49 protein-coding genes, 2 tRNA genes and 1 riboswitch (1 of these 52 running past the window's edge) are annotated in these 57,671 nt (G+C 59.8%); of the genes, 16 read left to right on the top strand and 35 right to left on the bottom strand.

Going from position 1 to position 57,671, the window contains the following annotated elements; translation table 11 throughout:
- The 7 genes from dnaB to rnr all read right to left on the bottom strand — a co-directional run.
- Window positions 1-689 carry the start of a replicative DNA helicase gene (dnaB, locus tag JFU11_RS27485; RefSeq protein WP_007902695.1) on the bottom strand. 706 nt of this gene lie to the left of the window's left edge, so the window shows 689 of its 1,395 coding nt (coding positions 1-689); it begins with the start codon at window positions 687-689; its stop codon lies beyond the left edge, outside the window.
- Between the two features lie 108 nt (window positions 690-797).
- Window positions 798-1,244, bottom strand: coding sequence for a 50S ribosomal protein L9 (gene rplI, locus JFU11_RS27480; protein WP_003197251.1), 447 nt, complete (start codon window positions 1,242-1,244; stop codon window positions 798-800).
- 19 nt (window positions 1,245-1,263) lie between these two features.
- Complete coding sequence (locus tag JFU11_RS27475; protein ID WP_201062714.1) at window positions 1,264-2,157, bottom strand: hypothetical protein; 894 nt, start codon at window positions 2,155-2,157, stop codon at window positions 1,264-1,266.
- Between the two features lie 36 nt (window positions 2,158-2,193).
- Window positions 2,194-2,424: a 30S ribosomal protein S18 gene (gene rpsR / locus JFU11_RS27470; RefSeq protein ID WP_002551829.1), complete on the bottom strand. Its 231-nt coding sequence runs from the start codon at window positions 2,422-2,424 to the stop codon at window positions 2,194-2,196.
- Window positions 2,425-2,452: 28 nt separating this feature from the next.
- Complete coding sequence (gene rpsF / locus JFU11_RS27465; RefSeq protein WP_095052890.1) at window positions 2,453-2,875, bottom strand: 30S ribosomal protein S6; 423 nt, start codon at window positions 2,873-2,875, stop codon at window positions 2,453-2,455.
- A 304-nt stretch (window positions 2,876-3,179) separates the two neighbouring features.
- Window positions 3,180-3,947: a 23S rRNA (guanosine(2251)-2'-O)-methyltransferase RlmB gene (gene rlmB, locus JFU11_RS27460; RefSeq protein WP_123358679.1), complete on the bottom strand. Its 768-nt coding sequence runs from the start codon at window positions 3,945-3,947 to the stop codon at window positions 3,180-3,182.
- Window positions 3,944-6,574 carry a ribonuclease R gene (gene rnr / locus JFU11_RS27455; RefSeq protein ID WP_123721491.1) on the bottom strand — a complete coding sequence of 877 codons (2,631 nt, stop codon included), beginning with the start codon at window positions 6,572-6,574 and terminating at the stop codon, window positions 3,944-3,946. Before rnr ends, rlmB begins: the two co-directional genes overlap by 4 nt.
- Before the next feature lie 226 nt (window positions 6,575-6,800).
- On the opposite strand from rnr, the gene JFU11_RS27450 reads away from it, so the two are divergent.
- The 4 genes from JFU11_RS27450 to JFU11_RS27435 all read left to right on the top strand — a co-directional run bounded on the left by JFU11_RS27450 (window position 6,801) and on the right by JFU11_RS27435 (window position 10,042).
- Window positions 6,801-6,887, top strand: a tRNA-Leu gene (locus JFU11_RS27450).
- 165 nt (window positions 6,888-7,052) lie between these two features.
- A tRNA-Leu gene (locus JFU11_RS27445) sits at window positions 7,053-7,139 on the top strand.
- Window positions 7,140-7,466: 327 nt separating this feature from the next.
- Entirely contained in the window at window positions 7,467-8,477 is a 1,011-nt protein-coding gene (locus JFU11_RS27440; protein ID WP_201062713.1) for an iron ABC transporter substrate-binding protein, read from the top strand.
- The gene (locus JFU11_RS27435; protein ID WP_201062712.1) at window positions 8,477-10,042 is read left to right on the top strand and encodes an iron ABC transporter permease; all 1,566 of its coding nucleotides are present in this window, start codon (window positions 8,477-8,479) and stop codon (window positions 10,040-10,042) included. The genes JFU11_RS27440 and JFU11_RS27435 overlap by 1 nt, the downstream gene beginning before the upstream one ends.
- A 123-nt stretch (window positions 10,043-10,165) precedes the next feature.
- Here the strand turns inward: JFU11_RS27435 and JFU11_RS27430 are convergent, their stop codons facing one another.
- From JFU11_RS27430 to JFU11_RS27375, 12 genes are all read right to left on the bottom strand, one after another.
- Window positions 10,166-12,100: a methyl-accepting chemotaxis protein gene (locus JFU11_RS27430; protein WP_123721727.1), complete on the bottom strand. Its 1,935-nt coding sequence runs from the start codon at window positions 12,098-12,100 to the stop codon at window positions 10,166-10,168.
- A gap of 149 nt (window positions 12,101-12,249) precedes the next feature.
- On the bottom strand, window positions 12,250-13,539 hold the full coding sequence (locus JFU11_RS27425; RefSeq protein ID WP_201062710.1) for an adenylosuccinate synthase: 1,290 nt from the start codon (window positions 13,537-13,539) through the stop codon (window positions 12,250-12,252).
- 54 nt (window positions 13,540-13,593) lie between these two features.
- A complete protein-coding gene (locus JFU11_RS27420) occupies window positions 13,594-14,781 on the bottom strand; it encodes an ATP phosphoribosyltransferase regulatory subunit (RefSeq protein ID WP_007902665.1) in 1,188 nt (395 codons plus the stop codon).
- A gap of 315 nt (window positions 14,782-15,096) precedes the next feature.
- Complete coding sequence (gene hflC, locus JFU11_RS27415) at window positions 15,097-15,966, bottom strand: protease modulator HflC (RefSeq protein ID WP_038978712.1); 870 nt, start codon at window positions 15,964-15,966, stop codon at window positions 15,097-15,099.
- Entirely contained in the window at window positions 15,966-17,138 is a 1,173-nt protein-coding gene (gene hflK, locus JFU11_RS27410) for an FtsH protease activity modulator HflK (protein WP_038978711.1), read from the bottom strand. Before hflK ends, hflC begins: the two co-directional genes overlap by 1 nt.
- Before the next feature lie 96 nt (window positions 17,139-17,234).
- Window positions 17,235-18,536 (bottom strand): ribosome rescue GTPase HflX, encoded by a 1,302-nt coding sequence (hflX, locus tag JFU11_RS27405; RefSeq protein WP_201062709.1) that lies wholly within the window; start codon window positions 18,534-18,536, stop codon window positions 17,235-17,237.
- A 12-nt stretch (window positions 18,537-18,548) separates the two neighbouring features.
- Window positions 18,549-18,809 carry an RNA chaperone Hfq gene (hfq, locus tag JFU11_RS27400; protein WP_007902656.1) on the bottom strand — a complete coding sequence of 87 codons (261 nt, stop codon included), beginning with the start codon at window positions 18,807-18,809 and terminating at the stop codon, window positions 18,549-18,551.
- Window positions 18,810-18,903: 94 nt separating this feature from the next.
- Complete coding sequence (gene miaA, locus JFU11_RS27395) at window positions 18,904-19,875, bottom strand: tRNA (adenosine(37)-N6)-dimethylallyltransferase MiaA (RefSeq protein ID WP_123721494.1); 972 nt, start codon at window positions 19,873-19,875, stop codon at window positions 18,904-18,906.
- The gene (mutL, locus tag JFU11_RS27390; RefSeq protein WP_187326449.1) at window positions 19,875-21,773 is read right to left on the bottom strand and encodes a DNA mismatch repair endonuclease MutL; all 1,899 of its coding nucleotides are present in this window, start codon (window positions 21,771-21,773) and stop codon (window positions 19,875-19,877) included. Before mutL ends, miaA begins: the two co-directional genes overlap by 1 nt.
- An 8-nt stretch (window positions 21,774-21,781) precedes the next feature.
- A complete protein-coding gene (locus tag JFU11_RS27385) occupies window positions 21,782-23,209 on the bottom strand; it encodes an N-acetylmuramoyl-L-alanine amidase (RefSeq protein ID WP_123721496.1) in 1,428 nt (475 codons plus the stop codon).
- The gene (tsaE, locus tag JFU11_RS27380) at window positions 23,210-23,680 is read right to left on the bottom strand and encodes a tRNA (adenosine(37)-N6)-threonylcarbamoyltransferase complex ATPase subunit type 1 TsaE (RefSeq protein ID WP_038978707.1); all 471 of its coding nucleotides are present in this window, start codon (window positions 23,678-23,680) and stop codon (window positions 23,210-23,212) included.
- A complete protein-coding gene (locus JFU11_RS27375) occupies window positions 23,668-25,167 on the bottom strand; it encodes an NAD(P)H-hydrate dehydratase (protein WP_201062708.1) in 1,500 nt (499 codons plus the stop codon). The genes tsaE and JFU11_RS27375 overlap by 13 nt, the downstream gene beginning before the upstream one ends.
- A gap of 63 nt (window positions 25,168-25,230) precedes the next feature.
- On the opposite strand from JFU11_RS27375, the gene queG reads away from it, so the two are divergent.
- Window positions 25,231-26,295 (top strand): tRNA epoxyqueuosine(34) reductase QueG, encoded by a 1,065-nt coding sequence (queG, locus tag JFU11_RS27370; RefSeq protein WP_123721498.1) that lies wholly within the window; start codon window positions 25,231-25,233, stop codon window positions 26,293-26,295.
- Window positions 26,296-26,396: 101 nt separating this feature from the next.
- Here queG and JFU11_RS27365 read toward each other — a convergent pair whose 3' ends face one another.
- Together JFU11_RS27365 and orn are read right to left on the bottom strand one after the other, a co-directional pair.
- Window positions 26,397-27,008 carry a trimeric intracellular cation channel family protein gene (locus JFU11_RS27365; RefSeq protein WP_030128339.1) on the bottom strand — a complete coding sequence of 204 codons (612 nt, stop codon included), beginning with the start codon at window positions 27,006-27,008 and terminating at the stop codon, window positions 26,397-26,399.
- A gap of 250 nt (window positions 27,009-27,258) precedes the next feature.
- The gene (gene orn, locus JFU11_RS27360) at window positions 27,259-27,801 is read right to left on the bottom strand and encodes an oligoribonuclease (RefSeq protein WP_008068863.1); all 543 of its coding nucleotides are present in this window, start codon (window positions 27,799-27,801) and stop codon (window positions 27,259-27,261) included.
- 107 nt (window positions 27,802-27,908) lie between these two features.
- On the opposite strand from orn, the gene rsgA reads away from it, so the two are divergent.
- The 4 genes from rsgA to JFU11_RS27340 all read left to right on the top strand — a co-directional run bounded on the left by rsgA (window position 27,909) and on the right by JFU11_RS27340 (window position 31,009).
- Window positions 27,909-28,940, top strand: a complete 1,032-nt coding sequence (rsgA, locus tag JFU11_RS27355; RefSeq protein WP_007902636.1) for a small ribosomal subunit biogenesis GTPase RsgA — start codon at window positions 27,909-27,911, stop codon at window positions 28,938-28,940.
- 213 nt (window positions 28,941-29,153) lie between these two features.
- The gene (locus tag JFU11_RS27350; RefSeq protein ID WP_201062707.1) at window positions 29,154-29,561 is read left to right on the top strand and encodes a TIR domain-containing protein; all 408 of its coding nucleotides are present in this window, start codon (window positions 29,154-29,156) and stop codon (window positions 29,559-29,561) included.
- Window positions 29,562-29,564: 3 nt separating this feature from the next.
- Window positions 29,565-30,524 (top strand): caspase family protein, encoded by a 960-nt coding sequence (locus JFU11_RS27345; RefSeq protein ID WP_201062706.1) that lies wholly within the window; start codon window positions 29,565-29,567, stop codon window positions 30,522-30,524.
- Window positions 30,524-31,009, top strand: a complete 486-nt coding sequence (locus JFU11_RS27340) for a toll/interleukin-1 receptor domain-containing protein (RefSeq protein WP_201062705.1) — start codon at window positions 30,524-30,526, stop codon at window positions 31,007-31,009. The genes JFU11_RS27345 and JFU11_RS27340 overlap by 1 nt, the downstream gene beginning before the upstream one ends.
- Window positions 31,010-31,050: 41 nt before the next feature.
- On the opposite strand, the gene motB is transcribed toward JFU11_RS27340, so the two are convergent.
- Entirely contained in the window at window positions 31,051-32,079 is a 1,029-nt protein-coding gene (gene motB, locus JFU11_RS27335; protein ID WP_201062704.1) for a flagellar motor protein MotB, read from the bottom strand.
- A 3-nt stretch (window positions 32,080-32,082) separates the two neighbouring features.
- A complete protein-coding gene (gene motA, locus JFU11_RS27330; protein WP_052965961.1) occupies window positions 32,083-32,934 on the bottom strand; it encodes a flagellar motor stator protein MotA in 852 nt (283 codons plus the stop codon).
- 166 nt (window positions 32,935-33,100) lie between these two features.
- Here motA and JFU11_RS27325 point away from each other — a divergent pair, with 166 nt between their 5' ends.
- From JFU11_RS27325 to JFU11_RS27310, 4 genes are all read left to right on the top strand, one after another.
- The gene (locus JFU11_RS27325; RefSeq protein ID WP_123721503.1) at window positions 33,101-34,633 is read left to right on the top strand and encodes an HDOD domain-containing protein; all 1,533 of its coding nucleotides are present in this window, start codon (window positions 33,101-33,103) and stop codon (window positions 34,631-34,633) included.
- Between the two features lie 297 nt (window positions 34,634-34,930).
- Window positions 34,931-35,746 carry a rhodanese-like domain-containing protein gene (locus tag JFU11_RS27320; RefSeq protein WP_123721504.1) on the top strand — a complete coding sequence of 272 codons (816 nt, stop codon included), beginning with the start codon at window positions 34,931-34,933 and terminating at the stop codon, window positions 35,744-35,746.
- A 19-nt stretch (window positions 35,747-35,765) separates the two neighbouring features.
- Complete coding sequence (gene asd / locus JFU11_RS27315; RefSeq protein WP_201062703.1) at window positions 35,766-36,626, top strand: archaetidylserine decarboxylase; 861 nt, start codon at window positions 35,766-35,768, stop codon at window positions 36,624-36,626.
- A 237-nt stretch (window positions 36,627-36,863) separates the two neighbouring features.
- On the top strand, window positions 36,864-38,654 hold the full coding sequence (locus JFU11_RS27310; protein WP_201062702.1) for a hypothetical protein: 1,791 nt from the start codon (window positions 36,864-36,866) through the stop codon (window positions 38,652-38,654).
- A gap of 119 nt (window positions 38,655-38,773) precedes the next feature.
- On the opposite strand, the gene serB is transcribed toward JFU11_RS27310, so the two are convergent.
- Window positions 38,774-39,988 (bottom strand): phosphoserine phosphatase SerB, encoded by a 1,215-nt coding sequence (gene serB, locus JFU11_RS27305; RefSeq protein ID WP_052965968.1) that lies wholly within the window; start codon window positions 39,986-39,988, stop codon window positions 38,774-38,776.
- 134 nt (window positions 39,989-40,122) lie between these two features.
- On the opposite strand from serB, the gene JFU11_RS27300 reads away from it, so the two are divergent.
- Entirely contained in the window at window positions 40,123-41,658 is a 1,536-nt protein-coding gene (locus JFU11_RS27300; protein ID WP_052965970.1) for an AhpA/YtjB family protein, read from the top strand.
- Between the two features lie 378 nt (window positions 41,659-42,036).
- Here the strand turns inward: JFU11_RS27300 and JFU11_RS27295 are convergent, their stop codons facing one another.
- From JFU11_RS27295 to JFU11_RS27255, 9 genes are all read right to left on the bottom strand, one after another.
- On the bottom strand, window positions 42,037-42,750 hold the full coding sequence (locus JFU11_RS27295; protein WP_123721507.1) for an ABC-type transport auxiliary lipoprotein family protein: 714 nt from the start codon (window positions 42,748-42,750) through the stop codon (window positions 42,037-42,039).
- Window positions 42,751-42,926: 176 nt separating this feature from the next.
- The gene (gene parC, locus JFU11_RS27290; protein WP_008074670.1) at window positions 42,927-45,194 is read right to left on the bottom strand and encodes a DNA topoisomerase IV subunit A; all 2,268 of its coding nucleotides are present in this window, start codon (window positions 45,192-45,194) and stop codon (window positions 42,927-42,929) included.
- A 10-nt stretch (window positions 45,195-45,204) separates the two neighbouring features.
- Complete coding sequence (locus JFU11_RS27285; protein WP_201062700.1) at window positions 45,205-45,726, bottom strand: TIGR02281 family clan AA aspartic protease; 522 nt, start codon at window positions 45,724-45,726, stop codon at window positions 45,205-45,207.
- The gene (locus JFU11_RS27280) at window positions 45,723-46,712 is read right to left on the bottom strand and encodes an esterase-like activity of phytase family protein (protein ID WP_123721509.1); all 990 of its coding nucleotides are present in this window, start codon (window positions 46,710-46,712) and stop codon (window positions 45,723-45,725) included. The genes JFU11_RS27285 and JFU11_RS27280 overlap by 4 nt, the downstream gene beginning before the upstream one ends.
- On the bottom strand, window positions 46,712-48,616 hold the full coding sequence (parE, locus tag JFU11_RS27275; RefSeq protein WP_007902595.1) for a DNA topoisomerase IV subunit B: 1,905 nt from the start codon (window positions 48,614-48,616) through the stop codon (window positions 46,712-46,714). Before parE ends, JFU11_RS27280 begins: the two co-directional genes overlap by 1 nt.
- 52 nt (window positions 48,617-48,668) lie before the next feature.
- On the bottom strand, window positions 48,669-49,277 hold the full coding sequence (locus JFU11_RS27270) for a YqiA/YcfP family alpha/beta fold hydrolase (RefSeq protein ID WP_201062698.1): 609 nt from the start codon (window positions 49,275-49,277) through the stop codon (window positions 48,669-48,671).
- A gap of 202 nt (window positions 49,278-49,479) precedes the next feature.
- Entirely contained in the window at window positions 49,480-50,295 is an 816-nt protein-coding gene (gene cpdA, locus JFU11_RS27265; RefSeq protein WP_201062696.1) for a 3',5'-cyclic-AMP phosphodiesterase, read from the bottom strand.
- A gap of 111 nt (window positions 50,296-50,406) precedes the next feature.
- Window positions 50,407-50,859: a DUF1249 domain-containing protein gene (locus JFU11_RS27260; protein ID WP_007902592.1), complete on the bottom strand. Its 453-nt coding sequence runs from the start codon at window positions 50,857-50,859 to the stop codon at window positions 50,407-50,409.
- On the bottom strand, window positions 50,850-51,467 hold the full coding sequence (locus tag JFU11_RS27255) for an NUDIX domain-containing protein (protein ID WP_123721512.1): 618 nt from the start codon (window positions 51,465-51,467) through the stop codon (window positions 50,850-50,852). Before JFU11_RS27255 ends, JFU11_RS27260 begins: the two co-directional genes overlap by 10 nt.
- Window positions 51,468-51,710: 243 nt before the next feature.
- On the opposite strand from JFU11_RS27255, the gene JFU11_RS27250 reads away from it, so the two are divergent.
- Window positions 51,711-52,457, top strand: coding sequence for an RsiV family protein (locus JFU11_RS27250; RefSeq protein WP_201062694.1), 747 nt, complete (start codon window positions 51,711-51,713; stop codon window positions 52,455-52,457).
- On the opposite strand, the gene cytX is transcribed toward JFU11_RS27250, so the two are convergent.
- Together cytX and thiC are read right to left on the bottom strand one after the other, a co-directional pair.
- The gene (gene cytX / locus JFU11_RS27245; RefSeq protein ID WP_201062693.1) at window positions 52,426-53,718 is read right to left on the bottom strand and encodes a putative hydroxymethylpyrimidine transporter CytX; all 1,293 of its coding nucleotides are present in this window, start codon (window positions 53,716-53,718) and stop codon (window positions 52,426-52,428) included. The two genes, JFU11_RS27250 and cytX, sit on opposite strands and share 32 nt — an antisense overlap.
- A 201-nt stretch (window positions 53,719-53,919) precedes the next feature.
- Entirely contained in the window at window positions 53,920-55,809 is a 1,890-nt protein-coding gene (thiC, locus tag JFU11_RS27240) for a phosphomethylpyrimidine synthase ThiC (protein WP_123721515.1), read from the bottom strand.
- Window positions 55,810-55,974: 165 nt separating this feature from the next.
- Window positions 55,975-56,080, bottom strand: a riboswitch (TPP riboswitch).
- Window positions 56,081-56,273: 193 nt separating this feature from the next.
- Here thiC and JFU11_RS27235 point away from each other — a divergent pair.
- Window positions 56,274-57,671 (top strand): TolC family outer membrane protein (locus JFU11_RS27235; RefSeq protein WP_201062688.1); only part of this gene is annotated, 1,398 nt, incomplete at its 3' end.

Raw genomic sequence — 57,671 nt, 5'->3', positions numbered from 1 at the left:
GTGGTTTTACCCATGGACGGACGGCCGGCGACGATGATCAGGTCGGAAGGCTGCAAGCCGCTGGTCTTCTCGTCGAGGTCGGTGTAACCGGTGGACAGGCCGGTGATGGCGTTGTCGGTGTTGAACAAGGTGTCGATGCGGTCGATAGCCTTGGTCAGCAGGTCATTCACGCTCACCGGGCCGCCGGTTTTTGGCCGGGCCTCGGCGATCTGGAAGATCTGCCGCTCAGCTTCGTCGAGAATCTCTTCAGCCGTGCGGCCTTCCGGGTTGAAAGCACTGTCAGCAATTTCGGTGGCGATGCCGATCAACTGCCGCAACGTCGCCCGTGCACGAACGATTTGCGCATAGGCCTTGATGTTGGCGACGGACGGCGTGTTTTTCGCCAGCTCACCCAGGTAACCGAGGCCACCGACTTGCGAGGTCTGACCTTCCTTGTCCAATTGCTCGGCAAGGGTCACGACGTCGATCGGGGAGTTCTGATCGGCCAGTTTGGCGATCGCACGGAAGATCAAACGGTGGTCATGACGATAGAAATCGCCGTCCGAGACCTGATCGAGCACACGTTCCCAGGCATTGTTGTCCAGCATCAGACCACCGAGCACGGCCTGTTCGGCCTCGATGGAATGCGGCGGCACCTTCAGGGCAGCGGTTTGCAGATCGTATTGCTCGGGAGCGGAGATATCGTTCATGGCCACTTGGAATTGGGAGTTTCAGAAAGACAAAGGGCACGACCTGTAAACAGGATCGTGCCCGATGTTACCGGCAAGCACCCGAGGGTGCCAGCCGACAAGTGCTGCTTAAGCTGCTACCACGACAACGCGTACGGTGGCTTCAACTTCGGCGTGCAGGTGCACGGCTACGTCGAATTCGCCTACGTTGCGGATGGTGCCGTTCGGCAGACGAACTTCGCTTTTTGCAACTTCAACGCCAGAGGCGGTCAGTGCATCAGCGATGTCGTGGGTGCCGATCGAACCGAACAGCTTGCCTTCGTCACCAGCGGTGGCAGTGATAGTCACTTCCAGCTCAGCCAGTTGGGCGGCACGGCTTTCAGCCGAAGTTTTACGGTCTGCTGCGGCTTTTTCCAGCTCAGCGCGACGCTCTTCGAACGCAGCCAGGTTGGCAGCGGTCGCAGCGGTAGCTTTGCCGTAAGGCAGCAGGTAGTTACGACCGTAACCAGCCTTAACGTTCACTTTGTCACCCAGGTTGCCCAGGTTGGTGACTTTTTCCAGAAGGATCAGTTGCATGTGAAAATCCTCTTAACTTTTAACCTTCACCGTTCGCGTTATCGGCATCTTTCGGTGCCGAACGACCGCGAAAATCAATCAGGCTGTCGACGATGGCCAAGACCACCAGCAACGGATAGATCAGCTGCATGAACAGCAACAGCGTGACGTACAACCCCACCAGCCAGAATTTGGCCAGTCGCTTTTGCGCCACCAGCCCGTGAATCAGGGCCAGCCCGGCGAACACCAGCGGTACGCTGCACAACGGTGTCAACATGGCCATCTGCGAGCCTAAGTTAGGCCCCAGAAGCATCAACACCAGCAGCAACATCGCCGGTAAAAGCGGGATTCGGATGGCGCGAAACTCGCGACCAAAACCACCCGGGTTGTACAACAACGCCTGCCAGTAGCGCCCGACAATCAGGCTCAGCACACTGACGATTTGCAACAAGGCCGCAATCAGGCCGGTCAGGACCGGTGCAATCAGGGACGCGAAACGCGCTTGCTCGTCTACCGACAATTGCTGGTAGACATCACCGAGTAGCGACGGCATGACTTTTATCAAAGCCTGCGCCAGCATCTCGATCTGGGGCGCAAAAGCCGCCCCCAGCACCACTGAAAACACCAATCCCATCGCTATGCTGACCAGCAGCACGCGGTTCCAGGACTCGCTTGCGCGTAAAACCAACGCAAGGCTCGAAGACCCCAGCAGCACCAGAAGTGCCCGTGGGTCGTCGGAGTAAAACCACCAGACCAACGCCGGTAGCAGTCCCAGAGCAAGAACGCCCAAGGCGTCCCTCAATCCGCGCCGCAGGAGCACAAGGCATCCGGCGGCAGCACCCAACCAATACAACAACGGCAGCGTTGCGCATCCAGCCACTACCAGAGTGGCCTGCATACGGCCGCGCATGATGAACTCAGCTAAGGCGCGCATGCATTCAATCCTTTGCTACGTGTCGACTGCCCGGTCTCAGCGGCCGTGGCTGTCGGTGTAGGCCAGCAGGGCCAGGAAGCGGGCGCGCTTGATAGCGGTGGCCAGCTGACGCTGATAACGAGCTTTGGTACCGGTGATGCGGCTTGGAACGATTTTGCCGGTCTCGGATACGTAAGCTTTCAGAGTGTTGAGATCTTTGTAATCGATCTCTTTCACGTCTTCAGCGGTGAAGCGGCAGAATTTACGACGACGGAAGAAACGTGCCATGTAATAGGCTCCTCAAAAGGTCCGTGGATTACTCGTCAGCGTTATCGCTGGCGTCGCTGTCATCACCATCAACGCTATCAGCGTCGGAGTGCTCAGGACGGTCGCGACGCTCACGGCGCTCACTGCGGTTTTCTTCAGCCTTGAGCATCTCGGATTGGCCGGTAACGGCTTCTTCGCGACGGATGACCAGGTTACGGATCACTGCATCGTTGTAGCGGAAGTTGTCTTCCAGCTCGGCCAGGGCCTTGCCAGTGCACTCAACGTTCAGCATCACGTAGTGAGCCTTGTGAACATTGTTGATTGCGTAGGCCAGTTGACGACGGCCCCAATCTTCCAGACGGTGGATTTTGCCGCCGTCTTCTTCGATCAGCTTGGTGTAACGCTCAACCATGCCGCCGACTTGCTCGCTTTGATCCGGGTGGACCAAAAAGATGATTTCGTAATGACGCATGAATGCTCCTTACGGGTTGTAGCCTGCCGCTCAAAAGCGGTCAGACAAGGAGTGAATGACACTAATGGACTTGCTTGCGATAGACACATGCGTGCCTGCCGTCACAGCAAGGGGCGCAATTGTAGAGAAGGGACAGAAGAGGCGCAAGGCAATTGGTGATTATTTGAACAACCCCAATCTTCGCCCAGACACAAAGCCACTGTGGGAGCGAGCCTGCTCGCGATGGGGTGCACCATTCAACATTTATGCTGAATGTAACTCCGCTATCGCGAGCAGGCTCGCTCCCACAGGGATTACAACCGGATCAGGACTTCTTGGCGGTCCCGGCAGCTTTGACACCGCGCTGGCGCAAGGCCTCGAACAGGCAAACGCCTGTCGCTACCGAAACGTTGAGACTGCTGACACTGCCCGCCATTGGCAGACGCACCAGGTAGTCGCAAAGATCGCGAGTCAGGCGGCGCATTCCGCTGCCTTCCGCGCCCATGATCAGGATGGTCGGGCCGGTCAGGTCTTGCTGATACAGCTCCTGCTCAGCCTCGCCCGCCGTACCGACGACCCACAAGCCACGCTGCTTGAGTTTTTCCAGGGTGCGCGCCAGGTTGGTCACCGCCACCAACGGAATCACTTCCGCCGCGCCGCAGGCGACTTTACGCACCGTCGGGGTCAGGGTGGCTGACTTGTCCTTTGGCACGATCACCGCCAGCGCACCGGCCGCATCGGCCGAACGCAGGCAAGCGCCGAGGTTGTGCGGATCGGTCACGCCGTCGAGCACCAGCAACAGCGGCGCGCCTTCGGTACGATCGAGCAATTCGTCGAGCATCGCTTCGCCCCAGACCTGACTCGGACTAACGTCCGCGACCACGCCCTGGTGCACACCTTCTACCCACGCATCCAGCTCACGACGCTCAGCCTGACCGACCGCTACGCGATTTTCGGCAGCGAGTGCGATCAGCGTCTGCACCCGCGGATCACTGCGGCCTTCAGCCAGCCAGATCTGCTTGACGCGTTTTGGGTGGTGACGCAGCAACGCTTCTACAGCGTGCACGCCATAGATCTTTTCCAACTGACTCATGACTTGGCCTTAGGTTTACGCGCCCCGCCGCTTCTGGCGGCTGGAGCGGAACCCGCTTTTGGCGGGCCTTTACGGTGTTTGCTCGGTTTTGCTGGCTTGCCGCCGGAGGCCTTCTCAGGCGCCGACCGCCCGGTCTTTCCCCCAGACGCCGCTTTACCGCCGCTTTTCGCTTCAGACAGCAACGCCTGTTTCAGTTCACGACTTTTGCGCAACTCGGCATTTTTTGCCGCGGCATCGCTCGGGCGATAGGCTTCGACAGCCTTTTCCTTGGCAGGACGACGGCCGGTTTTCGCCGGCGCCGGTTCTGCGACGGATTTGGCAGCAGGCGCAGTAGTTTCAGCCCCACGCTTCTTGCGGCCGATCGGCGCGCTGATGGTTTTTTCAGCCATCTCAAAGTCGATCTTGCGCTCGTCGAGGTCGACGCGCATGACGCGCACTTCAACCGTGTCGCCAAGGCGGAAGCTGCGACCGGTACGCTCACCGGCGAGGCGGTGGTGTACAGGATCGAAGTGGTAGTAATCACCCGGCAGCGCGGTGACGTGCACCAGGCCTTCGACGTAAATGTCGGTCAGTTCGACGAACAGCCCGAAACCGGTCACGGCGGTGATCACACCCGGGAACGATTCGCCCACGCGGTCTTTCATGAACTCGCACTTGAGCCAGTTCACTACGTCGCGGGTCGCTTCGTCGGCACGGCGCTCGCTCATCGAGCACTGCTCGCCGAGCTGCTCCAGGATCGCTTCGTCGTACGGATAGATGCGCGCTTTCGGAATGATCATCGCGCCGGCACGGCGAACGTGCGGGGTGTCCATTTTCGAATGGATGACGCTGCGAATCGCCCGGTGCGTGAGCAAGTCCGGGTAGCGGCGAATCGGCGAAGTGAAGTGGGTATAGGCTTCGTAATTCAGGCCGAAGTGGCCCTGGTTATCAGCGCTGTACACCGCTTGGCTCAACGAACGCAGCATGACGGTCTGGATCAGGTGGAAATCCGGACGGTCCTTGATGCTGGCCAGCAAAGCCTGGTAATCCTTCGGCGACGGACCATCCTTGCCTTTGTGCAGGGACAGGCCGAGCTCGCCAAGGAAGGCGCGCAGTTTTTCCAGACGCTCCGGTGGCGGGCCGTCATGGACACGATACAACGCTGGGATTTCGTGCTTTTTCAGGAATTCGGCAGTGGCCACGTTGGCCGCCAGCATGCATTCCTCGATCAGCTTGTGGGCGTCGTTGCGAACGGTCGGGCGGATTTCGGCAATCTTGCGCTCGGAACCGAAGATGATCCGGGTTTCCTGCGTTTCGAAATCGATCGCGCCGCGCACGTGACGGGCCGCCAGCAGAACCTTGTACAGCGCGTACAGCTGCTTGAGGTGCGGCAGGACGTCGGTGTATTCACCACGAAGCTGACGTGCTTCGGTAGCTTTCGGCGTCTCCAGCATGGCGCTGACCTTGTTATAGGTCAGGCGGGCGTGGGAGTGGATCACCGCTTCGTAGAAGCAGTAGTCGGTCATCTCGCCGGATTTGGAGATGGTCATCTCGCAGACCATGGCCAGGCGATCGACGTGCGGGTTCAGCGAGCAAAGGCCGTTGGACAGCTGCTCAGGCAACATCGGCACGACACGCTCGGGGAAGTACACCGAGTTGCCACGAACCTGGGATTCGTTATCCAGTGCCGAACCGATTTTCACGTAGCTGGAAACGTCGGCAATCGCCACGTACAACTTCCAGCCACCGGAGAACAGGCGCAGCTTGCCCGGCTTGGCTTCGCAGTAGACCGCGTCATCGAAGTCGCGCGCATCTTCACCGTCGATGGTCACGAACGGCAGATGGCGCAGGTCAATGCGCTTCTCTTTGTCTTTCTCTTCGACTTCCGGCTTGAGCTTGGCGGCTTCTTTGAGCACCGCTTCAGGCCAGACGTGAGGAATATCGTAGGTGCGCAGGGCGACATCGATTTCCATGCCCGGCGCCATGTAGTTACCCACGACTTCGACCACGTCGCCTTGCGGCTGGAAGCGTGGCGTCGGCCAGTGGGTGATCTTCACTTCGACGAACTGACCGATCTGGGCGTTGGCGTTGCGGCCCGGAGTCACCAGCACTTCTTGCTGGATCTTCGGATTGTCCGCGACGACGAAACCGATACCGCCCTCTTCGAAGTAACGACCGACGATGGTCTCGTGGGCACGGGACACCACTTCAACGATCATGCCTTCGCGGCGACCGCGACGGTCGAGGCCGGAAACACGGGCCAGGGCACGGTCGCCATCGAACACCAGGCGCATTTGCCCCGGGCTCATGAACAGGTCGTCACTGCCGTCGTCCGGGACCAGGAAGCCGAAGCCGTCACGGTGACCGCTGATACGGCCCAGGATCAGGTCGAGCTTGTCCACCGGCGCATAAGTGCCGCGACGGGTATAGATGAGTTGAGCGTCGCGCTCCATGGCGCGCAGGCGGCGACGCAGGGCTTCGATCTGGTCTTCTGTGGTCAGACCAAACTCTTCGACCAGCTGCTCGCGGTTAGCAGGCGAACCTCGATCAGCAAGGTGCTGAAGGATCAGTTCGCGGCTAGGAATAGGGTTTTCATATTTTTCCGCTTCACGAGCGGCCTCGGGATCGAGGGACTGCCAATCGGCCATTAGAGAGTTTTCACCTTGTCTATATGCGGGTTAGTTTGGCATAGGCGTAATGAAACGGGAAATTTCAGGCTATGACAGCCCATCTAAAGCCCTTTATCGACATCGCAAAGCTGATTTGAATACCACTGGAGAAATTTTCCAGGTTTTTTCGGTGTCGGGGGTTTACAGTTAAAAAGACGCTCCGTATAGTGCGCGCCATCGACGACGCACACGCGCTGCCGATACTGCCCAGATGGTGAAATTGGTAGACACGCCAGCTTCAGGTGCTGGTGACCGCAAGGTCGTGGAAGTTCGAGTCTTCTTCTGGGCACCAATTTCGAGCTTGAGATTAGAACAATTTCAAGGCTCACACAAAAACCCGCGAAAGCGGGTTTTTGCATTTTAAGCTTCCGATTTATTAAAACTAAATCAGGGGTTTACAGATCAAAATGCTCTCCGTATAGTGCGCCACATCAACAGCGGCAACGCTGAAGATTATGCCCAGATGGTGAAATTGGTAGACACGCCAGCTTCAGGTGCTGGTGACCGCAAGGTCGTGGAAGTTCGAGTCTTCTTCTGGGCACCAATTCAAATTCAAGGTCACGATCTTGAATTTCACAGAAACCCGCGAAAGCGGGTTTTTGCGTTTCTGGCTTTCGAAAACCCCCACGAACATGTCAGTACGGCCTCTGTAGGAGCTGCCGAAGGCTGCGATCTTTTGATCTTCAGCGATTCAGCTGCGCCAACAATCAAGATCAAAAGATCGCAGCCTTCGGCAGCTCCTACGGGAGATCATTAAGCCTGCCCACCCCCTCTAGCAAACACTCCTCAGAACCCGCAAGACGCACATGAGAAACAATATCGTTTATCATTGTTGCAAGATTTTGCAATGCGACAGTGAGGAACCCTGCGAATGATGTTTCGAAATACCCTGCGCCGCGGCCTGACCATTACCCTGCTCGGCCTGACACTCGCCACTCCCCTCACCCAAGCCGCCGATCCGGTTTCCCTGACACTCTACAACGGCCAACACAAAGAAGTCGGCGACGCCGTCGCCAAAGCCTTCGAAGCCAAGACCGGGATTCACGTCAATGTGCGCAAGGGCAGCAGCAACCAGCTCGCCAGCCAGATCGCCGAAGAAGGCGATCGCTCCCCCGCCGACGTGATCTACACCGAAGAATCCCCACCACTGAACAAACTCGGCGAACAAGGCCTGCTGGCGAAAACCGACGCTACTACCCTCGCCGTTCTGCCCAAGGACTACGTTGCCGGCAACGGCACCTGGATCGGTATCACTGCGCGAGTCCGCGTGGTTGCGTTCAATCCCAAGTTGATCGATGAAAAAGACCTGCCCAAGTCAGTAATGGAGTTCTCTGATCCGAAATGGCAAGGCAAGGTCGGCTTCGTGCCCACCAGCGGCGCATTCCAGGAACAGGCTGTAGCAATCATCAAAGTGCACGGCATGGATGCGGCCGAAGAATGGCTGACCGGCCTGCGCGCTTTCGGCAAGACCTACAGCAACAACATGGTCGCGCTGAAGGCTGTGGAAAACGGTGAAGTCGCCACCGTGCTGGTGAACAATTACTACTGGTTCGCCTTGCAGCGTGAAAAAGGCCAGCTCGATTCGAAACTGCATTATTTCACCGGCGGTGATGTCGGCGGACTGATCACCGTTTCCAGCGCTGCGGTGCTGAAATCCAGCAAGCATCCGAAGGAAGCCCAACAATTCCTCGCCTACATGGCCAGCGAAGAAGGTCAGCGCGTGATTACCCAGACCACCGCCGAATACCCGCTGCACAAAGGCATGGAATCGGATCGTGGCCTCAAGCCGTTCAGCGAACTGCAAGCGCCGAAAGTCACGCCAGCCGACCTCGGCAACGCCGAAGAAGCCCTGGACCTGGAACGTGACGTTGGCTTGAACTGATGAGCGCATCGTTATCTGCCCCCGCCTTGCGCGGGGGCTACGTGCCACGGCGCAAGCGGCCGTCGATCTGGTTGTTACTGCCGGTTTTGCTGCTGGTGGTGCTCAGCCTGTTGCCACTGGCTTATGTCGGCCTCAAGACCTGGCAGGCCGGCTGGGCCGAGGCGCTGCATCTGTTGTGGCGGCCCTACGTGTTTGGCCTGCTGCGCAATACGCTGGCGCTGATGATCGGCGTCACGCTGGCCTGCGGTGTGATTGGCTTGTCGCTCGCCTGGCTGCTGGAGCGCAGCAATCTTCCGGGGCGACGGCTATGGGGCGTGATCCTGTGCCTGCCGTTCGCGGTGCCGGCGTTTGTCAGCAGCTTCACCTGGGTCTCCCTGAGCGCTCACTTCGAAGGGCTGGGCGGGGCGATCCTGGTGATGACCCTGTCCAAATACCCGCTGATTTTTTTGCCAGTGGCGGCAACCCTGCGCAATCTCGATCCGTCCCTGGAGGAGTCCGCACGAACCCTGGGACAGAATCGCTGGGGCGTGTTCTTTAAAATCACCCTGCCTTTGCTCTGGCCGTCACTGCTGGCCGGTTCGCTGCTGATTGCGCTGCACATGCTGGTGGAGTTCGGCGCACTATCGATCATCGGCCTGCAGACCTTCACGACAGCGATCTACCAACAATTCGAACTGGAATTCAGCAACGCTAACGCAGCGATGCTTTCGGCGGTGCTGCTGGCGCTGTGTCTGGTGCTGCTATGGCTGGAGTTGCGAGTGCGTGGCAAGGGCCGACATGTGCGCACCGGCCAGGGCGCGGCGCGACATGCGGAACAGGTTCACCTAGGACATTGGTCTGGTGCCGGACAACTTTATTGCCTGGCACTGGCAATCATCGGCAGCGGTATTCCGTTGGGGATGCTTGCGTATTGGCTGGCGGTTGGCTCATCGGCAGCATTCCCGGTGGCGGCTATCAGCGAGGCGCTGTTGTCTTCCTTGGCGCTGTCGCTTGGTGGCGCGGCGCTGTGCCTGGTGCTGGCGGTGCCGGTGGGGCTGCTGGTAGTGCGTCATAAAGGCCGACTGGCAATCTGGGCCGAGCGCCTGCCGTACCTGCTGCATGCACTGCCGGGATTGGTGATTGCGCTGACCCTGGTGTATTTCGCCCTGCATTATGTGCCGGTGCTGTACCAGACCTCGGCGCTGCTGCTGATTGCTTATGCGCTGTTGTTTCTGCCGCTGGCTCAAGCGCCGATTCGCACCGCGCTGAACAAGGCAGCGCCGCAACTGGAAGAGGCCGCACGCACGCTGGGAGCGTCGTCCTTCAGCGCGTTTTGTCGGGTGACGTTGCCGATAATCTTCCCTGCCTTGGGGGCAGCGTTTGCATTGGTGTTTCTGGATGCGATGAAGGAACTGACGGCGACGCTGCTGCTGAGTCCGACCGGGCTCAATACGCTGGCGACGGAAGTCTGGGCGCATACCGCAAATGTGGAGTTTGCGGCGGCGGCGCCTTATGCGGCATTGTTGATTGTGGTGTCGGGGCTGCCGGTCTATCTCCTAACGACTCGGATGTATTTGAGCCGCTGAGATCGCTATCGCGGGCAAGCCCGCTCCCACAGTGTCTTCTGTTACACACAAAATTGTGAGTTCACAGAAGTATCTGTGGGAGCGGGCTTGCCCACGATGGCGTCCGCACAAACAATACAAAATTTAAGCCCTGAACTGCCCCAGGCTCGCCTTCAACTGCGCCGCCAAGCCATCCAGCACCTTGCCACTCGCCGTGGTCTCCACCACCGCCTGAGCAGCCTTCTCAGCCTGCACATGAATGGTCTCAACCCGCCCCCGCACTGCCTGCGCACCTTGCGCTTGATGCGCCGCGGCCTGGGTCGCCAGACCGATCGCCGCATGCACCTGCTCGACCGACGCCTGCACCGACTGCTGCAACCGCGCACTGTCGCGCAACACCAGCAAACCTTCGCTGGCCTGACGTCCGGCCTGACCAATCGCTGCAACAGCCTCGCGCGCACCCTGCTGCAACGCAACGATGTGAGCCTGAATGTCGCCAGTTGAGCTCTGAGTCTTGCTCGCCAGTGCCCGTACCTCATCCGCCACGACAGCAAACCCGCGACCGGTCTCGCCGGCACGTGCCGCCTCAATGGCCGCGTTCAATGCCAGCAAGTTGGTTTGCTCGGCGATCCCGTGAATCACCGTCAGCACCACTTCAATCTGCTCACTCTGCTGCGCCAGACGCTCGATGACTTTCGCGCCGGTGTCGACTTGTCCGGCCAACGCTTCGATCAGGCTGCCGACTTTCGCCGAGGTCCGAGTGTTTTCATCCGTGGCCTGACGAATGTCCACCACTTGCTTCAAAGCGGCCTGCATGGCGTGGCTTTCAGACTGAGCTTCGTCAGCCATTTGCGACAACGCGCGCAAGCTTTCGGCCACTTCATCGCGCTGCATGCCCGCCGCGGCATCGGCACCCGCATTGCGCAAAGTCATGGCACCAATTTCCACGCCGGTACGCTGGGCCACATCGCCCGCCTCCCGCACGATCGGCTGCAACTTATCCACAAAGCGATTGACCGCCGAGGCCATGTCGCCGATCTCATCCTGGCTGTTGATCTGCACACGCTTGGTCAGATCGCCCTCACCTGCCGCCAGGTCATCCATGGCGGCGATCAGCAGCTTCAAGCGGTTGACCACGCGACGACCGAGCACCACCGCCAGCAACAGCAGCACACCAAAACCCACTAGCGACAAGCCCATGCCAATGCGCCAGCGCAAAGTCCCCGCAGCTTCCTGCACGGCAGTGGTGGTATTGGCTTTCATTTCAGTGGCGGTGGACTGCGCCGATTGCAGACGCCCGCGCATCGCCGTTGCGCTGTCAGCCGCTGCGCCTTTGAGGCTGTCGCCCACCAATTGATCGCTGCTGGCGATCAGCGCCGAGAAGCGCTTGTCCAGTGCCGCCAGATCGGTTTCCACGGAGGCGGTCGAGACGCCCATCAAAACTTTGCCGATCTCCACCCCATTGGGGTTGATCGAGGCTTCAAGGTAGTAGACCGACGGATCGTTCTTCGCCGCATCCAGGACCTTGTCCAACGCCCGCTCGCCCTGGCCTTTTTCCAGAAGCGCCTTGTTGATCGGGTTCTCCCGGTTGAGGTAGCGCGTCAGGTGCTGGCCCGTGGCGTCGTCGTAGACCACGAACAACACATTGGGATTACGCTGGGCACGGCGAGCGAATTCGGAGAGGGTGGGAATGTCGCTGTCCCACATGGCGCGGGGTGCGACCGAGGCCAGAAGCTGCGCCATATCGTTGGCCGAATCCTTCAGGTCCTTCTCCAGCGTCGTACGCAACTGCGCCTGCTCGTCCTTCAGACGCGAAGACAGCCCGGAGGTCAAGCGCTGACGAGTACTGGTCGACAGGCTATCCAGGCTCGACGTGACTTCACGTCCTGCCTGCTCAAGCTCACCAGAGAGCTTTTGGCTGTCGGCGTCCAGCCGCATACCCAAATCAGCTTCCAGCGCAGTCACTGTGCTCCGGGTCAGAGCGACAGCCACCAGCACCTGCACCAAAAGGGCGATACCAAGGGTAACGAACACGGGCCGCAAGAGACGGCTTTGTAACAGTGAGAGAACGGCCGACACTGAAAATCCCTCTGCTTTGACGCCATCAAATTGATAGCACGTCAGAAACGATGCTTTTTCAATGTTCCCAGCAAAGGTCATGCCGTTCGACAGGCATAAACGACAAAGGCCCCAATTAAGGGGCCTTCGTGTTTTACATCAACGACTTATTAAGCGAACGGGTGACGCAGAACGATGGTTTCGTTGCGGTCCGGGCCCGTCGAAATAATGTCGATCGGCGCACCGATCAGCTCTTCAACGCGCTTGATGTAAGCACGGGCGTTAGCTGGCAGCTCTTCCAGAGTTTTGGCACCCACGGTCGACTCTGTCCAACCCAGCACTTCTTCGTACACCGGCTGCAGACCCATGTAGCTGTCAGCGTCAGTCGGGGCAACGTCCTTACCTTCTGCATCTTTGTAGCCGACGCAGATGTTGATGGTTTCCAGACCGTCGAGTACATCCAGCTTGGTCAGGCAGATGCCCGAGATGCTGTTCACATCGATAGCGCGACGCAGGATAACAGCGTCAAACCAGCCACAACGACGAGCACGGCCGGTAGTCGCGCCGAACTCGTGACCTTGTTTAGCCAGGTGCGCACCGACTTCATCGAACAGCTCAGTCGGGAATGGACCCGAACCTACACGTGTGGTGTAAGCCTTGGTGATACCCAGGATGTAGTCCAGGAACATGGGACCAACGCCCGAACCGGTAGCAACGCCGCCAGCGGTGGTGTTAGAGCTGGTCACGTACGGGTAGGTACCGTGGTCGATGTCCAGCAACGAACCTTGGGCGCCTTCGAACATGATGTCTTTGCCAGCACGACGCAGGCCGTGCAGCTCGGCAGTCACGTCCAGCATCAGCGGCTTGAGCAGCTCAGCGTATTCTTTGCACTCGGCCAGGGTCTTGTCGAAGTCAATGGCTGGCTCTTTGTAGAAACCGACCAACATGAAGTTGTGGTATTCCACCAGTTCACGCAGCTTGGCTTCAAAGCGCGGCATGTTGAGCAGATCACCTACGCGCAGACCGCGACGGGCAACTTTGTCTTCGTAAGCCGGGCCGATGCCGCGACCGGTAGTACCGATCTTCAGCTCGCCACGGGCCTTTTCACGGGCCTGGTCCAGCGCTACGTGGTAGGACAGGATCAGCGGGCAGGACGGGCTGATACGCAGGCGCTCGCGCACAGGTACGCCTTTCTCTTCCAGCTTGATGATTTCCCGCAGCAGGGCGTCGGGTGCAACCACCACGCCGTTACCGATCAGGCACTGCACGCCTTCGCGCAGCACGCCCGACGGGATCAGGTGCAAGACGGTTTTTTCGCCGTCGATCACCAGGGTGTGGCCCGCGTTGTGGCCACCTTGGTAGCGCACTACGGCGGCAGCATGTTCGGTCAGCAGATCAACGATCTTGCCTTTGCCCTCATCACCCCATTGGGTGCCCAGGACTACGACATTCTTACCCATAACACTTGTCCTCATTCGCGCAAACTTGGTGCCGGCGGCGGCCGGCAGGAAAACTCAAGAAGCCAGCGGCAATACTTGCCAAAGCCCGTTCTGCTGAATCAATTGCCGGTCGCAGTCCGCTTCACGGGCGGCGGCCAAAAGTTGCCCAGGCAATGCCTGAACGACACGCTGACCCTCACTGCGCAACTGGCAAACCTGCTGCCAGAGTGCTGCATCCGTACTGTCAGGCATCCAGATACCGCCAGACGGTAGCTCGATTTCAGCACGCCCCAGGGTCACCAGGGTTTTCAAATCGGTAGAGAAACCAGTTGCCGGACGGGCACGACCGAAGTCGGCACCGATGTCGTCGTAACGACCGCCCTGGGCAATGGACTGGCCAACACCCGGTACGAACACGGCGAACACTACACCGGTGTGGTAGTGGTAGCCGCGCAACTCGCCCAGGTCGAAATACAGCGGTAATTCCGGGAAACGCGTGGACAGACGCTCGGCAATCGCCAGCAAATCGTCCAGGGCCGCCAGCACGGGTGCCGGCGCATTGGCCAGACGCTCACGCGCTGCGCTCAACACTTCACGACCACCACACAGGTCGACCAGCGCTCGCAGCATGCCCGACAGATCGGCAGGCAGGCCTTCGGTCAAGGTAATGACCTCGTCGATGGCTTTACGTTGCAACGCATCGAACAACTGTTGCTCGACTTCGCCGGACAAACCGGCGGCGCGGGCCAGGCCGCGATAGATGCCGACATGGCCGAGGTCCATGTGCACATCCGGCACATCGGCCAGTTGCAGCATGGCCAGCATCAGGCTGATGACTTCCACGTCGCTGCTCGGGCTGGCATCGCCGTACAACTCGGCACCCAGTTGAATCGGGCTGCGCGAGGACGACAAGGCACGCGGCTGAGCATGCAGCACACTACCGGCATAGCACAGACGACTTGGACCTTCGCGACGCAGGGTGTGCGCATCGATGCGCGCCACTTGCGGCGTGATGTCGGCACGGAAACCCATCTGCCGGCCCGACTGCGGGTCGATGACCTTGAAGGTACGCAGATCAAGATCCGAACCCGCGCCGGTCAGCAGGGATTCCAGGTACTCGATATGGGGAGTCACGACAAACTCGTAACCCCAGCTCTGGAACAGATCCAACACCTGGCGACGCGCTACTTCGATGCGCGCAGCTTCTGGTGGCAGTACTTCTTCGATGCCATCTGGCAGCAGCCAGCGGTCTACCGTTGCCATTACGCCATTCCCCTATGATCCGGGCGACAAGCCTTTGGGCGAGCCTTGAGTGAAGCAGAAAATGATCGGCTCATGTGCAAACCACGCGCATGAACAACGGGGCGAAAAGCCTGAAATCGGCTTCGCCAACCATTTTCCTCGAAAAACCTGTCGAGTCATTCAACTCGGGCGCCTGCATAAAAACAGCAATCAAACGTGCAGACGCAAAAAAGCCGGGAATTTCCCGGCTGCCGCATCATACACACGTTTTCCCAAAGGATCACCCCGCCCGAGGCTTTAGCCGCCAGGCGGGGGATGATTCAGGTCAACGCCGCATCAAGGCTTGGCTTTTTCCAGGTAACGGAAGAAGTCGCTGCCCGGGTCCAGGACCATGACGTCGGATTTGTTCGCGAAGCTTTCACGGTAGGCACGCAGGCTACGGTAGAACGCGTAGAACTCCTGATCCTGGCCGTATGCCTTGGAGTAGATCGCAGCAGCCTGGGCGTCACCGTCACCGCGAACCTCTTCGGACTCACGATAGGCTTCAGCCAGCAGCACGCGGCGTTGACGGTCGGCGTCGGCACGGATGCCTTCAGCCAGCTCGTTACCCTTGGCGCGGTGCTCGCGAGCTTCACGCTCACGCTCGGTGCTCATACGTTCGAACACGCTGCGGTTCACTTCCTTCGGCAGGTCGATGGTTTTGACCCGGACATCGACAACTTCAATGCCCAGCTCTTTTTCCGCCATCTTGTTCAGCGAATTGGTGATGTCAGCCATCAGCGCATCACGCTCACCGGACACCACTTCGTGCAGGGTGCGCTTACCGAACTGGTCACGCAGGCCCGATTCCAGACGACGGGAAAGACGCTCGTCGGCAATCTGCTTGAGGCCGGAAGTCGCGGTGTAGAAGCGCTCGGCATCTTTCACGCGCCACTTGGCGTAGGCATCGACCATTACTGCTTTCTTTTCCAGCGTCAGGAAGCGCTGTGTCGGTGCATCCAGTGTCATCAGGCGCGCGTCGAATTTGCGCACCTTGTTCACGTAAGGCACTTTCACATGCAGGCCCGGCTGAACATCGGCCTGGACCACGCGACCGAACTGCAGCATCACCGCGCGCTCGGTCTGAGCCACGATGTAGAAGCAGTTCCAGGCAACGATCGCCACGACGACGCCGATAATAAGGGCGATCAGCGATTTATTGCTCATCAGCGACTCTCCCTGGTACGTGCTTGCTGTTGCTGCAGATCAGCTGCCGCACGCGCATTCACTTCATTGCTGCTGGCTGCTGCGCCGGTCACCGGAGCACCGGGGCTGCGGCCACTGTCGATCATCTTGTCCAGCGGCAAGTACAGCAGATTGTTCTGGCCATCCTTGTTGCCGGTCACGAGAACCTTGCTGGTGTTGCTGAAGATTTCCTGCATGGTGTCCAGGTACAGACGCTGGCGGGTGACTTCAGGGGCCTTGCGATACTCGGCTACCAGCTTGGTGAAGCGATCGGCCTCACCCTTGGCGCGGGAGACAGTCTCGTCGCGGTAACCGTTGGCATCCTCGAGGATGCGCTGGGCCTGACCACGGGCTTCCGGCACAACACCGTTGGCGTAGGTTTCAGCCTGGTTGCGCGAACGCTGCTCGTCTTCACGGGCGCGGATCACGTCATCGAAGGCTTCCTGAACTTCACGCGGTGCAGCTGCGCTCTGTACGTTGACCTGGGTGACGGTGATACCGGTGCGATAGGTATCGAGGAAGCGTTGCAGACGCTCCTTGATTTCGCTGGCCATCAATTCACGACCTTCGGTCAGCACCTGATCCATGGCGGTAGAACCCACCACGTGACGCAAGGCACTGTCGGTCGCATGTTGCAGGCTGATTTCCGGCTGATCGACGTTCAGCACGAAGTCCTGCAGGTTGCTGATCTTGTACTGCACGGTCAGCGGAACTTCGACGATGTTTTCGTCTTCAGTCAGCATTTGACCCTGCTTGGTATAGGCACGCTCACGCGTGACGTTTTCCATGTACTTTCGATCGATCGGCGGGAAATAGATGTTCAGGCCCGGGCCGACGGTTTCATAGTATTTGCCGAAGCGCAGCACTACGGCTTGCTCCTGCTCGTCGACCACGTAGACAGCGCTGTACAGCCACACAGCCGCCAGCACGACCAGGCCGATGCCGAGCAGGCCGCCGAAGCCGCCACTCTTGCCCGAACCACCGCCCTCGTCACCGCGTTTTTTACCACCACCGAACAACCCGTTCAGGCTTTCCTGCAGCTTTCGGAAGGCCTCGTCGAGATCCGGTGGTCCCTTGCGGTCGCCGTTATTGCGGCGCTTGCCACCCCAAGGATCCTGATTATTCGAGTTGCCACCCGGCTCATTCCAAGCCATAGCGCTCTCCATCTGATAAAGCAAAGACGCACCCACGGCGCGCCGACCAATGCTACAGAATGCCTGTCACCACGGCACAACCGCTTTCTCAGGCTTTTATTGCAAAGTGTGTTGCTCGATGAATTCCATCGGTTGCAGACCTTCGCGGCTCACGAGTCGATTCAGTTCGATCCGTGGCAAGCGAACGGCCAGCAAGCTGATGCCTTCTTCGTCGTGTTCTTCTTTTTGCACCGCACCGAGTTCGAAAAACTGCGCACGCAGTCGAGCAAAACGTTGCGGCAAGCGCAAGGTGCCAACAAACAAATCACTGCCTAACAGTTCGGCCACAGCCTGCTTGAGCAGGTCCAGGCCGCTACCGTCCTTGGCCGACAACCAGACCCGCTGCGGTTTGCCATCGGCATCGCGCTGGATCTGCGGCTCAACACCCTCGAGCAAATCGAGTTTGTTGTATACCTCAAGGATCGGCAAGTCTTGTGCCCCGATCTCCCCGAGCACCACCATGACCTGTTCGATCTGGGCCATACGCTCAGGCTCATGCGCATCGATCACGTGCAGCAGCAGGTCGGAGTTGCTCGACTCTTCGAGCGTAGCCCGAAATGCCTCGACCAGTTTGTGCGGCAAATGGCGAATGAAGCCCACGGTGTCGGCCAGCACGATCGGCCCGAGGTCGTCGAGTTCGAGTCGGCGCAAGGTCGGGTCGAGGGTAGCGAATAACTGGTCGGCGGCGAAGACGTCGGAATCGGTGACCGAGTTGAACAGCGTCGATTTGCCGGCGTTGGTATAACCCACCAGTGAAACCGTCGGAATGTCAGCACGTTTGCGCCCGCGACGAGACTGCTCGCGCTGGCTGCGGACCTTTTCCAGACGCCCCTTGATCTGTCGCAGGCGAACCCGCAACAGGCGCCGGTCGGTTTCCAGCTGGGTTTCACCCGGGCCGCGCAGACCGATACCGCCCTTCTGCCGCTCAAGGTGAGTCCAGCCACGAACCAGCCGCGTACTCATGTGTTCAAGCTGGGCCAGTTCAACCTGGAGCTTGCCTTCATGGGTGCGGGCGCGTTGGGCGAAGATATCGAGAATCAAACCCGTGCGGTCAATCACGCGACACTCGAAAATACGTTCGAGGTTACGTTCCTGACTGGGCGTGAGGATGTGATTGAAAATCACCAGATCGACCTGTTCGGCGCTGACCAGGTCGCGTAACTCTTCGACCTTGCCGCTGCTGATCAGGGTTTTGGCGGTTGGCCGATGACGCGGCACGTTAAAAAACGCGACGGTCTCGGCGCCAGCCGAAATTGCCAACTCCTGAAACTCCTGCGGATCTTCGCGCGCCTCAGGGTCCTGACCATCCAAGTGAACGAGAATTGCCCGTTCACCACCACCGTGGCGCTCAAAGAACAAAGGAGACTCCTATCAGGCGTTACCTGGCTCAGCGTCACCTGCTTCGGATTCGGTTGCGCTAGGCAGACGAATTGGACGAACCGGCACCACTGTAGAGATAGCGTGTTTGTAAACCATTTGGCTAACGGTGTTTTTCAGCAGGATAACGAACTGGTCGAAAGACTCGATCGTGCCTTGCAGTTTGATCCCGTTGACCAGGTAGATGGAAACCCCCACTTTCTCTTTACGTAAAGTATTCAAGTAAGGGTCTTGTAGCGAATGCCCTTTTGACATGTGCCGCACTCCTTTAAGGATTCAATATAAAAAATAGGTAAACAGATGGCTTGGGGCCGTCACACCCCCAAGGATAGACGGCAATTGCAAGGACTCAGCTCAATATGGAGATGGTCCCGAGGTATTTCAAGGCGCGCGGCAGATTGTCGCAATCGAGGCTGTCCAACCAGTGTAAATCAGCCCAACTGCGCAGCCAGGTGAACTGGCGCTTTGCCAATTGGCGCGTGGCAATGATTCCACGCTCCTGCATCTCGGCTTGCGTCAGCTTGCCATCCAGGTAATCCCAGACTTGTCGATAGCCTACAGCACGTATAGACGGCATCCCCGAATGCAGGTCACCTCTATCTCGCAGGGCTACGACCTCGTCGATGAATCCCTGTTCCAACATATTTGTGAATCTTTGTTTAATGCGCTCGTGCAGTACCTGGCGATTTGCCGGAGCGATGGCCAAGTTCGCGACAGTATAGGGCAATTGTTGCAGTCCCGAAGCGGCTGCTTCAGTACTTTGCGCAGATTGTCGCAAGCGTAGCTCAGTCATGCTCTGACCACTGACGCGAAAAACTTCCAGTGCACGACTGAGACGCTGTGGATCGTTCGGATGAATTCGCGCTGCGGATTGCGGATCGATGACTGCCAATTGATCGTGCAGGGCTTGCCAGCCAAGGCGTGCAGCCTCTTCTTCGATTTGCGCGCGCACGTCCGGATCAGCCGCCGGCATGTCGGCCAGACCTTCGAGCAAAGCCTTGTAGTAGAGCATTGTGCCGCCTACCAGCAGCGGAATTTTGCCCCGCGCGGTGATCTCGGCCATGGCCTCAAGCGCATCGCGACGAAAATCCGCAGCGGAATAACTCTCGGCCGGGTCGAGAATATCGATCAAGCGATGCGGGAATTCGGCCAGAATTTCTTTGGAAGGCTTGGCGGTGCCAATGTCCATGCCACGGTAAACCAGTGCCGAATCGACGCTGATCAGCTCGCAGGGCAGAACCTTGGTGAGTTCGATGGCCAGGTCGGTCTTGCCGGCAGCCGTCGGCCCCATCAGGAAAATCGCAGGAGGGAGCTGGCTCATCAACGACCGCGCAAAAACAGTTTGTCCAGATCGTCCAGGCCCAATTGGGTCCAGGTCGGTCGGCCATGGTTGCATTGACCGCTGCGTTCGGTGTTTTCCATGTCCCGCAGCAGACCGTTCATTTCCGGCAAGGCCAGACGTCGATTCGCGCGAATCGCGCCGTGGCAGGCCATGGTGCCGAGCAGTTCGTTCAGGTGCGCCTGAATCCGGTCGCTGGTGCCGTATTCCATCAAATCCGCCAGAACGTCGCTGACCAATCGGTTGGCTTCAGCCTGTTTCAGCAGCGCGGGGATTTGCCGGATCGCCAGCGACTCCGGGCCAAGACGCTGCAACTCAAAGCCCAGCCGCTGGAACCACGCGACATGTTCTTCGGCGCAATCGGCTTCGCGCTGACTGACCGCCAGGGACTCCGGCACCAACAGCGGCTGACCACTCAGGCCTTCGCTGGCCATCGCGACTTTCAGGCGCTCATACATGATCCGCTCATGGGCGGCATGCATGTCCACCAGCACCAGGCCTTGGGCGTTTTCCGAAAGAATATAGATGCCCTTGAGCTGCGCCAATGCGTAACCCAGCGGCGGAATGTCGTCCTGGCCGGCCGGGAGCGCTACCGCATTGGCTTCGGGCAACGGCGCGAAGAACTCACGGTAGGCCGCCTGTGCTTCGGCAACGGGTACGCCGGACTGAGGTCGCGGCGTGTACTGATACTGATAACCGGCACCAGCGCCGGAGCCCGCCGTCGTATTAAAGGAAGGTTGGGCCTGAGGCTGTTCCAGAAGCGCATTGGCCGCCAGACGCATTTCGCCCTGCGGACCGAACTCACCGGCGTCGAGGCCGGTGGGCCGGACAATGGCCGTCGCGACAGGCGCGGCCAGATGATCTTCCGGCCGCACATCGCCGAGAGCGCGGTGCAAGGTGCCATAGAGGAAATCGTGAACCATGCGCCCGTCACGGAAGCGCACTTCGTGCTTGGTCGGGTGCACGTTGACGTCGACGCCCGCCGGATCGACTTCGAAAAACAGCACGAACGTCGGGTGCCGACCGTTGAACAGCACATCGCGATAAGCCTGGCGCACTGCGTGGGCCACCAGCTTGTCGCGCACCGCACGGCCATTCACAAAGAAATATTGCAAGTCTGCCTGGCTGCGGTTGAAGGTCGGCAACCCAACCCAACCCCACAGATGCAGGCCATTGCGCTCGATTTCGATCGGCAGCGCCTGCTCCAGAAAACCCGCCCCGCAGATCGCCGCCACACGCCGGGCGCGGGCCGCGTCATCATGGGCTTCGTGCAGGCTGAGGATGGTTTTGCCGTTGTGGCGCAGATGGAACGCCACATCGAACCGCGCCAGCGCCAGACGCTTGATCACCTCTTGCAGGTGATCGAATTCGGTTTTTTCGGTCTTGAGGAACTTGCGGCGCGCCGGGGTATTGAAGAACAAATCGCGCACTTCCACCGAAGTCCCTACCGGATGGGCCGCCGGTTGCACGCGAGGCGCCATGTCCCGACCTTCGGTTTCCACCTGCCAGGCCTGATCGGCATCGCGAGTGCGGGACGTCAGGGTCAGACGCGCCACGGAGCTGATGGAGGCCAGCGCCTCACCGCGAAAGCCCAGGCTCATGACCTGTTCGAGATCTTCCAGATTGCGAATCTTGCTGGTGGCGTGACGAGCCAGGGCCAGGGGCAGGTCATCGGCAGAAATGCCGCTGCCATCGTCGCGTACCCGCAGCAGCTTGACGCCGCCCTGCTCCACATCGACATCGATGCGTTTGGCGCCGGAGTCGAGGCTGTTTTCCAGCAACTCCTTGATCACCGAGGCCGGGCGCTCAACCACTTCACCGGCGGCAATCTGGTTCGCCAGCCGCGGGCTGAGCAGCTCGATGCGCGCAGTGTTGGTCAGCACCTGGTTCATTCTTTGGCCGCCAGTTCTGTGCCGGGAATGGTCAATGTCTGACCAATCTTCAGCTCGTCGCTCTTGAGGTTGTTGGCGTTGCGCAAGGTGGCCGGAGACACTTGGTAACGCACGGCGATCATCGCCAACGTCTCACCCGGGCTCACCCGATGGTCACGTGGACCTTGAGCGATTTTGCCGGAATCGCGCAGCCAGGCAATGTAGGTGCCCGGCGGTGGATTCTGCTGGAAGAACTGCCGCACACCGCTGCTGATAGAACGCGCCAGCGCCTGCTGGTGGTTCGCTGCGGCAAGCTTGGAAGCTTCGTTGGCGTTGGAGATAAAACCGGTTTCCACCAGAATCGACGGGATGTCAGGCGACTTCAGCACCATGAACCCGGCTTGCTCCACGCGCTGCTTGTGCAGCGGCGTGACGCGACCGATGTTGCTCAAGACTTTCTGGCCAACGTTCAGGCTGGATGTCAGGGAAGCGGTCATCGATAAATCGAGCAGCACGCCGGCCAGCATGCGGTCCTTGTCATCGAGGCTGACGTTGCCGGCACCACCGATCAGGTCGGAACGGTTTTCGCTGTCGGCCAGCCAACGGGCGGTCTCCGACGTAGCGCCACGGTCAGACAAAGCGAACACCGACGCACCGAACGCGGCAGCCGATGGTGCAGCGTCGGCGTGGATCGAAACGAATAGATCAGCGCCCTTCTTGCGGGCGATTTCGGTACGGCCGCGCAACGGAATGAAGTAGTCGCCGGTACGCGTCAGTTCGGCGCGGAAGCCTTTCATACCGTTGACCTGACGCTGCAGCTCACGGGCGATCGCCAGCACCACGTCTTTTTCACGCTGACCGCGAGAGCCCGAGGCACCCGGGTCTTCGCCACCGTGGCCGGCATCGATCACCACAATGATGTCGCGCTTGCCGGCCGGCGCGGGCGGCAGCTTGACCGGCGGATCTACCGGAGTGACCGGCACCGGAGCCACGGTCACGACGTTAGTTGGTACAGGAATTGGTGCGGCGTCGGCGGCGTTATCGAACAGATCGACCACCAAGCGATTACCGTATTGGGCGTTGGGCGCCAAGGTAAAACTTTTCGGCGTGACGGCCTTTTTCAGGTCGATGACCACTCGCAGATCGGTCGGCGTTCGTTGAGCCGAACGCATTGCGGTGATCGGAGTATTCGAGGTATTGACGTTCAGCGGCGACCCCAGAGATGCGCCATTGATGTCGATCACCAACCGATCCGGGGAGGTCAGGGTAAAAACGCTGTGCTGGACAGGCCCTGTCAGGTCAAACACCAGTCGCGTGTTGTCCGGCGCCCGCCACAGGCGAACACTGTTGACCTTCGTCTCGGCCACAGCGTCGACGGTCACCGCCAAAAACAACAATCCTACGGCAGCAACCAACGCGCGAAAGCGCATACCTAACCCCATCATTTAATTGGATTCCAATGCCAAAGCGGCACACCACAACTCGCCACGCGAGCCCTGGGGCAAAATTTTCAGCGAACGCCCGCTGTCTTGCGGGCTAATGGTAATGGTCAGGTCGGGCTTTGGCAAAAAGCCTGCACCGTTCCGGGGCCATTCGATCAGGCACAGTGCATCGTCTTCGAAATAGTCGCGGATGCCGAGGTACTCCAGCTCCTCCGGATCGACCAGTCGATACAGGTCGAAATGGAAGGCGCGGACCTCCCCAATCTCGTAAGGCTCGACCAGGGTGAAGGTCGGACTTTTTACCGCGCCTGTATGCCCCAAGCCCCGGATGATGCCCCGGGACAGCGTGGTTTTCCCCGCTCCCAGATCTCCCTCGAGAAAAATCAGACCGTGCCCTTCAGTGGTTTGTGCGATGCGCGCACCAAACGCGGTCATCGCCTCTTCATCAGCCAGGTACAGGGTTACTTCAGACACGGTGCTTGCTCCTCCAACAACTGACGAATGGCTGGAATCAGATCACTGGCCGCCAGCCCACGGCCGAATTCACCTTGTTGCGCGCCGGCATTGGCGTGCAGCCAGACCGCCAGGCACGCCGCGTCGTACGCGTCCATGCCCTGGGTGAGCAAGGCACCGACCAGACCGGCCAGCACATCGCCCAAACCGGCAGATGCCATGGCCGGATGGCCCTGATGACACAACGCCAGACGCCCGTCGGGGCTGGCGATCAAACTGCCAGCGCCCTTGAGGATCACCACCGCTGTATATTTTTTGCTCAATGCATGGGCAGCGGCTGGACGATCGGCCTGAACTTCGGCCGTTGATACCCCCAGTAATCGCGCCGCCTCGCCAGGGTGCGGCGTGATAACACAACCTGCGGGCAAACTCACGCCACCTTCGGCCAACAGGTTCAACGCATCGGCGTCCCAGACTTGCGGCAGCGGCGCATTGGCCGCGGCCGACAACAGACTGCGCCCCCAGGCGGCCTTCCCCAGCCCCGGGCCGACGACCAGCACCGTGACCTTCTCAAGCAGCCCCATCAATTGATTGGCCGACGAAGTGCCGAGCACCATCGCTTCTGGCAAACGCGCCAAGGCGGCTGGAACATGTTCGTTTCGGGTGGCCACAGACACCATGCCGGCGCCGCTGCGCAAAGCACTTTGTGCACCGAGCAGGATGGCACCGCCAAAACCGCGATCACCGCCGATCAGCAATACGTGGCCAAATTTGCCTTTGTGGGACGTTGGAGCGCGACCGGTCAGACGCGGCACATTACCGGCCGTCAGGCGACGAGCGCTGACCGTGGCCCCGATAAACGTCTCAGGGGCGGCTAGCAGATCATTGAATACCAAATCGCCAACCACATTCGCAGCGTCACCGGTGAACAGACCCAGCTTCAAACCGATGAACGTCACCGTCAGGTCGGCTCGAACCGCAACGCCAAGTATGCGGCCCGTATCGGCGCACAGCCCCGAAGGGATATCCACCGCTGCAACCGGTAGCCCACTGGCGTTGATCGCGGCAATGACACTGGCGTATGGCTCGCGTACTTCACCGGTCAGGCCGGTGCCGAGCAAGGCATCCAGCACAATGCCGCGTAATTCGCAGTGCGCGCTCCAGTCTTGAATGGCGACGCCTTCGGCTACTGCCTCGGCATGGGCCGATGCGGCATCGCCCTGCAAACGCCCGGGATCACCGGCGGCCAGCACCCGCACGTGCCAGCCGGCACGTCGGGCCAGCACGGCCACCAGGTAACCGTCGCCTGCGTTATTGCCGTGGCCGGCTACCACGCTCAATTCGTGCGCCTTCGGCCAATGACGGACCAGCGCGCGCCAGGTCGCCCGCGCCGCACGCTGCATCAATTCGAAGCCCGGTGTACCGGCCGCAATCAGGCTCGCATCGAGCCCTCGGACTTGCGCGGCGCTATACAGCGCGTCGGGTAATTCATCTTTAGTGTGCGGCATGCGTCTTCAGGCTCCGATGTCTGGCAGAATTATACGCACCTCAGCTCCGGTTTCTCTCGTCTCATGCCCGCTATTAACACAGACCTGCCCGCCCTCGCCCAATCCATCAAGGACTGGGGCCGCGAGCTGGGCTTTCAGCAAGTCGGCATCAGCGGCCTCGACCTGGCCGAGCATGAGCAGCACCTGGAGCGCTGGCTCGAAGCCGGCTACCACGGCGAAATGGAATACATGGGCGCCCATGGCAGCAAACGTTCGCACCCGGAAGAGCTGGTGCCCGGCACGCTTCGCGTCGTTTCCCTGCGCATGGACTACCTGCCGGGCGACACCGAAATGGCCAAACGCCTGGCCGAACCGGAAAAAGCCTACGTCTCGCGTTATGCCTTGGGCCGCGATTACCACAAATTGATCCGTAAACGCGTGCAACAACTGGCAGAAAAAATTCAGGCGGTGATCGGCCCGTTCGGCTACCGCGCCTTTGTCGACAGCGCCCCGGTGCTGGAAAAAGCCATCGCCGAACAGGCTGGCCTTGGCTGGATCGGCAAAAACACCCTGGTCTTGAATCGCAAGGCCGGCAGCTACTTCTTCCTCAGCGAACTGTTCGTCGACCTGCCACTGCCGGTCGACCCGCCCCACGCCACCGAACACTGCGGTCGCTGCACCGCCTGTCTGGACATCTGCCCGACCAACGCCTTCGTCGGTCCGTATGTACTCGACGCCCGACGCTGCATTTCGTACCTGACCATCGAACTGAAAAGTGCGATTCCTGAAGATTTGCGGCCATTGATCGGTAACCGGGTGTTCGGTTGCGATGACTGCCAGATCGTCTGCCCGTGGAACCGCTTCGCCCGGCCTTCCGGCGAAAGCGATTTCAAACCCCGGCATAACCTGGACAACGCCGAACTGGCCGAACTGTTCATGTGGGACGAAGAGAAGTTCCTCAGCAGTACCGAAGGCTCACCGCTCAGACGCGCGGGTTACGAGCGTTGGTTGCGCAATCTGGCAGTGGGCTTGGGCAATGCACCGTCGAGCATTCCGGTGCTGGAAGCGCTGAAGGCGCGGCGGGACTATCCGTCGGAGCTGGTGCGCGAGCATGTCGAGTGGGCCTTGAAACAACACGGCCTCCTGTAGCAGCTGCCGAAGGCTGCGTTCGGCTGCGCAGCAGTCGTCATTCCGCAAAGCGAGTCCTGCGGCCTCGAACGCAGCCTTCGGCAGCTGCTACAGGGACCGTGTCAGGCTTCGTCGTTATAAACGAACTTGGGCATTTCCCAGTGAAAACGGATCGCCAGCAGGCGCAGCAGGAAACCGCCAAACAGGGTGATCAGGATCGCCTGTTCGCCGGGTAATTGCAGGTAGATGCAGAGCAAATAGCACCACGCCGCGGCAAACGAGACGCTGGCGTAGAGCTCACGGCGGAAGATCAGCGGAATGTCGTTGCAGAAGATGTCCCGCAAAATACCGCCAAACACCCCGGTGATCACGCCGCTGACCGAGGCCACCAGCATGCCGTGGCCCATTTCCAGGGCCGTCATGCAGCCAATCAGGGTGAACGCCACCAAGCCCACGGCATCAAGCACCAAAAACAGCGAACGCAGGTGGCGCATCCAGCGAGCGATGAAGATCGTCAGCATCGCCGCGACGGAGGTCAGCACCAGGTATTCCGGGTGTTTGACCCAGGTCAGCGGGTAGTGGCCCAGCAGCACGTCACGCACCGAACCGCCGCCCAGCGCGGTGACGCACGCAATCAGCACCACGCCAAACCAGTCCATGCCGCGACGGCCCGCAGACAGGGCGCCAGTCATGGCTTCGGCAGTAATGGCGATCAGGTAGAGCATCAGCAACATGGTGGCGGTCCTTGCAGGAAGGCGCGCAGTCTACTCACTTCACCGAAGCACCAAAAGAGGGCGCCGAAGCATTCGCGCAGATCTGTGGCGAGGGGGCTTGCCCCCGTTGGGTCGCGTAGCGGCCCCAAAACCAGACACCATGTTTTGTCAGGCATACCGCGACCGACCGGTTTGCGACTGCTGCGCAGCCGAACGGGGCGGTGCGGCGTTCCGACAAGCCCCCTCGCCACAATGGCCCGCGACCACCCAATCAGAACTTGATGAAATTCTTGCGGTAGTGCTGCAGCTCGGCGATCGATTCGCGGATGTCGTCCAGGGCCAGGTGGGTGCTGCCCTTTTTGAAGCTGTCGCGTACATCCGGTGCCCAGCGCGCGGCCAGCTCTTTAAGGGTCGACACGTCGAGGTTGCGGTAGTGGAAGTAGCTTTCCAGCGACTTCATGTGGGTATAAAGGAAGCGACGGTCCTGGCAGATGCTATTGCCACAGATCGGCGACTTGCCCTTTGGCACCCATTTTTCCAGGAAGGCGATGGTCTCGGCTTCTGCTTCGGCCATGCTGATACGGCTGTCGCGAACCCGTTGGGTCAGCCCGGAGCCGCCGTGCTGACGGGTATTCCACTCGTCCATGCCAGCGAGGATCTCGTCGCTGTGGTGGATGGCGATCACCGGACCTTCGGCCAAGGTGTTCAAATTACTGTCGGTGACGATAGTGGCCATCTCGATGATGACGTCGGTATCAGGGTTCAGACCGGTCATTTCCAGGTCGATCCAGATCAGGTTCAGCGGGTTTTGCATGAGTCGGCTCCTCGGCGTAGGTGCGCAGTTTAGCCTAGGGAGGCCACCGGGCGTGCTAAACTCGCGGCCGTTTTACCTAATCGCTGCATTCTCGATACGGAACACCCATGGCCAAACGCCAACTCAATCGTCGTCAAAACTGGCGCATCGAAAAGATTCAGGGCGAGCGCGCTGCCCGCGCCGCCAAACGCGAGTCCTCGGCTGTCGAGGCACTCGAAGGCGGCGACCTGGGTCCGGAACAGACGGGCCTGGTGATCGCGCACTTCGGTGTGCAGGTCGAAGTCGAGGCGCTCGATGGCGAATTGGCCGGCCAGGTGTTCCGCTGCCATTTGCGCGCCAACCTGCCAGCGCTGGTAACCGGCGATCAGGTTGTGTGGCGTGCCGGCAACCAGGGCATCGGCGTGATCGTGGCGCAACTGCCACGCAAGACCGAGCTCTGCCGTCCCGACAGCCGGGGCCAGCTCAAGCCGGTGGCGGCTAACGTAGACCTGATCGTTATCGTCTTCGCGCCGCTGCCCGAGCCTCACGCCAACCTCATCGACCGTTATCTGGTCGCTGCGGAACATGCCGGTATTCGGCCGTTGCTGCTGCTGAACAAATTCGACCTGATCGACGAGCAGAACGCCCCGGCGCTGAATGCCTTGCTGGCGGTTTACCGCACGCTGGGTTACCCGGTGCTGGAAGTGTCGGCCCACCACGGCAATGGCATGGAGCAGTTGCAGAAGCAGCTGGACGGGCACATCAGCGTATTCGTCGGTCAGTCCGGTGTCGGCAAGTCGTCGCTGGTCAACAGCCTGCTGCCGGAAGTCGACACCCGCGTCGGCCCGCTGTCCGAGCTGTCGGGCCAGGGCACCCATACCACCACCACTGCGCGGTTGTTCCACTTCCCCGGTGGCGGTGAGCTGATCGACTCCCCGGGTATTCGGGAATTCGGCCTGGGTCACGTCAGCCGTGCCGACGTCGAAGCCGGCTTCATCGAGTTCAACGACCTGATCGGCACCTGTCGCTTCCGCGATTGCAAGCACGACCGCGAGCCGGGTTGCGCCCTGCTCAAGGCCCTGGAAGAGGGTCGCGTGCAACAGCAACGGATGAACAGCTACCGCTCGATCATCGCCAGTTTGCCTGAAAGCAGCTATTAAACAGACGCGCCAACCGCCCCTGACTATTACGGGGCGGTAGGTCGTTCGTGGTGTCCTACAAAAACTCCCTCAATTAAACGTCAGACCTCTCTGTAAGGCTTCTTCGCGCCTGCCTGAAGGACGCGTCTCTTTAACCGCCAAAGCCTTGTTGCGGCCACTCAAGTGCATACATTCGAGCCCTCATCGCATTTCAGGCGATACCGAGGGACAGCCATGCAAACCTATCATTTGTTCATCAGTCACTCGTGGAACTACTCAGACACCCACGACAATCTGGTTCGCCTGCTCAACGCGAAGCCCGACTTCACGTTCAAGAATTTTTCGGTGCCACCGGACAATCCGATCATCGGCGCGAAAACCGACAAACAACTTGAAGAAGCCATCGAAAACAAGATTCGGCTCTGCTCGGCAGTGCTGATCATGGCGGGGATGTATTCGACCTACAGCAAGTGGATCAACAAGGAAATCGAGATCGCCAAACACATGAACAAGGTGATTATCGCGGTCAAGCCGTTTGGTGCGGAGCGGATTTCCACGGTGGTACGCCGGGCGGCGCATGCGGAGTGTGCGTGGAACACCAACAGCATCATCAGTGCCATTCGCACTCACGCGGCGGGCTGAAGCATGCGCAAGGGACTGTTCATCGGCATTAATAACTACAGCCATGTTTCGCAATTGAGTGGTTGCAACAACGACGCGATGGCCATGGCTTCGGTGCTGAAAACCGACGCCAATGGCGATCCGAACTTCAAGAACCTGGTCCTGACCTCCGCCGAAGATTATCTGAACCGCGAAAAGCTCGAAGGGCATATCCAGGAATTGTTTTCAGGCGATTGCAGCGTTGCACTGCTGTACTTCGCCGGTCACGGCAACTTCGACGTTGATACGGACGAAGGCATGCTGATACCCCAGGACTACAAATCCGCCAAGGATGGAATTCGCATCAGCGACATCCTGAATTGGGCGACCAAAGCCGTAAAAATCAAAAACAAAGTAATTATTCTCGACTGCTGCCAGGCGGGCTCGGCGGGCGAAGTGCGGGCGCTACGCAGCGAAAGCAGCATGGTGTGCGAAGGCATGACCATCCTCACCGCGTGCAAAAAGGAAGAGCCTGCGATGGAAGGCGCCAACCACGGCGTCTTCACGGGGCTGTTGCTGCAAGCCCTGCACGGCGGCGCCGCAAACATATTGGGAAAGATTACCCCCGGCAGCCTCTATTCATTCGTCGACAACGCTCTCGACGCGTGGGAACAGCGCCCGGTGTTCAAGACCAATGTGTCGCAGTTCATTTCATTGCGAGAAGTCTCGCCACTGATCCCCAAAGAGATTCTGCGCAAACTGCCCGACTGGTTCGAAGAGGCGGAATCAATGTTCGCCCTCGACCCCAGCTACGAACCTACCGAAGCCACGTTCGACCCGGAGCACGGCGAAGTCTTCGCCCAACTGCAAAAGTGCAATCGCCACAGCCTGATCGAACCGGTGGACGCCGAACACATGTACTACGCCGCCCTCCATTCCACCGGTTGCCGCCTCACCGCCCTCGGCGCCTATTACCGCGAACTCGCGATCAAGGGACATTTCTGATGCCTGTGTTTATCAGCTACCGCCATAGCGATCGGCCCCACGCCATCGCCATCAACTCCCGTCTTATTCAGGCCAACATCAAGACGTACTTCGACGTGCTGGATCCGGAATCACAGACCACTGACGACATCACCGGGGTCATCACCCGCAACATCACCGCGTGCACGCACTTGCTCGCCGTGATTTCGGAGAACACCGCACAATCCTGGTGGGTGCCGTTCGAAATCGGAGAAGCGACCATCAGCAATCGCCGCATCTGCTCGTACCAGATTGGCCCCAGCGCTTTACCGTTGTACCTCGACAAATGGCCGAAACTGAGCGGCGATACAGACATCAATTTTTTCATTGATGCTTATCGTGAGGAGGTGATAACCAAACGCTCGATAGGACTGGAATCGATCAGTGAGTCGGTTCGCGGCATCTACAAAGGAAATGCAGACCTGTTCCACGACCAACTCAAGAACCGCATCCGACGCGGTTTCTGACAGACGCAAAAAAGCCGCGATGATCGCGGCTTTTTCATAGATCACTGCTTGGGCGGATCACCCGGTTTCGGCGCAGGAGCATCAAACAGATTCAAACGCTCCCGAAGTTCATGAGCCGGCAGCGGTTCCTTATCCGCCGGCAATGCGTTCGGATCGGCTGGCGGTGCGGGCACTTCGCCCGGGCCACCCTGCCCTTGCGTCGGCGCTGGCGCCGGTTCGGCCCCTTGCGAACCTTCAATGGCCTTTTGGGCTTTTTTGGTCAGCACCACGATGTCGATGCGGCGGTTGACCGGGTTGAACGGGTTCTCCCGATCGAACAATGCCGACGAAGCGTAACCGACGACCCGCGCAACCTGAGCGTCCGGATAACTGCCGGCGACCAGTGCACGGCGAGCCGCGTTGGCGCGGTTGGCCGAAAGTTCCCAGTTGCCGAAGTCGCCGGTGCCCGAGTACGGCTTGGCATCGGTGTGGCCGCTGATACTGATCTTGTTCGGCACCGCCTTGATGGTGTCGGCCATGGCCAGCAGGATGTCTTCGAAATACGGCTTCAGACGCGCACTGCCGGAGTCGAACATCGGGCGGTTCTCGGCGTCCACGATCTGGATGCGCAAACCGTCCTGAGTGATCTCGAAGAGAATCTGGTCCTTGAACTTCTGCAACTGCGGGTTTTCTTCGACCTTGTTCTGCAACTCTTGCAGCAGCAATTCCAGCCGTTCCTTCTCGACCTGCTCGGCCATGCCTTCGACCTGTTCGGAGTCGATAGTCACCTTGTCTGGCTGAGGCTGGGATTTCACCTCGGGGTTGAGGGTGTCCTCCGGTGCCAGGGTCGGCGAGCCGCCCAGATCGATGATGTACGGCGTACCGCTTTCGGAAAAACCGACCGGGTCCTTGAAGTAACCGGCAATGGCGATCTTCTGTTCTGGCGTTGCCGTGGACAACAGCCACAACACCAGGAAGAACGCCATCATCGCGGTCGCGAAGTCCGCGAAGGCGATTTTCCAGGAGCCCCCGTGATGCCCGCCCGCGTACTTTTTGACGCGCTTGATGATTATCGGCTGGTTATTTTCCATGACTTAGCGACCGCGAACCGCTTGTTCCAGCTCAGCGAAGCTAGGACGGTGCGCCGGGTACAGAACCTTGCGACCAAATTCCACCGCCAGCGATGGCGGCATGCCAGAAGCCGAAGCCACCAGCGAGGCCTTGATGGCTTCGTAGACGTTCAGTTCTTCCTTGGCGTCGTGGGCCAGGGCATGGGCCAGCGGACCAAAGAAGCCGTAGGCGGCGAGAATACCGAAGAAGGTACCTACCAGTGCCGCACCTACGTGCAAGCCAATCATTTTCTGGTCGCTTTCACCCAGGGAAGCCATGGTCACCACGATACCCAATACCGCCGCGACGATACCGAAACCCGGCATGGCATCGGCGATGCCGTTAACTGCGTGGGAGGGGTGGTCCAGGTCTTCCTTGAGGCTGGTCAGTTCCATGTCGAACAAGCCTTCGAGCTCATGGGGAGCCATGTTGCCGGAGGACATGATGCGCAGGTAATCGCAGATGTACGCAGTCATGCGGTCATCTTTCAGGACTGCCGGATACTTGGCGAAGATCGGGCTCGCAGCGGCATCTTCGATGTCGCCTTCGATCGCCATCATGCCTTCTCGGCGGCTCTTGTTAAGAATCTCGTAAATCAGCCCCAGCACTTCCAGGTAGAAGGTGTGGTTGAAACGCGAACTGAACATGCCCAAGGACTTCTTGAGCACGTGCATCGTCATATGACCGGGGTTGGCCTGCAGGAATGCACCAAGGGCCGCGCCACCGATAATCATCACCTCGAAAGGCTGGATGAGGGCGGCAATCTTGCCGTGGGAAAGCACGTATCCGCCGAGCACGCTCGCGAATACGACGATGATGCCGATAATTTTAGCCATAGGTAGGAGAGCACTTACTGAGTCGGGTTCAAGGTCATATTCGGAAGTTAAAAAATCTCTTCTTCTCCTTATCGGCAAAACTGCGCCAGACTATAGCCAGTTCAATCGAAAAGCTAAATTAGCCCGCTCCGGGCACAGGTAATGCAGACAATGATCGCGTCCAGCCATGGCTAACGAAACGAACGTCCCAACACCAAAACCAACCACGCTCGAAGGCTGGGTCAAGCTTCTGGATGGCGTACGCCTGCCGGTTCCGCAAGCCAGTCATGACCAAGTCTGTAAAGCCATCCGCGATAACCGCAGCTCGCTGCGAGACATCGCCGAACTGATGCAGGACAGCCCGGCTCTTGCCTTGAGCGTAATTCGCGAAGCTAATCGCCATACCCATGGCAGCATGAGTACGCCGGCTGAAAACCTTGAGGTGGCGATCAATCGCCTTGGTTTGAAACGCACTGAAGAATTGCTCGATCGTTTGCCTGCCGAACCTCAATCGCAGATTCCTGTTGCCCTGCGCCAGCTTCAGTTGATCAGCCAGCACGCCACCCAACAGGCCAATGGTTTTTTTGCCGGTCGCCTGGCGCGGTTGTGGCAGGACATCCACTGGGGCAGCCTGCTGTTTCTTTCGCCACTGTGGCCCATGGCGTTGACCCATCCGCAGTTGCTAGAAGAATGGGAGCTGCGGGTCATCCATAAAGGTGAGTCGGCGCGCAAAGTAGAAAAGCAATTATTCGGCGTGCGCTTGCTGGAAATCTGTCTGGCGCTGGTGGATGTCTGGCGTTTGCCAATCTGGGTGCAGCAGGGTTATCGGCTGCTGCGGAGCGAACAACGCGAGCTGGTGAAAGTCCTGCGCATCGCGCGTGACAGCGATCACCCGCTACGCCAACAGAACCGTCTCGATGACGATCCGACGCTACGGCGTTGGCTCAATCAGCCCGCCAATACCGTGCTGCTGGCCAATGGTCTGGCGTTGTCGGCACAACAGGCCTGGGACAGTCCGCACTGTGAACGCTGGCAGTACCTGGCCAGCCTTTACTTGCAAATGCCGATGGATGAGGTGCAACAACAATTGCACCAACAGGCCGTTAACAGTGCCCGCCACCACGCCATGCCAGACCTCTGGCACCCAGCTGAAGCGCTGATCTGGCCGTCGGGCATGAACCGTGTTCACGGTGGTTTGCTGCCGGCCCCGGCGCCGACCGCAGAAGACCTGGCGAAGTGGCGCAAGCAATGCGCCGAATTGCTGGTGGAGCCGAGCCGTTTTACCAATGCCATGCACTTGACCACATCGGCCCGAGACGCCCTGGTGGCGTGTGGCATGCGGCGGGTGATGATTCTGATGGCCGACCGTACTCACGCTAATCTGCGCGTGCACCAAACTGCCGGGTTGCCCAAAGAAGTGGCCGGCCTGAACCTGGTGGTCAGCCAAAGCACCGTGCTGCAGCGCCTGCTCGCGCAACAGGCTCAGGTGCGTCTGACGCCAGCCAACAACGCACAATTCTCGGCCCTGCTGCCGGCCAGCCTGCGTAAACAGTTCAGTGGTGAACACCTGCTGTTGCGTTCCCTGGTCAACAACGGTCGGGTGATCATGATCGTGGTGGTGGATCAGGGCGGCGGGCCGTTCTCGGAAATTACCGTGCAAGCATTCGGCAAAACCGCGCAATGCATCGAAAAGGCCCTGCACAGCTTTAGCCACCGCTAGGGGCTGATGCCGGTGTAGCAGCTGTCGAGCCCCAGCGAGGCTGCGTTCGGCTGCGAAGCAGTCGTGAATCTGGCTGACGCGATCTGCCTGATGCACCGCACGCTCTGATTTGACGACTGCTTCGCAGCCGAACGCAGCCTCGCTGGGGCTCGACAGCTGCTACAGCCGAACGCGGCAGCTGCTACAGATCGCATTACGGCTTAACTGTTTTCAGTTATTTCCTGTGCCGAAATAACTGATAACAGGCCCTCATGACGCTGCGCTACAATCCTCCCCTTTGTGCTCTGGAGACCTCACATGTCTGACTTCTCTGGCTTGGCGCTGGTGATCGAGCCGAGCGACCTGCTCCCGCGTCTCGACTCCCGCGAACTGATTCTGGTGGACCTGACCAGCAGCGCCCGCTATGCCGCAGGGCATATCCCCGGGGCACGCTTTGTCGATCCAAAACGTACCCAATTGGGTCAGGCGCCTGCGCCAGGCCTGCTGCCGACCCAAGCCGCGCTTGAAGCATTGTTCGGCGAACTGGGCCACAACCCCGATGCGGTCTACGTCGTCTATGACGACGAAGGCGGCGGTTGGGCCGGTCGCTTTATCTGGCTGCTGGATGTCATCGGCCACAGCAAGTATCACTATATCGATGGCGGCCTGCCGGCCTGGCTGGCAGAAGGTTTGCCAATGTCGATCCAGATCCCGCCAGCGATCGGTGGCCCGGTCGCCCTGACCCTGCACGACGAACCCATCGCCACCCGCGAATACCTGCAAAGCCGTCTCGGTGCCGCCGATCTGGCGATCTGGGACGCGCGCGGGCCGCTGGAATACTCCGGCGAGAAAGTGCTGGCAGCCAAGGGCGGGCACATTCCCGGCGCGGTCAATTTCGAGTGGACAGCCGGCATGGATCAGGCGCGCAACCTGCGCATCCGCACCGACATGCCGAAAATCCTGGAACAACTCGGTATCACCAAAGACAAAGAAGTCATTACCCACTGCCAGACTCACCATCGTTCTGGCTTCACGTATCTAGTAGCCAAGTCGCTCGGTTATCCGCGAGTCAAAGGTTACGCCGGCTCCTGGGGCGAATGGGGCAACCACCCCGACACGCCCGTAGAGATTTAAGGTTTTTTAAGGACAGTTAATGAATAAGCGTTTGTTTATCCTCAGCCAATACCTGCTGCCCCACCACTTGCTCTCGCGACTGGCCGGCTGCATTGCCGAATGCCGCGTGCGCTGGTTCAAGAACGCCTTAACCGCCTGGTTCGCCAAGCGTTATCAAGTGGACATGTCCCAGGCGCTGGTCGAAGACCTGACGGCTTACGAGCACTTCAATGCGTTCTTCACTCGAGCCTTGAAAGACGGTGCTCGCCCGCTGGACCAAACCCCAGGCGCGATCCTCAGCCCGGCCGACGGTGCCGTCAGCCAGCTCGGCCCGATCGAACACGGTCGCGTTTTCCAGGCCAAGGGCCACAGCTTCAGCGTGCTGGAACTGCTCGGTGGTGACGCAGCCAACGCAGCGCCATTCATGGGAGGTGATTTCGCCACTATTTACCTCTCGCCCAAGGATTACCACCGCGTGCACATGCCGCTAGCCGGCACGCTGCGCGAGATGGTCTACATCCCCGGCCGCATCTTCTCGGTCAACCAGACCACCGCTGAAAACGTACCGGAACTGTTCGCTCGCAACGAGCGTGTGGCGTGCATTTTCGACACCGAACGTGGCCCGATGGCCGTAGTGCTGGTGGGCGCGATGATTGTGGCGTCGATCGAAACTGTCTGGGCCGGGCTGATCACGCCGCCAAAACGCGAACTGAAAACCTTCCGCTACGACGAAGCCGCCCGTGCGCCGATCCATCTGGAGAAAGGCGCGGAATTGGGTCGCTTCAAGCTCGGCTCCACGGCGGTCGTGCTGTTCGGGCCGGATCAAGTGAAATGGGCTGAAGGGCTGGGCACCCTTTCGCCAGTGGAGATGGGCCAGGGCATCGGCTTGCCAACCGCCTGATCCCGGACCCGCCGCCCGAATTTCTTTTGGGCGGCGCATCCCCCTGTAGGAGCTGCCGAAGGCTGCGATCTTTTGATCTTGTTGGTGATTGATGGCGCCAGGATGAAAAGATCGCAGCCTTCGGCAGCTCCTGCCAGGGCAAGCGTGACGTAAATATCGCGACATCCCCTCCAGCGTTCATAGCTGCTACAGTCAAGTCATTCACTGCCCATTTCCCGGTCGGAGTTTGTCTACGGCATGAATGAGACCAATCCTGTCCTGCTGCTACGCGCACCGATCCCGACGCTGTCGCGTCTGTCTTTCTGCGAAGCCACACCTCGCGACCTCAAGCGCTGGATCGCCAACCTGCCCAAAGCCAACATCGGCGAAACCGCTCGCCAGTTGTATCAAGGCTTGAGCGAACTCAACCAACTGCTCACATCCAGCGACAATCGCCTGCAATTGCTCGAACTGCTGCGGCCCGAGGTGTATTACGTCTGTAAGCACCTGGAGCGGCATTTCCTGCATCAGGCGATTGTGCTCGACGAGCGCTCGCGCAAGATCGCCAACCTTTGCCAGGCGCTACAGAGCCACTTGGCGATCGGCTACAAGCAAATCGTTATCCACATCACACCGAGCGTCAGCAAGGACCGTGCGCCACTGCTGACCCAGGCTTTGCAACGGGCAATCCATTGCCTGAACGGCGCATTGATCCGCGCCACTGAACTCTATTGTCCGGTGCCCGAAAATCTGTGGCTCGAGTTACATCAGTTGTACCGGATTGGCTGTCAGTTCCAACTGCAACATTTGAGCGTGCGTGATGAAATGGCCAGTCAGACGCAAAGCCTGAGCATCGAGCAAACCTACGTCGTCGCCCTCCTGCTGGGTGCTTCACGCTGCAATCAACTGCGCCAGAACCAGATCGCCCGGCTCGCCGAGGTGCTCGAACCCTGGAGCCAGTGGATCAAACTGCAACCGGCCAAACCGGACAACGGGCTGTTTGCCATCGCCCCGGATCTCGACACCGGGCCGCGTTACCGCTCCAAATTCCTCGCCGAACAACAGGAGAGCTTGCTGGGGATCGACCCGCAACCTCTGGTCGCGGCCATCGAAACCCATCTACAACAGTCGGCCGATAAGGCATCGCCATTGCCCGTTCCGGCGGGACTGAATCTGGATACGCTGCAACACCTGCATGCCGCCTGGGGCCAGGCCGCCGAGCGCAGTTTCCAGCGCACTGTCGGCCACGGCATGCTGACCCTGTGCGTGGGTATGAGTGCATTGCACTTTTATCTCGGCGGGCAACGCTCGTTCAACGACATCCTGAAGAAACCCGGCGCCCGCCCCGCGCAGTTCTCGGCGACCGACCCGACAGGTCGCGCCAAAGACCAATGGCGCCACGCCTTCGACGCCGCCCCCCATGGCACCGCGGATACGCTGCTGCCTTACGAAGAGATCGAATACCCGCACCTTCAAAACGATGACAGCCACGAGGCATCCGACCGCCAGCAGCATTTCCCGACCTATGCGCTGCCGGTGATCAATCACAGTCCTGGCGGCTATTGCCTGGCCTGGCCCGGCGCGGTGCCCGCCGAGCTACAGGCTGGCGAAATGGTCGGTATCGAGGACGCTGCCGGTCAAGGCTGGAGCATTGCAGTGGTGCGCTGGATCCGACAAGTGCGGGGCGGCGGCACGCAGATGGGTATCGAGCAAGTCGCGCCTTGCGCCGAACCCTGCGGCCTGCAACTGATACGCTCCCACGACGAGCACAGCCAGTACTTGCGCGGGCTGTTACTGCCCGCCATCAGCGCCATCGACCTGCCGGCCACCCTGCTCACGCCGCGCCTGCCGTTCCAGGAAGGCAACAAGGTGTTGATCAACACCAACGGCGAGGAACGCCCGGCCGGGCTGGAGCGGCGAGTGGCGAGCACCAACAGCTTCAATCAGTTTGCCTACCGTTCGCTTGAGACAGCCAGAAACGAAAACGCCGCGAGGAGCGGCGTGGTCGGGGTAGTGGAAGAGTTTGATTCGTTGTGGAAGTCGCTTTGAGCGTGAATCCACGAAACCGCGGCGCGCCCAATCGCGGGCAAGCCCGCTCCCACAGGGTCTCCGCTATCCTTGTGGGAGCGGGCTTGCCCGCGAAGAGGCCCGCCCAGACAACCTGAAACTCAGAGCTGCCCGTCGCGATCCCGGAAGCCCAGCAGATACAGCACGCCATCCAGCCCAAGGGTGGAAATTGCCTGCTTCGCCGATTGCTTGACCAACGGCTTGGCACGGAACGCCACACCCAGCCCGGCAATCGCCAGCATCGGCAGGTCGTTGGCACCGTCACCGACGGCAATCGTCTGCTCCAGACGCAAGCCTTCCTTATGCGCCAGCTCACGCAGCAGATCCGCCTTGCGTTGCGCATCGACAATCGGCTCGACCGCCACGCCAGTAACTTTGCCATCGACCACAGCCAGTTCGTTGGCGAACACGTAGTCGATGCCCAGCTTGGCCTGCAGTTGCTTGGCGAAGTAGGTGAAGCCGCCCGACAGAATCGCTGTCTTGTAGCCCAGACGCTTGAGTTCGGCGAACAGGGTTTCGGCGCCTTCGGTCAGGCGCAGCGAGGCGCCGATGGAGTCCAGCACGCTGACGTCCAGACCTTGCAGCAAGGCCAGGCGCTCCTTGAAGCTGGCGCGGAAGTCCAGCTCGCCGGCCATCGCCCGCTCGGTAATTGCAGAAACCTGGTCGCCCACACCAGCAGCCTTGGCCAGTTCGTCGATGACTTCGGCTTCGATCAGTGTCGAGTCCATGTCGAACACCGCCAAACGGCGGTTACGGCGGAACAGCGAATCTTCCTGGAAGGCGATGTCGACGTTCAATTCTTGAGCGACGCTGAGGAATTCGGCCCGCAGCGCTTGCGGATCCGCCGCCTCGCCGCGCACGGAAAACTCGATGCAGCCCTTGCCCTTGTCAGCCGGGGTGTCCAGAGGCATGCGCCCGGACAGGCGATCGATATGGTCGATATTCAAACCATATTTGGCGGTGATCGAACTCACACGCTGCAATTGCTCGGCGGTTACTTTGCGGGTCAGCAGGGTGACGATGTGGCGTTTCTTGCCCTGATTGCCGACCCACAGCTGGTAATCCTCTTCGGACACCGGCGTGAAACGCACCTGTTGCTCAAGCTCATAGCCTTTGAACAGGATGTCCTTGAGCACCGAGTTACCTTGTTCGGTATCGGGAATTTCAACCAGGATGCCAAACGACAGGGTGTCGTGGATCACCGCCTGACCGATGTCGAGAATGTTCACACCACCCTGGGCCAGAACGCCGGTAATGGCCGCAGTCAGACCCGGACGGTCGACTCCCGTGATGTTTATCAGGACGATTTCGCGCAAGGCGCACCCCCGCAGGTGGAAAAAAACCGCATTCTACCCATTTTCAGTGACCATCGGGCACCGCGAGCGCTTTGACGGCCTAGGGCCTGTCGCTATACTGCGCGTCAACTTCACGGACAAAGAGCCGAGCTCAAGTGAACCGGCCCACGCCAGTAAAAACCGATAACTTCTTTCTGCTGATCTTCCGGGCACTGCGTCATCGCCGTGTACCGATCGCATTGCGCATTGCCAGCCATAACGTGATCCTGGTCGCTCTGGCCCTGGTGATCTATGCCTGCGTGATGGGTTTGCAGTTCAAGCAGGCCATGCACGAGCAGGCGGATGCCCTGGGCGAAAGCCTGACCACCCAGACCGCGACCTCGGCCACGGAACTGTTGGTGTCCAATGACATCCTCAGCCTGAACGTGCTGCTCAACAACCTGACCAAGAACAAACTGGTGGCTCACGCCGCCATTTATAGCGTGGATAACCGCATCCTCGCCGAAGCCGGTCAGCGCCCCAAGCATAGCCTCTTGGGCGAAGCCGAGGGCATGTACCAGAGCAAGATCACTTTTCAGGACGTGACCGCCGGGCAACTGCGCATCAGCCTGGACATGGATCAGTTCCAGCAGCCGATGACCATCAGCCTGCAAAGCATGGGCATTCTGAGTGCGATTCTGCTGGCGCTGTCCCTGGCCTTGAGCCTGCGCCTGGGACGCAATATCTCCACACCGCTGATGCAATTGCGGGTGTGGCTACGCAATATCGACGAATACACCCCGGCCACCGAGCGCCAGGATGAGGTCGGCGACCTCGCCCGTCAGCTGCACGCCAATTTCGCACCGGAGCCGGCCGAGCCGGAACCCGCGCCGGAGCCTGAATACGACGACAGCGATTACGAAGAGGCCGACGATAACGAGCCGAGCTTCGAAGTGCGTAACCTGCGCGATCCGAGTTTTGACGAAACCAAGCCTGTCGCCGGCCTCAAGCCTGCGCCGCGGCGCACTGTCAGCACCGTCGAAGACGATGAGGACGACGAAGATCCGTTTGCCGATCTGCGTGATGATTCGGCAGATAGCGCGCCGAAACCAGTCGTAAAGCCGAAGGTATCGAACCTGCCGCAGCACAGCGCGGTACTGGCCGTGCAACTGGGTGCGCAAGATCAATTGCGCCGCCTGCCCCGCGCACGTCTGGAAGAGCTGCTGAAACGCTACCGCGATTGCCTCGATCAGGCCGCGTCGCTTTACCAGAGCGAACTGCACACCCTGAACGATGGCAGCACGCTGATGCTGTTCCACAACGAAGACAGTGGCGACGACTACCTGACCAACGCCATCTGCTGCGGTGAGTTGCTGCGTGCCCTGGGTCATCAGTTGCAGATCGAAGTCGCCGACAGCGGCATCACCCTGCAACTGCAACTGGGTCTGACGCTGGGTGACGAACTGTTCGGCTTGAGCCAGATTGATCTGCTGCTGACTGAAACAGCTCAGGATGCACTGGCCCTGTCGCAACACAGCCGCAACCTGCTGCTGGTTGAGCGCAAGATCAGTGACGACGCGCTGATTCGCCAGCGTGCCCGGATCCGGCCGATCGCAAGCCCTGAAGGTGCGTGCTGCGTAGAGCGCTTGATGGAGCCCTATCCGTCGATGCTGGAGCGGCAACTGGCGCGGATGCACGAACGCCGGGCGTAAACGCTAGCCCCCGCTGTAAAGAAGCCCGCAGATGAGTGATCGCCTGCGGGCTTTTTGGTGACCGTCTGAAAAGATCGCAGCCTTCGGCAGCTCCTACAAAGTTCGCATGCACCTGCAAGGCCGCGGCCTACACGGTCCTTGTAGGAGCTGCCGAAGGCTGCGATCTTTTGATCTGGGCTTTTTGTTGCCTGTCCCGGCCCCATCGCGGGCAAGCCCGCTCCCACATTGACCTCTGCGAATACAAAACCTGTGTACGACAGAAATCCCTGTGGGAGCGGGCTTGCCCGCGATGAGGCCGGCAGCAGCACCGCAGATCTCCAACCTGCAGAAACAACAAGGCCCGCATCTACGCGGGCCTCGTTTCGAATCCATCCAGGCTTAGAACCTGAACACTTCCATATCCGTGCGAATCGGCGAAGCCATCGGGATTTTCGGTTGCTTCTCCGGCTCTGCTGCCGGTGCCACAGGCTTGGCAGCCTGCTTGCGTGGCGCTTCAGCGATCGGCGGCTGGTTGGCCAGCGGCTTGAGCGCCGTCGACAGCTGCTCGGCCAGACGCTGCAGCAACACACCCTGAGCCTGAACCTGAGCCGCAGTCCCGCCAGCGTGCTGCTCCTGCAGATGAATGATGCGGTTATCGCGCACCTGACCACGACGGTCGATCAGGCGCCATTGCGCATCAAGGATCGCCGGTTGCGACGCACCCGAGTCCAGACGCGTGATCGTCAGCAGAACCTGAACATCCGGCGTGAAGCCCAGTGTTGCCGGTGCCAGGACAACGCGCTGGCTGTCCAGATGACCGGCAACCTGACGCAGCAACAACTGATCGATGTCGGACGACAGGCTACCCGCCCAACGACCATCAACCGAAGCTTGCAGGCTGCCATCGGGCTGACGCTGCAACAAGGTTTCGCGTTGCAGGTAGTCGGCAACCGTTACCGGGCCAAGCAATACCGCCATGCCCGCGCTTTGCGCAGGCTGAGCCGGACTTCCGCTGTCCAGCTGATACAGCGACACCGGTTGGTGAACGCTGCAACCCGCCAGGCCAAGAACGCCGGCGAGCATCAAAATAAAAGGAAGGCGCAGAGCAGTCATCGTCCCATCCAGGTGGCTGCCACAAGGCTAACCACAGTGAAAATACTCAAAAAATATGAAGAACGCTCGGCTACGCCGGCGCTTGAAAGGCCATATCATCCGTGAATATGCGTTCCGACTCCAGCGGCAAAGCGTCGATCTACGCGTTAAATCGTAGATCGAGCGCTCTAGGACGCTTAATTGAGGTTTTCGACGAACAGCGCATCAACCCTCTGAAAGCCACGTGGCAGTTTGTTACCGCGACGCCCACGCTCACCTTTGTAGTGTTCGAGGTCGTCCGCCTTCAGCGACAAGGTACGTTTTCCGGCCTGTAGCACCAAAGTGGCACCCTCCGGCAAAACAGCAATGTCCGTGACATATTCTTCGCGACTGGCAACACGTTCACCGGAAATCCCGATGATCTTATTACCTTTACCTTTACCTAATTGTGGCAGATCGCTGATTTTGAAAATTAATAAGCGACCTTCGGTGGTCACCGAGGCCAGCCAGTTATGCTCACGATCGGCTACCGGACGCGGCAGAATCACTTTGGCGTTGTTCGGCAGACTCAACAGAGCCTTGCCCGCCTTGTTCTTGGCTTGCAGGTCTTCACCCTTGACCACGAAACCATAACCAGCGTCGGAGGCGATCACGTACAGCGAATCGTCTTCAGGCATCAGCACGCATTCGAAACTCGCCCCTGGCGGCGGCGTCAGGCGGCCGGTCAGCGGTTCGCCCTGGCCTCGGGCCGAGGGCAGCGTGTGTGCAGCCACCGAATAGCTGCGACCAGTGGAGTCGATAAACACTGCAAACTGGTTGGAGCGACCGGGCGCCAAGGCCTTGAAACCATCCCCGGCCTTGTAGGAAAGCCCGGTGGCGTCGATTTCGTGCCCCTTGGCAGAGCGAACCCAGCCTTTTTCCGACAGAACTACGGTCACTTTCTCGTTCGGCAGCAGATCATGCTCGGTCAAGGCCTTGGCTTCTGCACGCTCGACGATTGGCGAACGACGGTCGTCGCCATACGTTTCGGCGTCCTTGATCAGCTCGGTGCGCACCAGCTTTTTCAGCTTGGCTTCGCTGCCCAGCAGGGCTTGCAGCTTGGCTTGTTCTTTGAGCAGTTCATCCTGCTCGGCGCGCAGCTTCATTTCTTCCAGTCGCGCCAACTGACGCAAACGGGTGTCGAGGATGTAATCGGCCTGGATTTCGCTCAGGGCGAAACGCTCGATCAGTGCGGCTTTCGGATGTTCCTCGGTGCGGATGATGTGAATCACTTCATCCAGATTGAGGTAAGCAATCAACAAACCGTCCAACAGGTGCAGGCGACGCTCAACCTTGTCCAGGCGGAATTGCAGACGACGACGCACGGTCTGCACCCGGAACTCCAGCCACTCGACCAGCAAGGCCCGCAGGTTTTTCAACTGCGGCTTGCCATCCAGACCGATGATGTTAATGTTGACCCGGTAGCTCGACTCCAGCTCTGTGCTAGCGAACAAGTGTTGCATCAGCGCGTCGTGGTCAAAGTTTTTGCGTGCACCCGGAATAATCACGATCCGGCACGGGTTTTCGTGGTCGGACTCGTCTCGCAGGTCAGCGATCTGCGGGGCTTTCGACGGTTTGGCCTGCATCATGGCCGCTATCTGTTCCAGCACCTTGGCACCGGACACCTGGTGCGGCAGCGCGGTGACGATGATGTCACCGTCTTCAATGTGGTACACGGCGCGCATGCGCACCGAGCCCTTGCCGGTTTCGTAGATTTTCAGCAGGTCGGCGCGCGGCGTGATGATTTCCGCTTCGGTCGGGTAATCCGGGCCCTGGATGTGTTCGCAGAGCTGTTCGACCGTGGCTTTCGGCTCGTCCAGCAAGCGCACGCAAGCGGTCGCGACTTCGCGCAGGTTATGCGGCGGTACGTCGGTGGCCATGCCCACGGCGATACCGGTGGTGCCGTTGAGCAGAATGTTCGGCAAACGGGCCGGCAATACCAAAGGCTCTTCCAGCGTGCCGTCGAAGTTCGGGCCCCAGTCCGCGGTGCCCTGGCCCAGTTCGCTGAGCAGCACTTCGGAATAACGCGACAGCCGCGCTTCGGTGTAACGCATGGCGGCGAAGGACTTCGGATCGTCCGGCGCACCCCAGTTACCCTGGCCGTCGACCAGCGTGTAGCGGTAGCTGAACGGCTGGGCCATCAGAACCATGGCTTCGTAGCACGCCGAGTCGCCGTGCGGGTGGAACTTACCGAGCACGTCACCGACGGTACGCGCCGATTTCTTGTGCTTGGAATCGGCGTCCAGCCCCAACTCGCTCATCGCATAGATGATGCGCCGCTGTACCGGTTTCAGGCCGTCGCCGATATGCGGCAAGGCACGGTCCATGATCACGTACATGGAGTAGTTGAGGTAGGCATTTTCGGTGAAGTCAGCCAGTGACCGGCGTTCTACACCGTCCAGGCTGAGATCAAGGGAGTCGCTCATGCGGGCCTCATCAGTTCGTTGTCTGGCGCAGCAGCATGGTGCCACCGCGCTGGGTAAATTCAAGTTTGTTCAGTGCGCTCATACCGAGCAGCACCTGATTACCGTGCAAACCGGGCGCCACCAGTGCGCGAACGTCACGCAGCACAATGTCGCCCAATTGCAGCCGGTCGAGGCGGGTTCGATAGCCCTCGCTCAAGCCATTGGCTGTGCTCAGGGTCACCCCAAAGCCTTTTTCCAGTTTCAGCCGCTCGGCCACTTCGGCCGGGATCGCCACGTCGGTCGCGCCGGTATCGAGCATGAAGTCCACCGGATGGCCGTTGATCTGACCAGTGGCGATAAAATGCCCCTGGCTGTTGCTGATCAGCTTCACTTCGATAAAACCTTCGCCCTGCTCGGAGCTGACGACGGTGTTGGGATTTTGCTGACGCGCCTCCCACTGAGCGAAAAAGCGCGTTGCCAGAAACAGCGCGGCGCACCAGGCCAAGACCATCAACACCCGACCGGCGCGTTTGCCCGGCGGTTGTCGACTCATGGCTTGGCACTCCAGCCACCTTCAGGCGCGGCAAAGCGCCAGACAATCGGGCGTTTCTCGCCGTCGACGCGCGCACCATTATTGTTGTCGATACCGATCCAGGCACCGTCGGCGTCCACGATCAACGCTTCCGCCAGCCCAAAGGGCTGTGAATAACGACGGTTTTCCTGCAAGGCCTCGGCGGCAAACGACCAGCAGCGCTCGACCTTGGCCGTCACCGCATCGCGGCGGCAAACCCGAAAGGCGTTGCGCTCAAGGGTAAACAATTTGCCGTCAAACAATGACAGATCGGCAAAATCCCGGGAGCGCGCTCTGGCCTTGGGAAATTGTGCTGGCTGCATTTCCACCCCTGCCTCACTCAGCAGCACACAACCACCCTTGCAGTCCCAGACCGTTTGCTGGCGCTTGATCAGCAGCAAACCGCGGCGCTCACGTTCGGCGGCCAGCCACAGCGTGTCACCGGCCGGATTGATCGCCAGGCCTTCGAACAACGAATTGAAGTGCAGCAACATACCGCTGGCCCGTGCTTCGCGTACCAGCATCGGCGAGATTTTCAGCCAGGACGCGGGCCCGATTGGCGGAACTTGCAGCACCGCGGCGTGCGCTTCGCTGACGATGTAACGATTGCCGGCGCTGTCGCAGGTAATACCTTCGAAATCCAGGTTCCCACCCCGCACGAACGACGCCGCCCAGGTCCGCGAACGCAAGCCCCAGGGCAAACCGCTGTCGGGCACCAGGGGTACGTCAATGCGCACGGTTTCGGCTTGCCAGGTGTTGTTGCGGGTGTCGAGGCGATAGATTTGATCATCGTCACGATCCGAAACGGTCCACAGATCCCTGCCGCACTGGGCCAGCCCCGACAGATTGCCGCCGCGCATGCCGTCGACGGCATGCTCGGATAACAGGCGCAGCTCGGGTGCAGGCTCCGCCGAAACCGTTACCGAGGTCAGCAGCAACGCACACGCCAGGGCCCAGCCAAATCGCATCAGCCCAGAACCTCGGCCAGGTTGCCCTTGGACTCCAGCCAGGACTTGCGATCGCCAGCGCGTTTTTTCGCCAGCAGCATGTCCATCATTTCCGAGGTCGCGTCGAAATCTTCCAGCGTCAACTGCACCAGACGCCGTGTGTTCGGGTCCATGGTGGTTTCGCGCAGCTGCGGCGGGTTCATTTCACCCAGGCCTTTGAATCGGGTGACCTGTGGCTTGCCGCGTTTCTTCTCGGCTACCAGACGATCGAGAATGCCATCGCGCTCAGCCTCGTCCAGGGCATAGTAAATTTCTTTGCCCAGGTCGATACGGTACAGCGGCGGCATGGCGACGTAGACGTGACCGGCATCCACCAGCGGGCGGAAATGCTGGACGAACAAGGCGCAGAGCAATGTGGCGATGTGCAGACCGTCGGAGTCGGCGTCGGCGAGGATGCAGATCTTGCCGTAACGCAGCTGGGCGATGTCCGCCGAGCCCGGATCGACACCGATGGCCACGGCGATGTTGTGCACTTCCTGGCTGGCCAGCACTTCGCTGCCGTCGACTTCCCAGGTGTTCAGAATCTTGCCGCGCAATGGCAGGATCGCCTGAAACTCTTTGTCCCGCGCCTGCTTGGCCGAACCGCCGGCGGAATCACCTTCCACCAGGAACAGCTCGGAACGCATCGGGTCCTGCCCGGCGCAGTCGGCGAGTTTGCCCGGCAACGCCGGCCCTTGGGTAATGCGCTTACGCTCAACCTTCTTGCTGGCCTTCAGACGACGGCCGGCGTTGTTGATCGCCAGTTCCGCCAGCAGCATGCCGGTTTCCGGGTGAGCGTTGAGCCACAGGCTGAAAGCGTCCTTGACCACACCGGAAACGAAAGCGGCCGCTTCACGGGATGACAGGCGTTCCTTGGTCTGACCGGAGAATTGCGGTTCCTGCATTTTCATCGACAGGACGAACGCAATGCGTTCCCAGACGTCTTCCGGCGCCAGCTTCACGCCACGCGGCAACAGGCTGCGGAACTCGCAGAACTCGCGCATCGCATCGAGCAAGCCCTGACGCAAACCGTTGACGTGAGTACCGCCCTGGGCCGTCGGGATCAGGTTGACGTAGCTTTCCTGAACGCTGTCGCCGCCCTCGGGCAACCACAGCAACGCCCAATCGACCGCTTCTTTATTACCGGCCAGGCTGCCGCAGAACGGTTCGTCCGGCAGGCGTTCGAACTCGCTGACCGCGTCCACCAGGTAGGAGCGCAGGCCGTCTTCGTAATGCCATTCGACTTTCTCGCCGGTGGCCTTGTCTTCAAAACTGACCAGCAGCCCCGGGCACAGAACGGCCTTGGCCTTGAGCACGTGCTTGAGGCGGCTGATGGAGAATTTCGGCGAATCGAAGTACTTCGGGTCCGGCGCGAAGAACACGCTGGTGCCGGTGTTGCGCTTGCCAACGGTGCCAATCACTTCCAGCTCGGTCTTTTTGTAACCGTCAGCGAAAGTCATCTGGTATTCGTTGCCGTCGCGCTTTACACGCACCCGGACTTCGGTCGACAAGGCGTTGACCACGGAAATACCCACCCCGTGCAAACCGCCGGAGAACTGGTAGTTCTTGTTGGAAAACTTGCCGCCCGCATGAAGCTTGGTGAGGATCAGCTCGACGCCCGACACACCCTCTTCCGGGTGAATGTCCACCGGCATGCCACGGCCGTCATCGCTGACTTCCAAAGAGTGATCGGCGTGCAGGATGACCTGCACCGATGTCGCATGCCCGGCCAAGGCTTCGTCGACGCTGTTGTCGATGACTTCCTGGGCGAGGTGGTTCGGCCGACTGGTGTCGGTGTACATGCCGGGGCGTTTGCGCACCGGGTCGAGGCCCGAGAGGACTTCGATGGCGTCTGCGTTATAAGAGCTAGCGCTGGGAGTGGCCATGGGGTCTCGTCGTCCGCCTGTAAAAAGTGTTCTGTGAAAAAGAGGCGACAAATCACAGTGCAGTGAAATCAATCGCCTGATACAAATCTGCGCCGATGCCGGCAAAACTCAGCATTGCCGGCAGTTGCTCGGCAAAACCCTGGAAACTATGGTCGCCGCCCGCCTGGATACGCAAGGCACACGCCCGGTAATACTGCTGGGCGAGGCGATAATCCAGCGTTTCATCGCCGGTCTGCAACCACACTTGAAACCGCTGCGGATCCTGGGGTGCCGGCACTTCCAGCTCGGCCAGTGCCGTTACGTGGTCGTGGGTCAATTCCCAAGTCTCATCGGTGTACAGGTTTTTCTGCGTCCCCAAGAACCCGTCGAACATCCGGTGTGGGCTGACAGCAGGGTTGATCAACAGGGCTTTCAAGCCATGGCGCTCGGCCAAGTGAGTCGCATAGTAGCCGCCGAGGGAGCTGCCGACCAGCAGTGGCCGCCCCAGCTCGGCAATCGCCAGCTCCAGCTGACCGATGGCCTCGCGAGGATGGTGATGCAAGGCCGGCACACGCAATTGATCGATCAAGCCCAGCCGTTCCATCACATTGATCAACTGGCAGGCCTTTTTCGACGCCGGCGCGCTGTTGAAACCGTGGATATAAAGGATCGAACCAGACATTTGAGCCCCCTGTGCGTCGGGTAAAGAGGCGCAGTTTACAGGGTGTCGGGAAAATCGGGGATATGCGTGGAAATCAGGTTGCCTTGGCGGACGCCATCGCGGGCAAGTCCGCTCCCACAAGGATCTTAGGCGCTCACAAATCCCTGTGGGAGCGGGCTTGCCCGCGATGACCGCGCCTCGGTCTTTGGAAATGACAAATAAATCAGTAGCCGTTGGAGCCGTAATCAATCTGGAAATCGAAACCGGTGATGCGCTCAACACCTGTTTCCAGCCGACCATCCGGCAAAAGCCGCAACCATCGATACCCCGGCGCCTGCTCGTTCACCTTGAAATCATCACTGCCCGGTTCGAACTGAATACAGGTCGAGGGCGATGCGATCAGGCGTACACCATTGCGCTCCTGGTCAATTTCCTGATGCACATGCCCCCACAACACCGCACGCACCTGTGGAAACCGATCCAGCACCGCGAACAACGCTTCTGGATTGCGCAATCCAATGGGCTCCATCCACGCACACCCGATCGACACCGGATGATGATGGAAACACACCAAATGATGCCGCTGCGGTGCCTCACTCAATGAGCGGGCCAGCAATTGCAACTGCTCATCCTGCAAATACCCCGGCACCGACCCCGGCACCGCCGAATCGAGCAACGTAACCCGCCAGTTGCCGATGTCCACCACCGGTTCCAGCAGGGCACTCTGCACTGCCGCCTCGGCCATAATCTGCGGCTCGTCGTGATTACCGGGAATCCAGCGTGCCGGCGCATCAATCTGTCGGGTCAGGTCACGAAACAGCTGATACGACTCCAGCGTCCCGTCTTGTGAAAGATCGCCACTGGCAATGATCAAGTCGATCTGCGGCTGCTGAAGCTTTACCAGCTCAATGACATTTTGCAGGCTGTCGCGGGTATTCATGCCCAGCAACGTCCCGTCCGCCTCGGCAAACAGATGGCTGTCGGAGAGTTGCACCAGCAACGCCGGATCGGCGGTGGTCAATGTGGATACGCTCGGCAAGGCGTTCTCCCAGGGCGTGATCACGGGATGGGTAAGTGCCGCAATTATGCTGGGGGACGATCAAAAGAGGAAATCTGTGAACCGGACGCAGTTCACAACTACACAGGGCTCTTAGCGCACAACGGCGTACTCGTGCCCGCAAGCCAGGCAATGACTCAGCCATTCCCCCAGGAACAGATTGAGCTGAGCCTTTTCGTCCGGCTGATGCATCGCGGCGTTCGGGTAAGGATAGATGCCCCGGAAGCGTCGTGCATGTTCGGCGCTGACCACTTCGGCCATGCACGCGTCGTGATAGACCTGAACTTCCAGTTGAGGAACCGGCAGCCACGGCAGGCTGTGTTCCTGGCGTACTTGCAGCGTCGTGGTGTACGGACAGACTTGCAACACTTCCAGGGCCAGCACGCCAAGCATCTGGTCGCCGTGTGTCACGGCAATGCGCCGCGCCTGCGGCTCGCTACGCATATCCGGCAACAGTCGCATCAGGCGCGCGTAGTTGGCCTCGCAGGAGGCTTGTAGCCCGACGAGGTCGATCCGATAGCGATCGCGCAGCTTGTTTACGACCATAACCCCCTCACTTCAACGCGATTCAAAGCCAGCCATTGCAAGGCAATGATGCTTGGCGCGTTGGCAATACGTCCGTCGCGTACGGCTTGCAGGGCATCTTCGAACGCCCAGACCGTGACACGAATATCTTCTGCCTCTTCCTCCAGCCCATGCAGGCCGCCAACCCCGGTACTGTCGCAACGCCCCAGATACAAATGCACAAATTCGTTACTGCCACCCGGCGATGGAAAATATTTGGTTATCGGCCAGAGTGCCCCGAATACAAGCCCAGCTTCCTCCTGCGCTTCGCGGTGAGCAACTTCTTCCGGCACTTCATCCTTGTCGATCAGACCGGCGACCAGTTCGATCAGCCATGGGTTGTCAGTCTTGCCCATGGCGCCAACGCGAAACTGCTCGATCAGCACCACTTCGTCGCGTTGCGGATCGTAAGGCAGCACGCACACCGCATCGTGGCGCACGAACAGTTCACGATTGATCTCGCGACTCATGCCACCCGCGAACAATTCGTGGCGCAAGTGCACGCGGTCGAGCGTATAGAAACCCTCGTAGCACTTTTCGCGCCGAACGATATCAACGGCGGTCGGAATGGCGTTGGCAAAATCAGTCATGACAATCCTCGTTTACTGCAAATCCGTTATGAGGTTCCTTTTTTTTACTTGCAACTCGTTACTTGCAACCTCGACTTCGCGCCATCCTAACGCGCCCGCGATGTTTGATGCAGCCCCTTTCCAGTCAGCGGGATAGACGGTGAGGGCGAAACCAACTCTAATTAGCTTAGTGGCGAACTGACTGCTTCGTTAAGAGTCGAAGCGGGTAACTTTTCGCCTTTCCCTGTTTTATGAAGGACGCCCATGTCGCTTTTTAAAATCGCCTCCGTGGCCGCAATCGCCCTGACCCTGGGCGCCTGCCAGAGTTTGTTCCAGCCCAACTATCGAGCGCCGCTGGAAACTACCCGCGACGCATCGGAACAGTTGAAACCAGGCTGCACGACCCCTGACTGCCCGTTGGTGAACATCGATACGCTGCGTTTCCCGGATGAGCCTGCGCTTGACGCCATCATCGAAAAACGCCTGTTGCAAATGACCCGCACCTCACCCGAAGCCCCCGTAGCGCCGACGCTGGCGGCATATCGCGAGCAGTTTTTGAGCAGTGCCGGCCCGCGCTACAGCAGCTACCTGCAAGCCAAGGTACGTGAGCAGCATGACGGCTTGGTGATCGTTGAATTATCCAGCTACCTGGACACCGGCGGTGCCCATGGCACGCCGGGCCGCGGCTTCATCAACTATTCACGTCAGCAGCATAAAGTACTGACCCTCTCGGACATGTTGATCCCGGGGCAGGAAGAGGCGTTCTGGAAAGCGGCCCAAGTGGCGCACAACAGCTGGCTGATCAGCACCAAACTCGATCAGGAACCGGAGTTCGTGAAGAGCTGGCCCTTCGTGAAAACCCAGAACGTGGCGCTGACCTACGGCGGGGTGATCCTCAAGTACGAAGTGAGCACCATCGCGCCTTACGCATTGGGCCACGTCGAACTGAAGATCCCCTACCCGCGCCTGAACGGTATTTTCAAACCCGAGCTGTTTCCCGGCCGTAGCTGAGGGCTCGACCGAGCAGCAGTTGCAGCAGCCCTGCCAGTACCAGCGACGGCAGGGTTGCGCCGATGTCCGGATAGAGATTGGCCAGCAAATGATAGGTGCTCACCCCGCCCAACCAGGCGAGCAATGCCGGCCAGCGCAATGCGGCTGACGCTACGTGAGCGCTGCGCTTGCGCAGGATGAAGTGATCCACCAGCACCACGCCGAACAGCGGCGCAAACACCGAGCCAATCAACAGCAGGAAGTTCTGATACTGGGCCAATGGCGCCAGGCAGGCGATCAGCGTGCAGATCACGCCGATGGCCAAGGCCAGATGCTCGACTTTCAAGCGCAACAGAATCCCGCTGGATACCGCCGCCGAGTGAATATCGGCAAAGGCATTTTCCGACTCGTCCAACAGAATCAGCAGCAATGGAATCCCCAAACCTGCACCGGCCAACGCCAGCAGCAAGGCATTCACTTCACCGCTCGGCGCGAATGCCAGGGTGTAGGCCACGCCCAGACTCATCAGCCAGAAGTTACCGATAAAGAAGCCCAGCGCCGTACCGCCGAAAACATTCTTCGCGCGCTTGCCGAACCGCGAGTAGTCGGCAATCAGCGGCAGCCAGGACAACGGCATGGCAATCGCGATGTCGAAGCCCACGGCAAACGGCATCGAACCATCACCGGCCTGCGCCCACAACGCCGCCAGATCGGCTTTGGCGAACAGGTTCCAGGTCAGCCAGATGCACGCGGCCAGCAGCAGCCAGATGCCCCACTTGCGCAGGATTTTGCGCACAAAGGTCAATGGGCCGCTGACGGCGAGCAGAGTTGCCAATGCACCGAAGAACAGCGTCCACAGCAGAGGACTCGACCACAGGCTACCTTCGCTGAAGGCACGGGCGCCGAGCAGGCTGGCGGCGTCGCGCATCACGATGATTTCGAACGAGCCCCAACCGATCAGTTGCAGCAGGTTCAACACCGCCGGAAGGCTGGCGCCATGACGGCCCAAGCTGAGTTTGAGCGCGGCCATCGACGACAGACCGGTGTCGCTGCCGATCACGCCGACGGCGGCCAGCAACAGAACGCCGACCAGCGTGCCAAGAAAAATCGCCAGCAACGAGCCGGACAGGCCCAGACCTGGTGCGAGCAGCGCGCCGGTCTGCAGAACCATCAGGCCGATGCCGAGGGAGAACCACAGGGAACACAGATCACGGCCGCCGAAGACACGCTTGTCGATCGGCACCGCGCAATCCGGGGAATAAGTGCTGGGTTGAATGCTCAAGGGGTGTTATCTCAGAGGGACATTTGTTGTTGCGTTGACCAGCCCAATCCCTTGTGGCGAGGGGGCTTGCCCCCGTTGGGCTGCGCAGCAGCCCCAAAACAGACAACCGAGTTCTATCTGTCAGAACTCATCGCCGGATTTACGACCGCTTCGCGGCCGAACGGGGGCAAGCCCCCTCGCCACAGGGTTATCAGTGCTGAATCAAACCTTCTTGTACAACTGACTACCTTCCTGCTTGAACCGCTCAGCCTGTTCTGCCAGACCTTGCGCAACTTCCGCATCGACAGTTTCAATCCGCTGGTTGGCCGCGTATTCACGGACTTCCTGGGTGATCTTCATCGAGCAGAATTTCGGCCCGCACATGGAGCAGAAATGCGCGACCTTGGCCGAATCCTTAGGCAAGGTTTCGTCGTGGTACGAGCGCGCGGTGTCCGGGTCCAGGCCCAGGTTGAACTGGTCTTCCCAACGGAATTCGAAACGCGCCTTGCTCAAGGCATTATCACGAATTTGCGCGCCCGGATGCCCCTTCGCAAGGTCGGCAGCGTGAGCGGCGATCTTGTAGGTGATGATCCCGGTCTTCACGTCATCCTTGTTCGGCAGGCCCAAGTGTTCCTTCGGCGTCACGTAGCAAAGCATCGCGCAACCGAACCAGCCGATCATCGCCGCACCGATACCGGAGGTGATGTGGTCGTAACCTGGGGCGATGTCGGTGGTCAGCGGGCCGAGGGTGTAGAACGGCGCCTCGTCGCAGCACTCGAGCTGCTTGTCCATGTTCTCTTTGATCAACTGCATCGGCACGTGGCCCGGGCCTTCGATCATGCACTGCACGTCGTGCTTCCAGGCGATCTTGGTCAGCTCGCCGAGGGTTTCCAGCTCACCGAATTGTGCGGCGTCGTTGGCGTCGGCAATCGAGCCCGGACGCAGGCCATCGCCCAGCGAGAAGCTGACGTCGTAGGCCTTCATGATTTCGCAGATGTCTTCGAAATGCGTGTAGAGGAAGTTTTCCTTGTGATGCGCCAGGCACCACTTGGCCATGATCGAACCGCCACGGGAAACAATACCGGTCACGCGTTTGGCGGTCAGCGGCACGTAGCGCAGCAGCACGCCGGCGTGGATGGTGAAGTAGTCGACGCCCTGCTCGGCCTGCTCGATCAGCGTGTCGCGGAACAGCTCCCAGGTCAGGTCTTCAGCGGCGCCGCCGACTTTTTCCAGGGCCTGGTAGATCGGCACGGTACCAATCGGCACCGGCGAGTTACGGATGATCCATTCGCGGGTTTCGTGAATGTGCTTGCCGGTGGACAAGTCCATGACCGTGTCCGACCCCCAGCGAATGCCCCAGGTCAGTTTCGCCACTTCTTCTTCGATGGACGAACCCAAGGCGCTGTTGCCGATGTTGCCGTTGATCTTCACCAGGAAGTTACGACCGATGATCATCGGTTCCAGTTCGGTGTGGTTGATGTTGGCCGGAATGATCGCGCGACCGCGGGCGATCTCTTCACGGACAAATTCCGGCGTGATGATTTTCGGCACGCTGGCGCCGAAGCTGTAGCCGGCGTGCTGCTGGTCCAGCAAGCCCGCGGCACGGGCCACTTCGAGCTTCATGTTTTCGCGGATGGCGACGTATTCCATCTCGGCGGTGATGATGCCTTTGCGCGCATAGTGCATCTGGCTGACGTTGGCCCCGGCCTTGGCGCGGCGCGGGTTGTTCACGTGGGCGAAACGCAGTTTGGTCAGCTCGGCATCGGCGAGGCGTTCCTGGCCGAAATTGGAGCTCAGGCCGGGCAGACGCTCGGTGTCGCCACGGGACTCGATCCACGGTGAACGCACATCGGCGAGGCCTTTGCGCACGTCGATGATGACGTTGGGGTCGGTGTACGGGCCCGAGGTGTCATACACCACCACCGGCGCGTTGATTTCGCCGCCGAAGTCGGTCGGGGTCACGTCCAGGCTGATTTCGCGCATCGGCACGAGAATGTCCGGGCGAGTGCCCTGAACATAAATTTTTTGCGAGCGGGTAAACGGCTGAACCGATTGCTGATCGACCTTGGCCGAGTCACTCAGATTGGTTTCGATTTTTGATTTTGTAGTCATCACGGGCTCTCCAGACACACATCCAGGCAGTGGATTTTTGTCGGAGCGAACCTGTAAACGAATGGACGCACGGGCGCTGGAAAACCAGCTGGTGCTGTGCTCGGTGCTCGAGGGGTGTTCGATTGTCGAACAACATCCCGGACGAAGCACAAGAGGACTCGCCGGGTGACGAGAAATCTTGTTCCCTACGCAGGCGCTAACCTGATCAGGTTCAACGGGATCCGAAATTATTCGATCTCAGCCTCATAGCAAGGCACCCCGACAAGAACCCGGCCAGTCTAGACACAACCGGCAAAGAACGCCAACTCCGCAGCAAACACCATGATGAATGGCGCAATTACCGGATTGTTGCCGCGCCTGCGTGCAACTACACTCGCTACGCCGTGCCGCGCCTTGACGCTGCAGGGCGCCGCGCCGTAGCCTTGGCGCTCAAATTATCAGCGTAATTTTTTAGGGATAGCCTCATGCTGCGCAAACTCTCACTGGCCCTTGCCGTGTCTTGTGCGTCCAATGGAATGGCCTGGGCAGCTGAAGCGCCCTTATCGACCAAGACAGACCTGGTCAGCGTCTATCAGGAAGCGGTGGACAACAACGCCGACCTCGCCGCCGCCCGCGCCCAATACGGCGCCCAAAAGGAAGTCGTGCCCCAGGCCCGCGCCGGGCTGTTGCCCAACCTGTCCGCCGGTGCCGACCTGAACAACACCCGCACCTCACTCGATCAGCCATCGGTGACCTCGACCCGCAGTGGCACGGTGTATCAGGCGACTCTCGCGCAACCGATTTTCCGCGCCGACCGCTGGTTCCAGTTGCAGGCCGCCAAGGACGTCAACGAACAGGCCGCCTTGCAACTCTCGGCCACCGAACAGAACCTGATTCTGCAAAGTGCCGAAAGCTACTTCAATGTACTGCGCAGCCAGGACACCCTGGCTTCGACCAAGGCCGAAGAAGCAGCATTCAAGCGTCAACTCGACCAGTCCAACGAGCGCTTCGACGTCGGTCTGTCGGACAAGACCGACGTGCTGCAATCCCAAGCCAGTTACGACACGGCGCGGGCCAACCGGATTCTCGCTCAGCGTCAGGTGGATGACGCGTTCGAAGCGCTGATCACTCTGACCAACCGCCAGTACAACTCGATCCAGGGCATCGTCCACACCTTACCGATCCTGCCGCCGGCACCGAACGATGCCAAAGCCTGGGTCGACACCGCCGCCAAGCAGAACCTGAATTTGCTGGCCAGCAACTACGCGGTAAGCGCCGCCGAGGAGACTCTCAAGCAGCGCAAGGCCGGGCATGCGCCCACCCTGGATGCGGTCGCGCAATACCAGAAAGGTGACAACGATGCCCTCGGCTTTACCAACCCGAACCCGAACGGCGTGCGTTACGGCGGCGATGTCGAGCAGCGCACGGTTGGCCTGCAATTGAACATTCCGCTCTACAGTGGCGGCCTGACCAGCTCGCAAGTGCGTGAGTCCTATTCACGGCTGACTCAGTCCGAGCAGCAACGCGAAGCCCTGCGTCGTCAGGTCGTGGAAAACACCCGCAACCTGCACCGTGCCGTGAACACCGACGTCGAGCAGGTGCAGGCCCGTCGGCAGTCGATCATCTCCAACCAGAGCGCGGTGGAAGCGACCGAAATCGGTTATCAGGTGGGGACGCGCAACATCGTTGACGTACTCGATGCCCAGCGCCAGCTGTACACCTCGGTGCGCAACTACAACAACACCCGCTACGACTATATCCTCGACAACCTGCGCTTGAAGCAGGCTGCCGGCACGTTGAACCCGGGGGATTTGCAGGATCTGACGCGTTACCTCAAAGCCGACTACAACCCGGACAAGGACTTCCTGCCACCGGATCTGGCC

The sequence above is a fragment of the Pseudomonas sp. TH37 genome, from assembly GCF_016650735.1.
Taxonomy (GTDB): domain Bacteria; phylum Pseudomonadota; class Gammaproteobacteria; order Pseudomonadales; family Pseudomonadaceae; genus Aquipseudomonas; species Aquipseudomonas farris.
Note: the sequence above shows the minus strand (reverse complement) of the source record. Positions and strands in the feature narration are given on the sequence as shown.

Bases quoted from the DNA above. Each gene is read 5' to 3' on its own strand.
- rplI (WP_003197251.1), bottom strand. From the start codon at position 1,244: ATGCAACTGATCCTTCTGGAAAAAGTCACCAACCTGGGCAACCTGGGT.
- JFU11_RS27475 (WP_201062714.1), bottom strand. From the start codon at position 2,157: ATGCGCGCCTTAGCTGAGTTCATCATGCGCGGCCGTATGCAGGCCACT.
- rpsR (WP_002551829.1), bottom strand. From the start codon at position 2,424: ATGGCACGTTTCTTCCGTCGTCGTAAATTCTGCCGCTTCACCGCTGAA.
- rpsF (WP_095052890.1), bottom strand. From the start codon at position 2,875: ATGCGTCATTACGAAATCATCTTTTTGGTCCACCCGGATCAAAGCGAG.
- rlmB (WP_123358679.1), bottom strand. From the start codon at position 3,947: ATGAGTCAGTTGGAAAAGATCTATGGCGTGCACGCTGTAGAAGCGTTG.
- rnr (WP_123721491.1), bottom strand. From the start codon at position 6,574: ATGGCCGATTGGCAGTCCCTCGATCCCGAGGCCGCTCGTGAAGCGGAA.
- JFU11_RS27440 (WP_201062713.1), top strand. From the start codon at position 7,467: ATGATGTTTCGAAATACCCTGCGCCGCGGCCTGACCATTACCCTGCTC.
- JFU11_RS27435 (WP_201062712.1), top strand. From the start codon at position 8,477: ATGAGCGCATCGTTATCTGCCCCCGCCTTGCGCGGGGGCTACGTGCCA.
- JFU11_RS27425 (WP_201062710.1), bottom strand. From the start codon at position 13,539: ATGGGTAAGAATGTCGTAGTCCTGGGCACCCAATGGGGTGATGAGGGC.
- JFU11_RS27420 (WP_007902665.1), bottom strand. From the start codon at position 14,781: ATGGCAACGGTAGACCGCTGGCTGCTGCCAGATGGCATCGAAGAAGTA.
- hflC (WP_038978712.1), bottom strand. From the start codon at position 15,966: ATGAGCAATAAATCGCTGATCGCCCTTATTATCGGCGTCGTCGTGGCG.
- hflK (WP_038978711.1), bottom strand. From the start codon at position 17,138: ATGGCTTGGAATGAGCCGGGTGGCAACTCGAATAATCAGGATCCTTGG.
- hfq (WP_007902656.1), bottom strand. From the start codon at position 18,809: ATGTCAAAAGGGCATTCGCTACAAGACCCTTACTTGAATACTTTACGT.
- miaA (WP_123721494.1), bottom strand. From the start codon at position 19,875: ATGAGCCAGCTCCCTCCTGCGATTTTCCTGATGGGGCCGACGGCTGCC.
- JFU11_RS27385 (WP_123721496.1), bottom strand. From the start codon at position 23,209: ATGATGGGGTTAGGTATGCGCTTTCGCGCGTTGGTTGCTGCCGTAGGA.
- JFU11_RS27375 (WP_201062708.1), bottom strand. From the start codon at position 25,167: ATGCCGCACACTAAAGATGAATTACCCGACGCGCTGTATAGCGCCGCG.
- queG (WP_123721498.1), top strand. From the start codon at position 25,231: ATGCCCGCTATTAACACAGACCTGCCCGCCCTCGCCCAATCCATCAAG.
- JFU11_RS27365 (WP_030128339.1), bottom strand. From the start codon at position 27,008: ATGTTGCTGATGCTCTACCTGATCGCCATTACTGCCGAAGCCATGACT.
- orn (WP_008068863.1), bottom strand. From the start codon at position 27,801: ATGCAAAACCCGCTGAACCTGATCTGGATCGACCTGGAAATGACCGGT.
- rsgA (WP_007902636.1), top strand. From the start codon at position 27,909: ATGGCCAAACGCCAACTCAATCGTCGTCAAAACTGGCGCATCGAAAAG.
- JFU11_RS27350 (WP_201062707.1), top strand. From the start codon at position 29,154: ATGCAAACCTATCATTTGTTCATCAGTCACTCGTGGAACTACTCAGAC.
- JFU11_RS27345 (WP_201062706.1), top strand. From the start codon at position 29,565: ATGCGCAAGGGACTGTTCATCGGCATTAATAACTACAGCCATGTTTCG.
- JFU11_RS27340 (WP_201062705.1), top strand. From the start codon at position 30,524: ATGCCTGTGTTTATCAGCTACCGCCATAGCGATCGGCCCCACGCCATC.
- motB (WP_201062704.1), bottom strand. From the start codon at position 32,079: ATGGAAAATAACCAGCCGATAATCATCAAGCGCGTCAAAAAGTACGCG.
- motA (WP_052965961.1), bottom strand. From the start codon at position 32,934: ATGGCTAAAATTATCGGCATCATCGTCGTATTCGCGAGCGTGCTCGGC.
- JFU11_RS27325 (WP_123721503.1), top strand. From the start codon at position 33,101: ATGGCTAACGAAACGAACGTCCCAACACCAAAACCAACCACGCTCGAA.
- JFU11_RS27320 (WP_123721504.1), top strand. From the start codon at position 34,931: ATGTCTGACTTCTCTGGCTTGGCGCTGGTGATCGAGCCGAGCGACCTG.
- asd (WP_201062703.1), top strand. From the start codon at position 35,766: ATGAATAAGCGTTTGTTTATCCTCAGCCAATACCTGCTGCCCCACCAC.
- JFU11_RS27310 (WP_201062702.1), top strand. From the start codon at position 36,864: ATGAATGAGACCAATCCTGTCCTGCTGCTACGCGCACCGATCCCGACG.
- JFU11_RS27295 (WP_123721507.1), bottom strand. From the start codon at position 42,750: ATGACTGCTCTGCGCCTTCCTTTTATTTTGATGCTCGCCGGCGTTCTT.
- parC (WP_008074670.1), bottom strand. From the start codon at position 45,194: ATGAGCGACTCCCTTGATCTCAGCCTGGACGGTGTAGAACGCCGGTCA.
- JFU11_RS27285 (WP_201062700.1), bottom strand. From the start codon at position 45,726: ATGAGTCGACAACCGCCGGGCAAACGCGCCGGTCGGGTGTTGATGGTC.
- JFU11_RS27280 (WP_123721509.1), bottom strand. From the start codon at position 46,712: ATGCGATTTGGCTGGGCCCTGGCGTGTGCGTTGCTGCTGACCTCGGTA.
- parE (WP_007902595.1), bottom strand. From the start codon at position 48,616: ATGGCCACTCCCAGCGCTAGCTCTTATAACGCAGACGCCATCGAAGTC.
- JFU11_RS27270 (WP_201062698.1), bottom strand. From the start codon at position 49,277: ATGTCTGGTTCGATCCTTTATATCCACGGTTTCAACAGCGCGCCGGCG.
- JFU11_RS27260 (WP_007902592.1), bottom strand. From the start codon at position 50,859: ATGGTCGTAAACAAGCTGCGCGATCGCTATCGGATCGACCTCGTCGGG.
- JFU11_RS27255 (WP_123721512.1), bottom strand. From the start codon at position 51,467: ATGACTGATTTTGCCAACGCCATTCCGACCGCCGTTGATATCGTTCGG.
- JFU11_RS27250 (WP_201062694.1), top strand. From the start codon at position 51,711: ATGTCGCTTTTTAAAATCGCCTCCGTGGCCGCAATCGCCCTGACCCTG.
- thiC (WP_123721515.1), bottom strand. From the start codon at position 55,809: ATGACTACAAAATCAAAAATCGAAACCAATCTGAGTGACTCGGCCAAG.